Annotated in this window: 54 protein-coding genes, 1 other RNA gene and 1 pseudogene (2 of these 56 cut by a window edge); 37 read left to right on the top strand and 19 right to left on the bottom strand. The window is 65.9% G+C overall.

Annotated elements, in window-relative coordinates; all coding sequences use genetic code 11:
• Positions 1-21, top strand: partial view of an orotidine-5'-phosphate decarboxylase gene (pyrF, locus tag U5760_RS05680; protein ID WP_322010256.1) — the 3' portion only. The gene continues 795 nt to the left of window position 1, outside the view; only the last 21 of its 816 coding nucleotides appear in the window; its start codon lies off the left edge, out of view; it ends in the stop codon at positions 19-21.
• A 169-nt stretch (positions 22-190) separates the two neighbouring features.
• Here the strand turns inward: pyrF and U5760_RS05675 are convergent, their stop codons facing one another.
• The 4 genes from U5760_RS05675 to thiL are packed head-to-tail and all read right to left on the bottom strand — an operon-like array spanning position 191 to position 2,917.
• Positions 191-727: a cupin domain-containing protein gene (locus U5760_RS05675; RefSeq protein ID WP_322010254.1), complete on the bottom strand. Its 537-nt coding sequence runs from the start codon at positions 725-727 to the stop codon at positions 191-193.
• 58 nt (positions 728-785) lie between these two features.
• Positions 786-1,286, bottom strand: coding sequence for a CinA family protein (locus tag U5760_RS05670; RefSeq protein ID WP_322010252.1), 501 nt, complete (start codon positions 1,284-1,286; stop codon positions 786-788).
• Between the two features lie 46 nt (positions 1,287-1,332).
• Positions 1,333-1,920: a phosphatidylglycerophosphatase A gene (locus U5760_RS05665; protein WP_322010251.1), complete on the bottom strand. Its 588-nt coding sequence runs from the start codon at positions 1,918-1,920 to the stop codon at positions 1,333-1,335.
• Positions 1,910-2,917 (bottom strand): thiamine-phosphate kinase, encoded by a 1,008-nt coding sequence (gene thiL / locus U5760_RS05660; RefSeq protein ID WP_322010250.1) that lies wholly within the window; start codon positions 2,915-2,917, stop codon positions 1,910-1,912. The genes U5760_RS05665 and thiL overlap by 11 nt, the downstream gene beginning before the upstream one ends.
• A gap of 188 nt (positions 2,918-3,105) precedes the next feature.
• Between thiL and U5760_RS05655 the strand changes: the two genes are divergently transcribed.
• The 3 genes from U5760_RS05655 to U5760_RS05645 all read left to right on the top strand — a co-directional run bounded on the left by U5760_RS05655 (position 3,106) and on the right by U5760_RS05645 (position 6,808).
• Positions 3,106-5,400: an NADP-dependent malic enzyme gene (locus U5760_RS05655; RefSeq protein ID WP_322010249.1), complete on the top strand. Its 2,295-nt coding sequence runs from the start codon at positions 3,106-3,108 to the stop codon at positions 5,398-5,400.
• Between the two features lie 444 nt (positions 5,401-5,844).
• The gene (locus U5760_RS05650; protein WP_322010248.1) at positions 5,845-6,234 is read left to right on the top strand and encodes a ribonuclease; all 390 of its coding nucleotides are present in this window, start codon (positions 5,845-5,847) and stop codon (positions 6,232-6,234) included.
• 16 nt (positions 6,235-6,250) lie between these two features.
• Positions 6,251-6,808: a barstar family protein gene (locus U5760_RS05645; protein WP_322010247.1), complete on the top strand. Its 558-nt coding sequence runs from the start codon at positions 6,251-6,253 to the stop codon at positions 6,806-6,808.
• A gap of 118 nt (positions 6,809-6,926) precedes the next feature.
• Here U5760_RS05645 and U5760_RS05640 read toward each other — a convergent pair whose 3' ends face one another.
• From U5760_RS05640 to speE, 3 genes are all read right to left on the bottom strand, one after another.
• Positions 6,927-7,667, bottom strand: coding sequence for a 16S rRNA (uracil(1498)-N(3))-methyltransferase (locus U5760_RS05640; RefSeq protein WP_322010246.1), 741 nt, complete (start codon positions 7,665-7,667; stop codon positions 6,927-6,929).
• A 19-nt stretch (positions 7,668-7,686) separates the two neighbouring features.
• Positions 7,687-8,100 (bottom strand): VOC family protein, encoded by a 414-nt coding sequence (locus U5760_RS05635; protein ID WP_322010245.1) that lies wholly within the window; start codon positions 8,098-8,100, stop codon positions 7,687-7,689.
• 91 nt (positions 8,101-8,191) lie between these two features.
• A complete protein-coding gene (speE, locus tag U5760_RS05630) occupies positions 8,192-9,055 on the bottom strand; it encodes a polyamine aminopropyltransferase (RefSeq protein ID WP_322010244.1) in 864 nt (287 codons plus the stop codon).
• 381 nt (positions 9,056-9,436) lie between these two features.
• Between speE and tkt the strand changes: the two genes are divergently transcribed.
• Together tkt and gap are read left to right on the top strand one after the other, a co-directional pair.
• Entirely contained in the window at positions 9,437-11,437 is a 2,001-nt protein-coding gene (gene tkt, locus U5760_RS05625) for a transketolase (RefSeq protein ID WP_322011061.1), read from the top strand.
• Between the two features lie 131 nt (positions 11,438-11,568).
• Complete coding sequence (gap, locus tag U5760_RS05620) at positions 11,569-12,579, top strand: type I glyceraldehyde-3-phosphate dehydrogenase (RefSeq protein WP_322010243.1); 1,011 nt, start codon at positions 11,569-11,571, stop codon at positions 12,577-12,579.
• Between the two features lie 55 nt (positions 12,580-12,634).
• On the opposite strand, the gene U5760_RS05615 is transcribed toward gap, so the two are convergent.
• Positions 12,635-13,372, bottom strand: coding sequence for a FadR/GntR family transcriptional regulator (locus U5760_RS05615; protein WP_322010240.1), 738 nt, complete (start codon positions 13,370-13,372; stop codon positions 12,635-12,637).
• Positions 13,373-13,586: 214 nt separating this feature from the next.
• On the opposite strand from U5760_RS05615, the gene U5760_RS05610 reads away from it, so the two are divergent.
• A complete protein-coding gene (locus U5760_RS05610; RefSeq protein ID WP_322010238.1) occupies positions 13,587-14,933 on the top strand; it encodes a C4-dicarboxylate transporter DctA in 1,347 nt (448 codons plus the stop codon).
• 25 nt (positions 14,934-14,958) lie between these two features.
• Positions 14,959-15,510, top strand: a complete 552-nt coding sequence (locus U5760_RS05605) for an ureidoglycolate lyase (RefSeq protein ID WP_322010236.1) — start codon at positions 14,959-14,961, stop codon at positions 15,508-15,510.
• Positions 15,511-15,589: 79 nt separating this feature from the next.
• On the opposite strand, the gene fur is transcribed toward U5760_RS05605, so the two are convergent.
• Positions 15,590-16,018 (bottom strand): ferric iron uptake transcriptional regulator, encoded by a 429-nt coding sequence (fur, locus tag U5760_RS05600; RefSeq protein ID WP_028229295.1) that lies wholly within the window; start codon positions 16,016-16,018, stop codon positions 15,590-15,592.
• Between the two features lie 126 nt (positions 16,019-16,144).
• Between fur and bamE the strand changes: the two genes are divergently transcribed.
• The 9 genes from bamE to U5760_RS05555 all read left to right on the top strand — a co-directional run bounded on the left by bamE (position 16,145) and on the right by U5760_RS05555 (position 26,006).
• Positions 16,145-17,095, top strand: a complete 951-nt coding sequence (bamE, locus tag U5760_RS05595) for an outer membrane protein assembly factor BamE (protein ID WP_322010234.1) — start codon at positions 16,145-16,147, stop codon at positions 17,093-17,095.
• Between the two features lie 152 nt (positions 17,096-17,247).
• Positions 17,248-18,045, top strand: a complete 798-nt coding sequence (gene dapB, locus U5760_RS05590; protein ID WP_322010232.1) for a 4-hydroxy-tetrahydrodipicolinate reductase — start codon at positions 17,248-17,250, stop codon at positions 18,043-18,045.
• A 71-nt stretch (positions 18,046-18,116) separates the two neighbouring features.
• Complete coding sequence (locus U5760_RS05585; protein WP_322010231.1) at positions 18,117-18,836, top strand: MotA/TolQ/ExbB proton channel family protein; 720 nt, start codon at positions 18,117-18,119, stop codon at positions 18,834-18,836.
• A gap of 48 nt (positions 18,837-18,884) precedes the next feature.
• The gene (locus U5760_RS05580; protein WP_322010230.1) at positions 18,885-19,340 is read left to right on the top strand and encodes a biopolymer transporter ExbD; all 456 of its coding nucleotides are present in this window, start codon (positions 18,885-18,887) and stop codon (positions 19,338-19,340) included.
• Positions 19,341-19,538: 198 nt separating this feature from the next.
• A complete protein-coding gene (leuS, locus tag U5760_RS05575) occupies positions 19,539-22,133 on the top strand; it encodes a leucine--tRNA ligase (RefSeq protein WP_322010228.1) in 2,595 nt (864 codons plus the stop codon).
• An 82-nt stretch (positions 22,134-22,215) separates the two neighbouring features.
• Positions 22,216-22,767 carry an LPS assembly lipoprotein LptE gene (gene lptE, locus U5760_RS05570; RefSeq protein ID WP_322010227.1) on the top strand — a complete coding sequence of 184 codons (552 nt, stop codon included), beginning with the start codon at positions 22,216-22,218 and terminating at the stop codon, positions 22,765-22,767.
• A gap of 33 nt (positions 22,768-22,800) precedes the next feature.
• Positions 22,801-23,997: a DNA polymerase III subunit delta gene (holA, locus tag U5760_RS05565; protein WP_322010225.1), complete on the top strand. Its 1,197-nt coding sequence runs from the start codon at positions 22,801-22,803 to the stop codon at positions 23,995-23,997.
• Positions 23,998-24,235: 238 nt separating this feature from the next.
• Positions 24,236-25,507, top strand: coding sequence for a glutamate-5-semialdehyde dehydrogenase (locus U5760_RS05560; protein WP_322011060.1), 1,272 nt, complete (start codon positions 24,236-24,238; stop codon positions 25,505-25,507).
• A gap of 76 nt (positions 25,508-25,583) precedes the next feature.
• Complete coding sequence (locus tag U5760_RS05555; protein ID WP_322010224.1) at positions 25,584-26,006, top strand: CopD family protein; 423 nt, start codon at positions 25,584-25,586, stop codon at positions 26,004-26,006.
• Positions 26,007-26,056: 50 nt separating this feature from the next.
• Here U5760_RS05555 and U5760_RS05550 read toward each other — a convergent pair whose 3' ends face one another.
• Together U5760_RS05550 and U5760_RS05545 are read right to left on the bottom strand one after the other, a co-directional pair.
• A complete protein-coding gene (locus U5760_RS05550) occupies positions 26,057-26,485 on the bottom strand; it encodes a nuclear transport factor 2 family protein (RefSeq protein WP_322010223.1) in 429 nt (142 codons plus the stop codon).
• A 337-nt stretch (positions 26,486-26,822) separates the two neighbouring features.
• The gene (locus U5760_RS05545; protein ID WP_322010222.1) at positions 26,823-27,680 is read right to left on the bottom strand and encodes a MurR/RpiR family transcriptional regulator; all 858 of its coding nucleotides are present in this window, start codon (positions 27,678-27,680) and stop codon (positions 26,823-26,825) included.
• A gap of 279 nt (positions 27,681-27,959) precedes the next feature.
• Here U5760_RS05545 and edd point away from each other — a divergent pair, with 279 nt between their 5' ends.
• The 4 genes from edd (at position 27,960) to U5760_RS05525 (ending at position 32,666) form a co-directional block, all read left to right on the top strand.
• Positions 27,960-29,852, top strand: a complete 1,893-nt coding sequence (edd, locus tag U5760_RS05540) for a phosphogluconate dehydratase (protein WP_322010221.1) — start codon at positions 27,960-27,962, stop codon at positions 29,850-29,852.
• Between the two features lie 2 nt (positions 29,853-29,854).
• The gene (eda, locus tag U5760_RS05535; RefSeq protein WP_322010220.1) at positions 29,855-30,496 is read left to right on the top strand and encodes a bifunctional 4-hydroxy-2-oxoglutarate aldolase/2-dehydro-3-deoxy-phosphogluconate aldolase; all 642 of its coding nucleotides are present in this window, start codon (positions 29,855-29,857) and stop codon (positions 30,494-30,496) included.
• Between the two features lie 269 nt (positions 30,497-30,765).
• Positions 30,766-32,127, top strand: a complete 1,362-nt coding sequence (locus tag U5760_RS05530; RefSeq protein WP_322010218.1) for a GntP family permease — start codon at positions 30,766-30,768, stop codon at positions 32,125-32,127.
• A 32-nt stretch (positions 32,128-32,159) separates the two neighbouring features.
• Positions 32,160-32,666 (top strand): gluconokinase, encoded by a 507-nt coding sequence (locus tag U5760_RS05525; protein ID WP_322010217.1) that lies wholly within the window; start codon positions 32,160-32,162, stop codon positions 32,664-32,666.
• 147 nt (positions 32,667-32,813) lie between these two features.
• On the opposite strand, the gene purB is transcribed toward U5760_RS05525, so the two are convergent.
• A complete protein-coding gene (gene purB / locus U5760_RS05520) occupies positions 32,814-34,202 on the bottom strand; it encodes an adenylosuccinate lyase (RefSeq protein WP_322010215.1) in 1,389 nt (462 codons plus the stop codon).
• A gap of 282 nt (positions 34,203-34,484) precedes the next feature.
• Between purB and U5760_RS05515 the strand changes: the two genes are divergently transcribed.
• The 6 genes from U5760_RS05515 (at position 34,485) to U5760_RS05490 (ending at position 40,451) form a co-directional block, all read left to right on the top strand.
• Positions 34,485-35,471, top strand: a complete 987-nt coding sequence (locus U5760_RS05515) for a LysR family transcriptional regulator (RefSeq protein WP_322010213.1) — start codon at positions 34,485-34,487, stop codon at positions 35,469-35,471.
• Between the two features lie 309 nt (positions 35,472-35,780).
• A complete protein-coding gene (locus U5760_RS05510) occupies positions 35,781-37,067 on the top strand; it encodes a Glu/Leu/Phe/Val dehydrogenase (RefSeq protein ID WP_322010212.1) in 1,287 nt (428 codons plus the stop codon).
• A gap of 229 nt (positions 37,068-37,296) precedes the next feature.
• A complete protein-coding gene (locus U5760_RS05505; RefSeq protein WP_322010210.1) occupies positions 37,297-38,190 on the top strand; it encodes a glutamate/aspartate ABC transporter substrate-binding protein in 894 nt (297 codons plus the stop codon).
• Between the two features lie 121 nt (positions 38,191-38,311).
• Positions 38,312-39,052: an amino acid ABC transporter permease gene (locus tag U5760_RS05500; RefSeq protein WP_322010208.1), complete on the top strand. Its 741-nt coding sequence runs from the start codon at positions 38,312-38,314 to the stop codon at positions 39,050-39,052.
• Positions 39,052-39,729 (top strand): glutamate/aspartate ABC transporter permease GltK, encoded by a 678-nt coding sequence (gltK, locus tag U5760_RS05495; protein WP_322010207.1) that lies wholly within the window; start codon positions 39,052-39,054, stop codon positions 39,727-39,729. Before U5760_RS05500 ends, gltK begins: the two co-directional genes overlap by 1 nt.
• The gene (locus U5760_RS05490) at positions 39,726-40,451 is read left to right on the top strand and encodes an amino acid ABC transporter ATP-binding protein (RefSeq protein WP_322010206.1); all 726 of its coding nucleotides are present in this window, start codon (positions 39,726-39,728) and stop codon (positions 40,449-40,451) included. The genes gltK and U5760_RS05490 overlap by 4 nt, the downstream gene beginning before the upstream one ends.
• Positions 40,452-40,562: 111 nt before the next feature.
• Here U5760_RS05490 and U5760_RS05485 read toward each other — a convergent pair whose 3' ends face one another.
• Entirely contained in the window at positions 40,563-41,477 is a 915-nt protein-coding gene (locus tag U5760_RS05485) for a class II glutamine amidotransferase (protein WP_322010205.1), read from the bottom strand.
• A 315-nt stretch (positions 41,478-41,792) separates the two neighbouring features.
• Between U5760_RS05485 and pyrC the strand changes: the two genes are divergently transcribed.
• The 3 genes and pseudogenes from pyrC (at position 41,793) to rnpB (ending at position 44,190) form a co-directional block, all read left to right on the top strand.
• Positions 41,793-42,848, top strand: coding sequence for a dihydroorotase (gene pyrC, locus U5760_RS05480; protein ID WP_322010204.1), 1,056 nt, complete (start codon positions 41,793-41,795; stop codon positions 42,846-42,848).
• A pseudogene (locus tag U5760_RS05475) lies at positions 42,761-43,678 on the top strand (DUF3025 domain-containing protein); the annotation flags it as partial. The gene pyrC and the pseudogene U5760_RS05475, both read left to right, overlap by 88 nt.
• Positions 43,679-43,777: 99 nt before the next feature.
• Positions 43,778-44,190, top strand: an RNA gene (rnpB, locus tag U5760_RS05470) — RNase P RNA component class A.
• Between the two features lie 76 nt (positions 44,191-44,266).
• Here rnpB and U5760_RS05465 read toward each other — a convergent pair.
• The gene (locus U5760_RS05465) at positions 44,267-44,689 is read right to left on the bottom strand and encodes an OsmC family protein (RefSeq protein WP_322010202.1); all 423 of its coding nucleotides are present in this window, start codon (positions 44,687-44,689) and stop codon (positions 44,267-44,269) included.
• A gap of 637 nt (positions 44,690-45,326) precedes the next feature.
• Here U5760_RS05465 and rplM point away from each other — a divergent pair.
• From rplM to erpA, 3 genes are all read left to right on the top strand, one after another.
• Positions 45,327-45,755 (top strand): 50S ribosomal protein L13, encoded by a 429-nt coding sequence (gene rplM, locus U5760_RS05460; RefSeq protein ID WP_028201949.1) that lies wholly within the window; start codon positions 45,327-45,329, stop codon positions 45,753-45,755.
• 11 nt (positions 45,756-45,766) lie between these two features.
• The gene (gene rpsI, locus U5760_RS05455) at positions 45,767-46,159 is read left to right on the top strand and encodes a 30S ribosomal protein S9 (protein ID WP_028226520.1); all 393 of its coding nucleotides are present in this window, start codon (positions 45,767-45,769) and stop codon (positions 46,157-46,159) included.
• Positions 46,160-46,368: 209 nt separating this feature from the next.
• On the top strand, positions 46,369-46,734 hold the full coding sequence (gene erpA / locus U5760_RS05450) for an iron-sulfur cluster insertion protein ErpA (protein WP_028226521.1): 366 nt from the start codon (positions 46,369-46,371) through the stop codon (positions 46,732-46,734).
• Between the two features lie 78 nt (positions 46,735-46,812).
• On the opposite strand, the gene U5760_RS05445 is transcribed toward erpA, so the two are convergent.
• Entirely contained in the window at positions 46,813-47,967 is a 1,155-nt protein-coding gene (locus U5760_RS05445; protein WP_322010199.1) for an anhydro-N-acetylmuramic acid kinase, read from the bottom strand.
• Positions 47,968-48,185: 218 nt separating this feature from the next.
• Between U5760_RS05445 and tyrS the strand changes: the two genes are divergently transcribed.
• From tyrS to U5760_RS05425, 4 genes are all read left to right on the top strand, one after another.
• A complete protein-coding gene (tyrS, locus tag U5760_RS05440) occupies positions 48,186-49,439 on the top strand; it encodes a tyrosine--tRNA ligase (RefSeq protein WP_322010197.1) in 1,254 nt (417 codons plus the stop codon).
• A 52-nt stretch (positions 49,440-49,491) separates the two neighbouring features.
• Positions 49,492-49,959, top strand: coding sequence for a D-aminoacyl-tRNA deacylase (gene dtd, locus U5760_RS05435; protein WP_322010196.1), 468 nt, complete (start codon positions 49,492-49,494; stop codon positions 49,957-49,959).
• A complete protein-coding gene (locus tag U5760_RS05430) occupies positions 49,956-50,639 on the top strand; it encodes a histidine phosphatase family protein (protein WP_322010194.1) in 684 nt (227 codons plus the stop codon). The genes dtd and U5760_RS05430 overlap by 4 nt, the downstream gene beginning before the upstream one ends.
• A 321-nt stretch (positions 50,640-50,960) precedes the next feature.
• Positions 50,961-52,103 (top strand): branched-chain amino acid ABC transporter substrate-binding protein, encoded by a 1,143-nt coding sequence (locus tag U5760_RS05425; RefSeq protein ID WP_322010193.1) that lies wholly within the window; start codon positions 50,961-50,963, stop codon positions 52,101-52,103.
• A 90-nt stretch (positions 52,104-52,193) separates the two neighbouring features.
• On the opposite strand, the gene U5760_RS05420 is transcribed toward U5760_RS05425, so the two are convergent.
• The 4 genes from U5760_RS05420 to ruvC all read right to left on the bottom strand — a co-directional run.
• Positions 52,194-53,138, bottom strand: coding sequence for an oxygenase MpaB family protein (locus U5760_RS05420; protein WP_322010192.1), 945 nt, complete (start codon positions 53,136-53,138; stop codon positions 52,194-52,196).
• A gap of 59 nt (positions 53,139-53,197) precedes the next feature.
• Complete coding sequence (gene ruvB / locus U5760_RS05415; RefSeq protein ID WP_322010190.1) at positions 53,198-54,280, bottom strand: Holliday junction branch migration DNA helicase RuvB; 1,083 nt, start codon at positions 54,278-54,280, stop codon at positions 53,198-53,200.
• A gap of 109 nt (positions 54,281-54,389) precedes the next feature.
• Positions 54,390-54,971, bottom strand: coding sequence for a Holliday junction branch migration protein RuvA (gene ruvA / locus U5760_RS05410; protein WP_322010189.1), 582 nt, complete (start codon positions 54,969-54,971; stop codon positions 54,390-54,392).
• A gap of 72 nt (positions 54,972-55,043) precedes the next feature.
• Positions 55,044-55,383: the 3' portion of a crossover junction endodeoxyribonuclease RuvC gene (ruvC, locus tag U5760_RS05405; RefSeq protein ID WP_322010187.1), read on the bottom strand. Its footprint extends 203 nt past the window's final position; 340 of the gene's 543 nt are visible here — the last part of the coding sequence; its start codon lies off the right edge, out of view — the gene reads right to left on this strand; the stop codon is at positions 55,044-55,046.

The raw sequence follows: 55,383 nt of genomic DNA, 5'->3' as shown, positions 1-55,383 counted from the left end.
AGGATCAACGCATATCGCTGATCCGCGAGGCGTATCGCTTTCGGTTGGCTTCCCGGTCGCGGCCGTTTCGGAGGCTGCATGGATGAACGGGATAGTGAACGGGATAGGGCGGCGTGTCTTCGCGGCGTCAGTTCAGGGCACGCCGTTTTTTATGCGCGGTTTTTGGCCTGGTCGGGAAGGGTAGTGCGGCTCAATCCCGCCTCGTTACCGTTGCGGGCTTGCCAAGCAGCTCGACGATCGAACGATGCAGCGGAAACTGCGCGGCCAGCTTTTCCACCTCCGCGATTTCGAACTCGCTGAATTCGAACCCCGGCGCCACCGTGCAACCCACCAGCGCCCACGTGGACGGATCGCAGCAGCGCGCCGCGAACCAGTGTCCTGCCGGCACCACGGCCTGGAATACCGTGCCGGGATGATCGAGCGCGTGGCCGAGCTTGCGCGTGGAGAGCACGCCGCGCTCGTCGATCGAATGGATCTCGATGGGCGAGCCTGCGTAGAAATGCCAGAGCTCGTCGGAGCGGATGCGGTGCCAGGCCGAATAGGCGCCGTCCGAAAGCAGGAAATAGATCGCCGTCGAGGCGGCGCGCGTTCCCTCTGTAGCCGGTGTGCCTTCGCGCAGCACGAATTTGTCCGCGCGATAGGTTTCGCTGTAGTACCCGCCCTCGGGATGCGGTTCGAGCCCGAAGCGGCGGATCAGCTCTTCGACGGCGGGGTTCGTGTTAGTCATGGCAACGGCCTCCCTCCAGTAATGTGTGCGGGCGCCGCCCGGTGTGCCGCGTCCGGGTTCAGCGTTCCTGTTCTTCGATCAGCGCGAGCAGCCCGCGCAGCGCGTGGGTTGCCGCCTGGACGCGGATCTGTTCGCGATCGCCCTTGAACACGAGCGTCTCGACACTCGTGTGCAGCCGGTTGCTCCAGCCGAAGCACACCATGCCCACCGGCTTTTCGGGCGTGCCGCCGCCCGGTCCGGCCACGCCTGTGATCGAGAGCGAAACCTGTGCCCGGCTGTTGGCGAGCGCGCCCTCGGCCATCGCGCGCGCGACCGGCTCGCTGACGGCCCCGTGCTTGTCGATCAGCTCGGGCGGCACGCCGATCATTTCGCTTTTCGCCTGGTTCGAGTAGGTGACGAAGCCCCGTTCGAACCAGCCGCTGCTGCCCGAGATATCGGTGATCGCCGTGGCGACCATGCCGCCCGTGCAGGACTCGGCGGTGGCGAGCATCAGGCGGGCGTCGCGCAGCTTGTTGCCGGCGCGGATGGCGAGTTGGTGGACGACGGAATCGGTAGGCATTGCAGGCAATCCAGTAAGCGTGGAGCGGGGCGGCAAAAGCGTCCCGTCAAACCGACATGCGCCAGAGCGCAATCACGAGCAGCGTGAAGAACGCGGCCACGAGGTCGTCGAGCATGATGCCGAAGCCGCCCTTGAAGCGGCGTTCGAGATAGCGGATGGGCGGCGGCTTCACCATGTCGAAGAAACGGAAGACGATGAACGACCACAGCTTGCCCGTGAAATCGACGGGCGTGACCATCAGCAGCACGAGCCAGAACGCGACGATCTCGTCCCACACGATGGACGAGGGATCGTCGGCGCGCAGTTTTTTTGCCGTGTAGTCCGTGATGTAGATGCCGGCGAAGTAGCCCACGACGATCAGGAGACCCCAGTCGAGCACCGTGAAGTAGCGGTTCAGCACCTCGAACGAAGCCCACGCGAACAAAGTCCCGGCCGTGCCGGGCGCAAGGCGCGAAAGCCCCGCGCCGAAGCCGAGCGAAAGAATGTGGAACGGGTGCGTGAGCATGAACGGCGCGTCCGCCCGGCGTGGGCCCTTGGGGCGGGCCGGGTCCGGTGCCGATATCTCGGCGGCGGCAGGCGGCTGCGCCGCCGCAGACAGATCGTCGGCGGGCGTCGGCGTGGGTTCAGTCTGCATGAAAGTGGTCGAAGCCTTGCAACGTCAGGTTGAGCGGCGCGCCAGTGCCGTCGTGCCACGCGAGGGCCGTTGCCGCGCGCGATACATCGGCCGGGTCGAGGGAAGTTATTGTACCGATGCGCGTTACGCCCACACCGGCCTGTTGCGCGGCCGCCTCCACGGCGTCGCGCGCGGCAGGCGGCGCCGTGAAGCACAGTTCGTAATCGTCGCCGCCCGCCAGCGTGTACTGCCGCTGCACGCCGGGCGACAGACGCGCGAGCGCCGCGGAGCGCGGGACCGCATCGACGTCCACGCGCGCGCTCACGTTCGAGCGCTCGAGGATGTGGGCGAGGTCGCCGGCCAGACCATCGGAGATGTCGAGCGCCGCGCGCGCCACGCCGCGCAGCGCGAGACCGAGCGCGACGCGCGGCTCGGGCCGCTCGAGCGCCGCGCGGAACGCGGCCGCATCGGCGGCGTTCACGCCGGCCATCGCGGGTTCGCCGCGCAGCACGCCGAGCCCCGCGCGCGCGTCGCCGAGCGTGCCGGACACCCAGATGTCGTCGCCGGGCTGGGCCGCGTCGCGGCGCAGTGCGACATCCTGACGCACCGAGCCGAGCACCGTCAGGCACAGGTTGAGCGGCCCCGCGGTCGTATCGCCGCCCATCAGTTCGCAGTCGTAGCGGTCGGCCAGCTCGAAGAGCCCGGCGCTGAAGGCGGCGAGCCAGTCTTCCCGCGGCGTCGGCAAGGCGAATGCAAGGGTGAAGCCGAGCGGCGCGGCGCCCATGGCGGCGAGGTCCGAGAGGTTCACGGCGAGCGCCTTGTGGCCGAGCGCGTGGGGATCGACGTCGGGCAGGAAATGGCGGCCTTCCACGAGCATGTCGGTGGAGATCGCCAGCATCTCGCCGGCCGGCGGCGCGATGAGCGCGCAGTCGTCGCCGATGCCGAGCGCGGCGCGCCGCGTGTTCGTGCGGGCGCGCTGCGCGAAATATCGATCGATCAGGGAAAACTCGGAAAGCATGTCGAAAGAGTGAGGAAGTGAGGAAGCCGGCCTCGGCGCGAATCGCAGCGGTACAGCGACAAAGCGGCGCAGCGGCGGCACCGTTTCAGTCGCGGCACCTGCGCCCGAACTGTAAGGAATCGTGCCCGGGAATGGCGCTACAATGCTTTGGAGCACCCATTCTAATCTGCACTTCACACTTCCCTCTCATGTCGAATCCCGCCACGAACAAACTCCGCGAAGCCGCTCTCGACTATCACGAGTTCCCCACCCCCGGGAAGATCGCTATCGCGCCGACGAAGCAGATGATCAACCAGCGCGATCTCTCGCTCGCCTATTCGCCGGGTGTGGCGTTCGCGTGCGAGGCGATTGTCGAGAATCCGCTCAATGCCGCGCGTTTCACGGCGCGCAGCAACCTGGTGGGCGTGGTCTCGAACGGCACCGCGGTGCTGGGCCTCGGCAACATCGGCCCGCTCGCCTCGAAGCCGGTGATGGAAGGCAAGGCGGTGCTCTTCAAGAAGTTCGCGGGCATCGACGTGTTCGACATCGAGCTCAACGAGTCGGACCCGCACAAGCTCGTCGACGTGATCGCCGCGCTCGAACCCACCTTCGGCGGCATCAATCTGGAAGACATCAAGGCGCCCGAGTGCTTCATCGTCGAACGCGAAGCCCGCAAGCGCATGAAGATTCCGGTCTTCCACGACGATCAGCACGGCACGGCCATCGTGGTGGCGGCGGCGTTCACGAACGGCCTGAAGGTCGTGGGCAAGGACATCAAGGAGGTGAAGCTCGTCGCTTCGGGCGCGGGTGCGGCGGCGCTGGCCTGTCTCGACCTGCTCGTGGACCTGGGCCTGCCGCTCGAAAACATCACCGTCACGGATCTGGCCGGCGTGGTGTACAAGGGCCGCACCGAACTGATGGATCCGGACAAGGAGCGTTTCGCGCGCGAGACCAACGCGCGCACGCTCGCCGAAGTGATCGAAGGCGCGGATATTTTCCTCGGCCTCTCCGCCGGCGGCGTGCTCAAGCCCGAAATGGTCAAGCAGATGGCCGCGAAGCCGCTCATCCTCGCGCTCGCCAATCCCACGCCGGAAATCCTCCCCGAACTCGCCCTGGAAGTTCGCCCGGACGCGGTGCTGGCCACCGGCCGCACGGATTACCCGAACCAGGTGAACAACGTGCTGTGCTTCCCGTTCATCTTCCGCGGCGCGCTCGACGTGGGGGCGACCACCATCACGCGCGAGATGGAAATCGCGGCCGTGAACGCGATTGCGGGACTGGCGCGCCAGGAGCAGAGCGACGTGGTGGCGACCGCCTACGGTATCCACGACCTGCAGTTCGGCGCCGACTACCTGATTCCGAAGCCTTTCGACCCGCGCCTGATCGTCAAGATCGCGCCGGCCGTGGCGCAGGCGGCCATGGATTCGGGCGTGGCCACGCGTCCGATCGAAGACATGGAGGCCTACGTTCAGCACCTCCAGCAGTTCGTCTATCACAGCGGCACGACGATGAAGCCGATCTTCCAGATCGCGCGCGCCGTCGAACCGGAGAAGAAGCGCATCGTCTTCGCCGAGGGCGAGGAAGAGCGCATCCTGCGCGCGGTGCAGATCGTCGTCGACGAAAAGCTCGCGAAGCCGATCCTGATCGGCCGTCCGGCCGTGATCGAGCAGCGCATTGCGCGCTACGGCCTGCGTCTGGTGGCGGGACAGGACTATTCGGTCGTCAACACCGACCACGACGAGCGTTATCGCGACTTCTGGCAGAGCTATGCGAAGCTGATGGCGCGCAAGGGCATCACGCACCAGATGGCGAAGCTCGAAATGCGCCGCCGCACCACGCTGATCGGCGCGATGCTGGTGGAGCGGGGCGAAGCCGACGGCATGATCTGCGGCACGATCAGCACGACGCACCGCCACCTGCACTTCATCGACCAGATCATCGGCAAGCGGGAAGGCTGCAGCGTGTATGCCGCGATGAACGGGCTGGTGCTGCCGAACCGCCAGATCTTCATCGTCGACACGCACGTCAATATCGACCCGACGCCCGAGCAACTGGCCGAGATCACGATCATGGCGGCGGAGGAAGTGCGCCGTTTCGGCATCGAGCCGAAGGTCGCGCTGTGCTCGCACTCGAACTTCGGTTCGAGCCTCGCGCCTTCCGCACAGAAGATGCGCGACCTGCTGGACATCCTCAAGGAGCGTGCGCCGGACCTGCAGGTGGACGGCGAAATGCACGGCGACGTCGCGCTCGACGCGAATCTGCGCCGCGAGATCCTGCCGGAATCGACGCTCGAGGGCGATGCCAACCTGCTCATCATGCCGAACATCGACGCGGCGAACATTTCGTACAACCTGCTGAAGACGGCCGCGGGCAACAACATCGCCATCGGCCCGATCCTGCTGGGCGCAGCCAAGCCGGTGCACGTGCTGACGGCTTCGGCGACGGTGCGCCGTATCGTCAACATGACGGCGCTGCTGGTGACGGATGTGAACGCGGAGCGTTAAGCGCTGGCTGGCCGGCGGTCCGGCGGCGGGGTTGCATGTCGCCGGACACGCCTGAGGTGCCTGGAAGAACCCGGCAATTCGGCTGCTCCGCAAAAAGAGGCGTGCCCGCAATGGGCACGCCGTTCAAGCCGCCACTTTGAGCAGACCGGTAGGCACCGTCGACCGCCTACGAAGGCAGTCCATGCCGTCCCGTTCCCGCGCTGCATCGCTATTGTAAAAATTACCACTCTGGTCATGGTGCCCCGCCATCGCCCCGGTATCCTGGCCTGGCGAACGTTGCTTCCAGGGGGCTTTAGCGATACCCTTACACCTTTCATGGTCGTCGAACGCAGGAACCAACGAGCGGGAATCGAGTAGATGGCGCGCATGGGGCTGCGTAATCTGGGGCACGATGGGGCGGTTGAGCCCGCCCGCCTAAGTCGTTGTTTTGACAGTATTCGCCGCATGGCGATGGTCGCAACGCTCACCGCCCTGGCAACGTTTGCCACGCTAGGGAGCGACGGCGTACAGGCGCGAAGCACGCCCAGCGACTACGCCGCAGCCGGCATCGGCACGATAGCCGTTGGCCAGTTGCCGCCGGAAGCGGTCAACACGCTCAGCCTCATCGGCGCGGGCGGACCTTACCCGTACGAGAAGGACGGCGTGGTGTTCGGCAACTTCGAGCGGATCCTGCCGCCGCACCGGCGCGGCTACTACCACGAGTACACGGTGCCCACGCCCCGCGCACGCAACCGCGGCGCGAAACGCATCGTGTGCGGCGGTCCGCTGCGGCAGACGAACAACTGCTACTACTCCGACGACCACTACGCCAGTTTTAAGCGAATTGTTGAATGACACCGGGAAGAGCGACATGAGCGATAACATCTACGCGCACGACCCGCGGGTCGCGAGCGATCTGTTCGCGTCCGGGGACGGCAACCTGTTCCAGCGCGTCATGCAGATGAAGCATGACGAGCAGCCTGAAACCGCGCGCGGCGAGGGCGGCGCGCAACTCTCAGACGAGGGAGGCATGAGCCTGTTCTCGACCGTCCGGCCGAACATCGTCCAGTCGATCCGTGCGTTCCGCGTGCAGGATCTCCACGACGAGGCGCAGCGCCTCCAGCAGCATTTCCTCTATGCGTATTGCGCGGCGGCGCAGACGCGGCAGGAGGTGCTCGAAACCATCTCCACGTCGTTTCTGTTTCCGAAGCATTTCGGCAAGAACTACGACGGCCTGTACGACTGCCTCACCGACCTGGTGCAGAAAGCCGGCGAGCAACCCGGCTTCGTGGTCGTGCTGGACGGTCTGCCGATCGCGCAGAAGTTCGACAAGGACGGCCGCGAGACACTGCTGGACGTGTTCCGCGAAGCCTCCGAATACTGGGCCGAGCGCAAGGTGCCGTTCCGCGTTTTTTATTCGTTCGCCTGACGCTTGTCGTCAGCAGTCCGTTGGAATGCACCGCGCGGTTCGCGCTTATTCGTGGCTATTCGTAGCATTCGCGCGACAGATTCCTGAGAGGCCCGCCCATCGGCGGGCCTTGTCATTTTTACCAGCCGCCCCAGCGCGCCGCGAGCGCCGCGAGCACGGCGATGCCGGCCGTTTCGGTGCGCAGCACGCGCGGCCCGAGCCCGACGGCGACGAAGCCGTGGTCCAGCGCCGCGGCTTCTTCCGGCGAGGAAAACCCACCTTCCGGTCCCACCAGCACCGTGATCTCGCCGCCCGGCGGGTCGCCCGGCAAGGACGAGAACGAGACGTTCGCGCGCGGCGAGAGCAGCACGCGCAACTCGCCTTGCGCCGGCGTTTTCGGCATCGAGCCGAGCCAGGTGCCGATCTCCCTTGTGGCGGCGACCTCTGGCATGCGGTTGCGGCCGCACTGTTCGCACGAGGCCTGGACGATGCGCTGCCAATGCGCCTGGCGGCGAACGGCACGTTCGCCCGAAAGGCGCACGACGCTGCGCGACGTGGTGAGCGGCACGAAATTCGTCGCGCCCAGTTCGACGGCTTTCTCGATCAGCCAGTCCATCTTGTCGCTGCCGGCAATGCCCTGGGCCAGTGTTAGCCGGTAGGGCGGCTCGTTTTCGATATCGAGGAACGTGTCGATGCGCACTTTCGTGTCGCGACGTTCCATGTCGAGGATTTCCGCGCTGTATTCGCCGCCCGTGCCGTTGAAGAGCACGATCAGGTCGCCGGGTTGCAGGCGCAGCACCTGAACGTGGCGGGTGACCTCGTCCGGCAGGGTGACGACGTCGCCGGACTGTAGCGGAGTACCGACGAAAAAACGGGGCATAAGACTGGTTCTCATTGAATCATGACAGGTGGCGAGCCAGCGCCCAGCGGTAACCGTCGAGGTCTTCGACCTGTGCGAAACGGTCTCCCCAGAACTGGTCTTGCGGCTCGCTCAGCGATTTGGCGCCGGCTTCGAGAGCCCGCGCATAAACCGCGTCGACATCGTCGACATAAAGGTAAAAGGATTGTGGAGCAACCGTTCCCGCGCTTTTCGGCGTAAGCGCCGTCGAGCCGAACGCGCCCTCGGGCGCGAACATCACGATCAACTGGTCGTGACAGGTCATCTCGACGTGCATCACGGCGCCGTCGTCTTCCACGCAGTCGCGCACGGCAAAACCGAAAGCCGCTTCGTAAAACGCCATGGCGGTGCGCGCGTCGTGCACCGTCAGATACGGAGTGAGCCACGGCACGCCGGCGGGGCGGGGTGGGGTCATCGGTTTTCTCCAGGTGTTCGGTGTTGGGCTTCGGAAGAGAGGGTGGCCGCCGCCAGCGTGGCGAACTGGCCATTGTGCCGCGTCGCCTCGCCTAAGGATCCAGGACCGGACCTAATTTATCGCGAACCGCGAGCGGCAGGGCGAAGAGCGCCGCGTGCAGATCGGCGTCGTAAAGCCGTAAGCCTTCGATGCCGCGCGTGGCCATGCGCGCGCGCAGCGTGGCGGCGTCCATTGCCGCCGGGTCCAGCCGGTCGCTCGCGACCGCCATGAGCCAAAGCGAACCGTAAAGCGGGACGTAGGCGGCGAGCGGCCGCACGAAAGCGAACGATGTGCGCAGGCTCTCCAGCAACGCAGCGACGCGCGCCGCGTGGTGCCAGGGTGAGCCGAGGTGCAGCGAAACGAGTGCATCGTCCGTCATCGCGTGCTTGAGCCGGTCGTAGAACGCCGGCGTGTACAGTCCGGCAGCCGGCGAATCGGGCGGGGTCAGATCGAACACGACGAGATCGAAGCGCTCCGTCGTGCGCGCCACGAAGGCCGCGGCGTCGCCGATCACCAATTCCACGCGAGGGTCGTCGAAAGCGCCGCCGCGCACTTCGGGCAGATAGTCGCCCGTCAGCCGCACGACCTCGGGGTCCAGTTCGGCCACGACGATGCGCTCGATCCCCGGATGGCGCAGCAGTTGCCGCGCTGCGCCGCCGTCACCGCCGCCCAGCACGAGCGCGGCGCGCGGCGACGGGTGCGTGAGCGCGGCCGGTTGCGTCATGCACTCGTGATAGACGAACTCGTCGCCTGCGGAAGTCATCGGCCGGCCGTCCAGCGCGAAGAGGCAGCCCAGTTGCGGCGTATCCCAGACCTCGATGCGCTGCCACGCCGAATCGACGCTCGCGAGGCGGCGCGCGCCGGGGAAGCCGTACACGGCATCGGCGGCGGGGCGGAAGAGGAGCGGGACGTTCACGGGAAGGCGAGGACCGGGCGGCGCGTGGGCTGGGGGGAAATCGGGCAATCGCCGCATTATACGAGGCGGCAAGGCGGTAACAACGCGGCAAAGACCGGCGCCCCGGGGTCCGGCGGCCCCCGCATACCGCTCCGGGAGCCAGGGATAATCCCCACGATCTGCTAGAATATTGCGCTTTGCAGCCCCTTCCGTTTGCTCTGGCCGTACCGCGTCTCCTGGCGCCGCACCGTGCGCCGGAGCAGCCGTTTTGCCGAGCCTCCGGATTCTCCGCGCTGCTGTGTGCGCCCCGCCGTTTGACGGGCCTCCACGCCGCTTTTTGCACTCGTTCCCGGACTCGACATGACGACCCCGTCCTCCGCCTCCCCCGCAACCACCTCGTTGATGGCCAACGCGATCCGCGCGCTGTCCATGGACGCCGTTCAGCAAGCGAACTCCGGCCACCCCGGCATGCCGATGGGCATGGCCGAGATCGCCGTCGCCCTGTGGTCGCGGCATCTGCGCCACAATCCGACGAATCCGCACTGGAACGACCGCGACCGCTTCGTGCTGTCGAACGGCCATGGCTCGATGCTGCTGTACTCGCTCCTGCACCTGACCGGCTACGATCTCTCGATCGAAGAGCTGAAGAACTTCCGTCAGCTGCATTCGAAGACGCCGGGCCACCCGGAATACGGCATCACGCCGGGCGTCGAGACCACCACGGGCCCGCTCGGCCAGGGGCTCGCGAACGCCGTCGGCATGGCGCTCGCCGAAGCGCTGCTCGCGGCCGAGTTCAACAAGGCCGACGCGAAGATCGTCGATCACCACACCTACGTGTTCCTCGGCGACGGCTGCCTGATGGAAGGTATCTCGCACGAAGCCTGCTCGCTCGCCGGCACGCTCAAGCTGAACAAGCTGATCGCGCTCTACGACGACAACGGCATCTCGATCGACGGCGACGTGGTGAACTGGTTCCACGACAACACGCCGGAGCGCTTCGAAGCCTACGGCTGGAACGTGATCCCGCACGTGGACGGCCACGATGTGGACGCCGTCGATGCGGCCATCCAGAAGGCGAAGGCTTCGGACAAGCCCACGCTGATCTGCTGCAAGACCGTGATCGGCAAGGGCGCGCCCACCAAGCAGGGCACCCACGACGTGCACGGCGCGGCGCTCGGCGGTGAAGAAATCGCCAAGTGGCGCGCGGCGGCCGGCTGGAAGTGGGAGCCGTTCGTCGTGCCGCAGGAAGTCTATGCGGACTGGGACGCGAAGGCCGCGGGCGCAAAGGTCGAAGGCGCGTGGAACGAAGTGTTCGCGCAGTACCAGTCGAAGTACCCGCAGGAAGCCGCCGAGTTCGAGCGCCGCATGGCCGACAAGCTGCCGGCCGACTGGGCGCAAAAGGCTGCGGAAATCGTCGCCGGCGCCGATGCGCGCAAGGAAACCGTGGCGACCCGCAAGGCTTCGCAGCAGACCATCGAAGGGCTCGCGGCGGTGCTGCCCGAGCTGCTCGGCGGCTCGGCCGACCTGACCGGCTCGAACCTCACGAACTGGAAAGCCTCGAAGCCGGTGCGCGCACCCAAGGCAGGCGAGACCGGCATCCAGTGGGGCAACCACATCAACTATGGCGTGCGCGAGTTCGGCATGAGCGCGGCCATCAACGGCATCGTGCTGCACGGCGGCTATCGCCCGTTCGGCGGCACCTTCCTCACGTTCTCGGACTACAGCCGCAATGCGCTGCGCGTCGCCGCGCTGATGAAGTGCCCGTCGATTTTCGTGTTCACGCACGATTCGATCGGCCTCGGTGAAGACGGCCCGACGCACCAGTCGATCGAACAGGTCCCGAGCCTGCGCCTGATCCCCAACATGACGCTCTGGCGTCCGGCCGACACCGTCGAAACCGCGGTGGCCTGGACCGAAGCGATCACGCATCAAGGTCCGTCGAGCCTTGTGTTCAGCCGCCAGAACCTGGCCTTCAACGAGCGCACCGATGCCCAGATCGCGAACATCGCCAAGGGCGGCTACGTCCTCAAGGACTGGAACGACGACATCCCGAGCCGCAAGGTCATCCTGATCGCCACGGGTTCGGAAGTCGAGCTGGCGATGAAGGCCGTCGAGCCGCTGCAGCGCGAAGGCATCGGCGCCCGCGTGGTATCCATGCCCTCGACCAACGTGTTCGACCGTCAGGACGCCGAATACCGCGAACGCGTGCTGCCGAGGGGCGTGCGCCGCGTGGCGATCGAAGCGGCGCAGACCGACTTCTGGCGCAAGTACGTGGGCCTCGAAGGCGGCGTAGTGGGTATTGACACGTTCGGCGAGTCGGCCCCGGCCGGCGTGCTGTTCAAGCACTTCGGCTTCACGGTCGAGCACGTGGTCGCCACGGCGAAGGCCGCGCTCGACAACTAAGGCAGGCTTTGCGGGCCCGCCGCAGCGGCACCGATGCGCGGGCCCATGCCGCTTGCGCTCACCCGCTGCCCCGGCGGGAACGATGCAGGCGGCACCGGTATCAGAATTTTTCAGCCATCAGGAGATAAACCATGACCATTCGCGTCGCAATCAACGGCTACGGCCGTATCGGCCGCAACACGCTGCGCGCGTTCTACGAGAACGGCAAGAAGCACGACATCCAGATCGTCGCGATCAACGACCTGGGTGACGCGAAGACCAACGCGCATCTGACGCAATACGACACGGCGCACGGCAAGTTCCCGGGCGAAGTCTCGGTGGACGGCGACTACCTCGTCGTGAACGGCGACAAGATCCGCGTGCTGGCCAACCGCAACCCGGCCGAACTGCCGTGGGGCGAGCTGGGCGTCGACGTCGTGCTGGAGTGCACGGGCTTTTTCACGACCAAGGAAAAGGCGAGCGCGCACATCAAGGGCGGCGCGAAGAAGGTCATCATCTCGGCGCCGGGCGGCAAGGACGTCGACGCGACGATCGTCTACGGCGTGAACCACAACGTGCTGAAGGCATCGGACACGGTCATCTCGAACGCATCGTGCACGACCAACTGCCTCGCACCGCTCGTCAAGCCGCTCAACGACAAGATCGGTCTGGAAACGGGTCTCATGACCACGATCCACGCGTACACGAACGACCAGGTGCTGACCGACGTGTACCACGAAGACCTGCGCCGCGCGCGCTCGGCCACGCACAGCCAGATCCCGACCAAGACGGGCGCGGCTTCGGCCGTCGGCCTCGTGCTGCCGGAACTGAACGGCAAGCTGGATGGTTACGCGATTCGCGTGCCGACCATCAACGTCTCGATCGTCGATCTGTCGTTCATCGCCAAACGCGACACGACGGTGGAAGAAGTCAACGCGATCATGAAGGAAGCTTCGGAAGGCGCGCTCAAGGGCATCCTCGGCTACAACGACGCGCCGCTGGTTTCGGTCGACTTCAACCACAACCCGGCTTCGTCGACGTTCGACGCAACGCTCACGAAGGTCTCGGGCCGTCTCGTTAAGGTGTCGAGCTGGTACGACAACGAGTGGGGTTTCTCGAACCGCATGCTGGACACGGCTGTCGCACTCGCGAACGCGAAGTAAGCACGCGCAGTCCCGAACGGAAAACCGCCCCCGCAGTGCTGCGGGGGCGGTTTTTTTATTCCTGCGCGGCGCGCGCCGGTTCGGCCTGCGGGCGTGGGGTGGCCGCAGGCGGCGTGGGAAAGTACACGCCCGCGCGCTGTGCCGCATTGGCGATATGCCGCTCGATCGCCTCGCCGGCCGCCGCGCAATCGCGCGCCTTCAGCGCCGCGACGATCAGGCCGTGCTCGCGGTGCGTGGAGAGCACGAGTTCGCGCCGGTAGAACGGCATGCGCTGGCTCTCCTTCATGATGTCGGCGCTGCTGCGCAGAATCGATTCGATGGCCGCGTTGCCGGCAATGTTCACGATCCGCATGTGGAAGTCGAAGTCGAGTTGCGCGGCTTCGTCCAGTTCGTCGCAGGCGAGCGCCTCGTGCAGCGTATCGAGATTCTGTTCGAGCCACACGATGTCGCTGTCGCCGATCGCCAGCGCCGCCATGCGCGCGGCGAAGCCTTCGAGCGCATAGCGCATCTGGTAGGTGTCCGGCGGCGAAGACTGGTCGGCGAAACGCCACGGATGCGGGCTCGACGCCTCGGCGCTCGTCACATACACGCCCTTGCCCGCGCGGATCGTTAGCATGCCTAACGCTTCGAGCGTGGAGAGCGCCTCGCGCAGCGACGCGCGGCTGATCGCCAGCTCTTCGGATAGCTGGCGCTGGGCGGGCAGCAGGCTGCCGACCGGATACAGGCCGCCTTCGATCCGTTCGCGGATCGTGGCAACGGCGGCGTCGGTAACGGTGTGCGGAACGTTCTTCATGAGGGCTCGTGGGAGTGGGCAGGCTCCCGTGGTCTGACCGGTATTGTAGTCCGCGGCGGCGGGGCCGCATCAGGCGGCGGATGCGACGGGTTGAGGAATGCGGGTAAACCGGTAATTTGACTTTCTTGACGACGGTATATCGGCTTCCTACTATCGACCATAACATCACTGGTCAGACCAGTATGAACAGTCAGCCTGCAACCGGGAGAAAGTCGTGTCGAAGTTCTTCAATTCGTTGTTCGGGCGCGTGATGATCGCGCTGGTGGTCGGCATCGCGGTCGGCGCGATATTTCCCCATTTCGGTCAGGCGTTGCGGCCGCTGGGCGACGGCTTTCTGAAGCTCATCAAGATGGTCATCGGACCGATCGTGTTCTGCGTGGTGGTGAGCGGCATGGCCCATGCGGGCGACCTGCGCAAGGTGGGGCGCGTCGGCCTGAAGTCGGTGGTCTATTTCGAGGCGATGACGACCGTTGCGCTCGTGATCGGCGCCGTGCTCGCCTACGCCACGCGCCCGGGCGTGGGCATGAACGTCAACCTGCACTCGCTCGATGCGGCCTCGCTTGCCACCTACACGGAGAACGCGAAGAGCCTCAAGGACACCGCCGGCTTCCTGCTCAAGATCATTCCGGACACGGCCATCGACGCCTTCGCGAAGGGCGACATCCTGCAGATTCTCGTGTTCTCGGTGCTTTTCGGCAGCGCGCTTTCGCTGCTCGGCCCGAAGGCGCAGCGCGTGAATAGCCTCATCGACGAACTCGGCCAGGTGTTTTTCCGCGTGATGGGTTTCATCATCAAGCTCGCGCCGCTCGGCGTGCTCGGCGCGATTGCGTTCACCACGGGCACCTATGGCGTGGCCTCGCTCAAGCAGCTCGGCATGCTGGTGGTGGTGTTCTACGCGAGCTGTATCGTGTTCGTGGCCGTCGTGCTCGGCATCGTGATGCGGCTGGCCGGCTTCAGCGTGTTCAAGCTGATCCGCTATCTGCGCGAGGAGCTCTCGATCGTGCTCGGCACCGCTTCGTCGGATGCCGTGCTGCCCCAGGTCATGCGCAAGCTCGAATGGATGGGCGTGAAGGATTCCACCGTGGGCCTCGTGATTCCGACGGGCTACTCGTTCAACCTCGACGGCTTCTCGATCTACCTGACGCTCGCGGTGATCTTCATCGCGCAGGCCACCAACACGCCGCTGTCGATCCACGACCTCATCGTGGTCGTGCTCGTTTCGCTCGTGACGTCGAAGGGCGCGCACGGCATTCCCGGCTCGGCCATCGTGATTCTCGCGGCGACGCTTTCCGCCATTCCCGCTATTCCGGTGCTGGGCCTCGTGCTGATCCTGCCGGTGGACTGGTTCGTGGGGATTGCCCGCGCGCTGACCAACCTGATCGGCAACTGCGTCGCGACCGTGGTGGTGGGGGTGTGGGAGCACGACATCGACCGGGCCCGCGCGAAACGCGTGCTCGACCTCGAAGAAGGCTTCCGCTTCGTGCCTGAGGTGCCGGCGGCCGATGCCGATGCCGGGGCCGACGGCTTCGTGGCCGGCGGCAATCCTGCGCACGCACACTGATCCCCAGTCGATAAAGGAGGCGGCGATGAAGATCCTGCGTATCGAGCCGCTCACGCGCGCGGCCTTCGCACCGTTCGGCGACGTGATCGAGACGGCCGGCGCGCGGCACTATCCGATCAACGGCGGCACGACCGAGCGCTACCACGACCTTGCTACGATCGACGTGGGCGAGTCGGGCGGCCGGCCCATCGTGAACGTGTTCCGCGCCCAGCCGCGCGCGTGGCCGGTGGAGATCGCCATGATGGAGCGCCATCCGCTGGGCAGCCAGGCGTTCGTGCCGCTTGCCGGCGCGCGCTACGCCGTGGTGGTGGCGCCCGCGGGCGAATTCGATCCGGCGCGCCTGCGGGCGTTCTGGGCCGAAGCGGGGCAGGGCGTGAACTACGCGCGCGGGGTCTGGCACCATCCGCTGCTCGCCTTTGGCGGCGTGAGCGATTTTCTCGTGGTCGACCGTGGCGGCGCCGGGCACAACTGCGACGAGATCACCCTCGCCGAGCCCTGCCGGCTCGAGCCCGCGGGGGAGGCCGTCACAGTGGCCGAAGCGGCAGTCCAAACACTGGCCGAAGCGCCGCGCAGCTAGCCTGCGCGGTTTTCCATAGCAAAACGCCACGGCATGGCCGTGGCGTTTGCGTTATCCGTGCGGGACAGCTGCGCCGCGCTCAGTGCTTGCGGTGCGGGCAGTTTTCCTTCGTGCAGGCGCCGTACAGCGCCAGAGCGTGCTCCTGGAGCTTGAAACCGCGCTCGTTGGCGATCATCTGCTGGCGCTTTTCGATTTCGGGGTCGAAGAATTCCTCCACGAGTCCGCAGTCGAGGCAGACCAGGTGGTCGTGGTGGCTGCCCTCGTTCAGCTCGAACACGGCCTTGCCCGATTCGAAATTGCTGCGCGTGAGGAGCCCCGCCTGCTCGAACTGCGTGAGCACGCGATAGACGGTGGCGAGCCCGATGTCGAGATCCTCGTTCAGCAGGTTGCGGTACACGTCTTCGGCCGTTAGATGGCGTACCGGGCTGTGCTGAAAAATCTCCAGGATCTTGAGGCGAGGCAGCGTCGCCTTGAGTCCGATGTTCTTGAGATCGGCTGGATTGGTCATGACTATAAGTCCCTGGAGTACAATGCTGGGCTCTAATGTTAATGCGGTTTGCTGTTCCGGTCATCTTTGACAGAACTTCGACGGAAAACTAGCGCGGCTTCGAGACTAGCCCGCACGGTGAGGGAAATGATTCCAGAATCCAAAACGATCGGCCGGGGCGGCCGTCTTTCGAGCGCCCTGGCTTGCACCCTGCTGGCCGCAGCGGCACTTTCGGGGCTTTCCGGCTGCTCGACTTACGACAGCCTGACGCAGCGCATCGCACAAAGCATTACGCCGTACCGGATCACGATCGTGCAGGGCAACTTCGTTTCGAAGGAAGCCGCGGCGCAGATGCGTGTGGGCATGTCGCGCGCCGAGGTGCGCCAGCTGCTCGGCACGCCGCTCCTCGCCGACATGTTCCACACCAACCGCTGGGACTACGTTTTCTACTTCAAGCGCGGCTCGACGGCCGTGGTTCAGCAGCGCGACTTCGTCGTGCTGTTCGAGGGCGATACCGTGACGAGCTGGTCGGGCGGCGAAGATCTGCCGTCGAACCTCGAGCTGCTGGCCGAAATCGACGGCGACCGCGGCGGCAAGAAGAAGGCGGCGGCAGCCGCTGCGGCCGCTTCCGCGGCTGCCGCAGCAGCGGCGGCGTCCGAAGCTGCAGCCACGGCGATCGGCCCGACCGTTCCCGACACGGCGCGCACGCCCACGTCCGAGCTGGGCGCCGCCACGGCCGCGCTCCCGCAGGATCCGAACGTGCAGGCCGCCGCGGCGGCCAACCGTGCCACCGAAGCTGTGCAGATGCCGTCCAGCGTGACGCCTTCGGTGCGCGCCAACACGCCGCCTTCCACGGCGCTGCCGCCGAACGTCGGTTCGATGCCCTCGCAAGTCCAACTGCGCCGTCAGCCGCCGCCGCAACTCCCGGGTGCGCAGCCGAACCCGGTTGGCCCGGCGCCGGGCGCACAGGGTACCGGCGACACCAATACCGCGCCGCCGGCGCCCTCGCTGAACTCGCCGCTCACCGCGCCGCCGACCGTGCCGGCGGCACCGGCTGGCGCCTCGGGTGCTGTGGGTGCAGTGGGAACAGGCAGCTGATCCGGCTGTCCATCGCTTGAGCCTACCGCGCGACGCGCGGGCCGCCCGAAGTCCGGCGGCTCCCGTTTCGCGCCTCGCCGGCGGCTTCGGGCCGCCGTATTTTTTTGCAGCGCCGGTTTTGCCGGGGCTGCGCGTTCGTTTCGGGAGGATCCATGAAAATCGCAATCGCCGGAGCGTCGGGCCGCATGGGCCGGATGCTCATCGAAACCGTCCTGAATTCGCCCGATGTGACGCTGTCCGGCGCGCTGGTGCGCAAGGGTTCGGCGGCGCTCGGGCAGGACGCGGGCGCGTTCCTCGGCAAGGATACGGGCGTGCGGATCACCGACGACATCGAGGCGGTGTTCGCGCAAAGCGATTGCCTGATCGACTTCACGCGCCCCGAGGCCACGCTGGTGCATCTGGAGGCGGCGGCGCGGCACGGCGTGAAGATGGTGATCGGCACGACCGGTTTCGACGCGCAGCAGAAGGCCTTGCTCGCCACCGCGGCGGAGCAGATCGGCATCGTTTTTGCGGCGAACATGAGCGTGGGCGTGAACGTCACGCTCAAGCTGCTCGAATACGCGGCGCGCTTCTTCGAAACCGGCTACGACATCGAGATCATCGAGGCGCACCATCGCCACAAGGTCGACGCGCCTTCGGGCACGGCGCTCGCGATGGGCGAAGCCGTGGCGCACGCGCTCGGCCGCAGCCTCGACGAGTGCGCCGTGTACGGCCGCCACGGCGTGACCGGCGAGCGTGATCCCTCGACGATCGGGTTTTCGGCGATACGCGGCGGCGACATCGTCGGCGACCATACGGTTCTGTTCGCGGGCACGGGCGAGCGCATCGAGATCACCCACAAGTCGTCGAGCCGCCTCTCGTACGCGCAAGGCAGCGTGCGCGCCGCGCGCTTTCTCGAAGGCAAGCCGTGCGGGCTGTACGATATGCAGGACGTGCTCGGTCTGCGTTGAGCAGAGCACCCGGGCACCTGGGCGCGACACTCCTTACGCACAACAGCCGGAAAACCGGATAGCGAGGTCCGATGGCAGCGGGTACCGGAGTCATCCACTATCTGCAATCGAGCGACGCCGTCACGCACGCAGTCGCGTGGGTGTTGCTGGCGATGTCGATCGCGAGCTGGTGCTTCCTGATCGTCAAGAGCTGGATGCTTGTGCGGGCGAAGCGCCAGGGGCCGCGTGCTGTCGCGCAGTTCTGGCAGACCCGCACGCTCGCCGACGGCGTCGCGCTCATGCGCCGTGTCGACCGGGAGCGCGTGTTCCTGCCGTTGGCCGCTGCGGCGCTCGCGGCCACCGAGGCCGATTCGTCCGGCGCGATGCTCGCGAAGGTCGATCGCAGCGAGCGCGTGCTGCGCGCGCTGCGCGGCGCGCTCCAGACCTCGCAGCGGCGCCTCGAATTCGGCCAGGTGCTGCTCGCCTCGGTGGGCAGCACGGCGCCGTTCGTGGGGTTGCTCGGCACCGTCTGGGGCATCTATCACGCGCTCGGCAGCATTGCGGCGAGCGGTCAGGCGCAGATCGAGAACGTGGCCGGCCCCGTGGGCGAGGCGCTCATCATGACGGCCTTCGGCCTCGTCGTGGCGATTCCGGCGGTGCTCGCCTATAACGTGCTCGGCCGTCTCGCGCGCCAGCTCGGCGACGACCTCGACGGCTTCGCGCACGACCTGCACGCCTACGTCTGCCCGCCGGCCGGCGCGGCGCCCCGCCGCGCGGGGCACGAAGCCGCGCTCGAGTCGGATCCCGACTGAGGGCGCCGCAAGCGCGAGGCCACACATAGTCACGCGAAGGAGCATTCGATGGCATTCGGCGGACTCGAAAAGAAGCGCGACTCGGCACCCATGGCCGAGATCAACATGACGCCGCTCATCGACGTCATGCTGGTGCTGCTCGTCATCTTCATCATTACCGCGCCGCTCTTCACGCACGCCATCCGTCTCGATCTGCCGCAGGTGGCCGCCGAGCCGGCGCGGCAGACGCCGCAAACCGTCACGCTGTCCATCGACGCGGCCGGCAAGCTCTACTGGAACGCCCAGCCCATCTCCCTTGACGAGATGCGCGCGCGCTTCGCGGCGGCGGGCAAGGCCGCCGAAGATGCCCAGCCCGATCTGCAGCTGCGCGCCGCGCGCGAAACGCGCTACGAGGTGATCGCCCAGGTGATGGGCGCGGCCCAGCAGGCGGGACTCGAGCGCATCGGTTTCGTGACCGATCCGCCCGGCGGCCAGCCCGCGGGCGCAGCACCCGGCAAGCCTTGAGCGGCGCCGCGGGCTCGCGGTCCACCGTGTCCCCGCCCGAATCCCGCAAGGCGGAAAGCGCGGCCCACTCGACGGTATAATCAACGTTTCCCTGTAAAACGGGCCCAGAAAGGCCACTGCCACCAGCCGGTTCCACGAATCGCCGTCCGGTGCGTCCGGCGCCGAATCCGCCCGAATTTGCGATTCCCCATCCACACCATGCTCGAAAAATACGTTCCCTCCGACGTCGAATCCGCCGCGCAAGGCGAATGGCGCGCCACTGACGCCTACCGGACGGCCGAGAAGGCCGACAAGCCCAAGTTCTATTGCGTCTCGATGCTGCCGTACCCGTCGGGCAAGCTGCACATGGGCCACGTGCGGAACTACACGATCAACGACGTGATGTACCGTTATCTGCGCATGAACGGCTACAACACGCTGATGCCGATGGGCTGGGACGCGTTCGGCATGCCCGCCGAAAACGCGGCGATGGCCAACGGCGTGCCGCCGGCCCAGTGGACCTACGACAACATCGAGTACATGAAGGGCCAGATGAAGGCGATGGGTCTCGCGATCGACTGGTCGCGCGAAATCGCCACCTGCAAGCCCGACTACTACAAGTGGAACCAGTGGTTCTTCCTGAAGATGCTGGAGAAGGGCATCGCCTACAAGAAGACCGGTACGGTGAACTGGGATCCGGTCGACCAGACCGTGCTCGCCAACGAGCAGGTGATCGACGGCCGCGGCTGGCGCTCGGGCGCGCTCGTGGAAAAGCGCGAAATCCCGATGTACTACCTGCGCATCACGCAGTACGCCGACGAACTGCTGAACGACCTCGAAGGCCTCGGCTGGCCCGAGCGCGTCAAGATCATGCAGCAGAACTGGATCGGCAAGAGTTTCGGCGTGAACTTCGGTTTCCCGTACGAGCTCGACGGCGAGAAGACGCTGCTGCGCGTGTTCACCACGCGCGCCGATACGATCATGGGCGTGACCTTCGCCGCGATCGCAGCCGAGCATCCGCTCGCCACGCGTCTTGCGCAGGGCAAGCCGGAGCTGCAGGCATTCATCGACGAATGCAAGCGCGGCGGCGTGGCCGAAGCCGACGTGGCGACGATGGAGAAGAAGGGCGTCGACACGGGTTTCACCGTCACGCATCCGATCACGAACGAAGAAGTGCCGGTGTGGATCGGCAACTACGTGCTCATGAGCTACGGCGAAGGCGCGGTGATGGGCGTGCCGGGTCACGACGAGCGCGATTTCGCGTTCGCGAAGAAGTACGGCCTGCCGATCAGGCAGGTGATCGCCGTGGAAGGCGAGACCTACTCGCTCGACGACTGGCAGGAGTGGTACGGCGACAAGGAGCGCGCGGTCTGCATCAACAGCGGCAAGTTCGACGGCCTGAACTACCAGCAGGCCGTGGACGCCGTGGCGGCGGACCTGAAGGCGCACGGCTTCGGCGACAAGCAGGTCACGTGGCGTCTGCGCGACTGGGGTATCTCGCGCCAGCGCTACTGGGGCACGCCGATCCCCATCATCCATTGCCCGAGCTGCGGCGACGTGCCGGTGCCGGAAGCCGATCTCCCGGTGGTGCTGCCGGAAGACCTCGTGCCGGACGGCACGGGCAACCCGCTCGCGAAGTCCGAAGCGTTCCTGAACTGCAAGTGCCCGACGTGCGGCGCCGATGCGAAGCGCGAAACCGACACGATGGACACCTTCGTCGATTCGTCGTGGTACTTCTACCGCTACGCGGCGCCGGACGCGAAGACCATGGTGGACGAACGCACCGACCACTGGATGCCGATGGACCAGTACATCGGCGGTATCGAGCACGCGATTCTTCACCTCTTGTATTCGCGCTTCTGGGCGAAGGTTTCGCGCGATCTCGGCCTCGTGAAGTTCGGCGAGCCGGCGAAGAACCTGCTTACCCAGGGCATGGTGCTCAACGAGACGTTCTATCGCGAAGATGCGTCCGGCAAGAAGACCTGGTACAACCCGGCCGACGTGAGCGTCGTGCACGACGACAAGGGCCGCCCGGTCGGCGCCACGCTCAGCAGCGACGGCCAGCCCGTGGTGCTGGGCGGCATCGAGAAGATGTCGAAGTCGAAGAACAACGGCGTCGATCCGCAGGTGCTGATCGATCTGTACGGCGCCGACACTGCGCGTCTTTTCACGATGTTCGCGGCGCCGCCCGAGCAGCAGCTCGAATGGTCGGGCGCGGGCGTGGAAGGCGCGAGCCGCTTCCTGCGCCGCGTGTGGGCCTTCGGCTACGCGAATGCCGAGGCCATCCGGTCGCGCGCCGCGTTCGACGCGGCTACGGTGACGGACGTCGAAAAGGCGCTGCGCCGCGAAGTCTATAGCGTGCTCAAGCAGGCCGATTTCGACTATCAGCGTCTGCAGTACAACACCGTTGTTTCGGCGGCGATGAAGATGCTCAACGCGATCGAGGGCGCCAAGGGGGCCGGCGCCGGCGTGCAGCGCGAGACCTTTGGCGTGCTGCTGCGCGTGCTGTATCCGGTCGTGCCGCACCTTACGTTCCAGCTCTGGCAGGAACTCGGCTATGTCGACGAATTCGGCACGCTGCTCGACGCGCCCTGGCCGAAGGTCGACGAAAAGGCGCTGGAGCAGGCCGAGATCGAACTCGTGCTGCAGGTGAACGGCAAGGTGCGCGGCGCCGTGACGGTGGCGAAGGAGGCGGGTAAGGACGCAATCGAAGCGGCCGCGCTCGCGCACGAGATGTTCGTGAAGTTCGCCGAAGGCCGTGCGCCGAAGAAGATCATCGTCGTGCCGGGCCGTCTCGTGAACGTCGTTGTCTGACGCGGTCTGATCCGATGCGGCGAGGGCGGCCTGAGCGGTGGCCCGCTCTCGCCGCGAACCTGTCGCGAACCCGGGAGCTCATGTGATTCGCAGATCGTTTTTGTTACTGGCAGGCAGTGCGCTGGTGCTTTCCGCGTGCGGATTCCAGCTGCGCGGCGAGCAGAACTACGCGTTCAAGCGCCTTGCCATCGTCGGCGCGGCGCCGCCCGTTGCCGCGCGCCTCACGCGCATGATCGAGGGCGGCAGCGACTCGGTCGTTGTCCAGTCGCCGTCCAACGCCGATGCGGTGCTGCGCGTTTCGGAAGCGCGCAGCTTCAGCACGCTCACGCTCAACTATCTGGGCGTGGTCGAGGAATATCAGGTCAACTATTCGTTGAACTACACGCTGACCGCGCAGGACGGTTCGGTGCTGATCCGCCCGAGTACGATCGCGCTCAATCGCGCCATGACGTACAGCGACCAGTACTCCACGGCAAAGGTGACCGAGTCCGATCTGCTGTTCGCGGACATGCAAAACGATGCGGTCGATCAGCTCACGCGCCGGCTGGCGATTGTGAAGACCCTGAATCCCACGCCGGACCAGGTGGTGCCGGGCGTCGCACCGCGCGCGCCGCTGCCGCCGCCGCCGCTCTGATCCGCAGCATTCCCGAACGCTCGCCATTCACCCATGCAACTGCGACTCGACGCACTCGAACCGCACCTCGCGAAGGGCCTTGCCGGCCTCTACGTCGTTTATGGCGACGAGCATCTGCTCGCCCAGGAAGCGTGCGACCGCATACGCGCGGCGGCACGCGCGGCAGGCTATACCGATCGCTCGGTATTCACGGTCGAGCGGGGTTTCGACTGGAGTTCGCTCCTTGGCGCGAGCCAGTCGATGTCGCTCTTCGGCGATCGCCAGCTGGTCGAGCTGCGCATTCCTTCGGGCAAGCCCGGCAAGGAAGGCGCGGAGGCGCTCAAGACCCTGGCCGGGTCGGCAAAAGCCGCGGCCAACCCCGACGTGCTCACGCTCGTGACGCTGCCGCGGCTCGACGCGGCCACGCAGAAGTCGGCCTGGTTCACGGCGCTTGCGGAAAGCGGCGTCGCGCTGAAAGTCGATCCTATCGAGCGCGCGCAACTGCCCAACTGGATCGGCCAGCGTCTCGCGCAGCAGGGCCAGCGCGTGGCGTCCGGCGAAGACGGGCGGCGCGCGTTGCAGTTCGTGGCGGAGCGGGTGGAAGGCAACCTGCTCGCGGCGCACCAGGAAATCCAGAAACTCGGCCTGCTCTATCCGCAGGGCGTGCTGAGCTTCGAGCAGATTCACGACGCCGTGCTCAACGTTGCCCGCTACGACGTTTTCAAGCTCAACGAAGCGATGCTGACCGGCGACGTCGGGCGGCTCGCGCGCATGCTCGATGGGCTGCGCGGCGAAGGCGAGGCTTCGGTGCTCGTGCTGTGGGCCGTGGTCGAGGAAATCCGCACGCTGCTGCGCGTCAAGCGCGGCGTCGGGGCGGGCAAGCCGCTTGCCATGCTGTTGCGCGAGAACCGTGTCTGGGGGCCGCGCGAGCGGCTCATCGGCCCGGCGCTTTCGCGTCTTACCGAAGCGACGCTGGAGCGCGGACTGACGCTGGCGGCGCGCCTCGATCGCCAGGTGAAGGGGCTTTCCGCGCAGGCGCGCGGCGAATGGCGCAATGTGCTGCCGCCCGATGCGTGGGACGGCCTCTTTGAGCTCGCCATGACGGTGGCCGCGCCGCGCGATACGGGTGCGCTTGCGCCTGGCGCGCGGCCGGGTGCCGCAGGCCACGCGCCAGGCGCAGGCGTGCCCGCAGCCCGCCCGCAGCCAGGCGGCCGACCGCCGGCCGCAGGACTGGTGCGCCGGCCAGGCTGAGCCCCACAGGCTCGCCCGGGCCGCCGCCGGTGCCTGCTTCGGCCCTGCGGCACGATCCGTTGCCCCTCTTCCTGCCTGCGCGCCAACCCGCTGCTGTGCTGCCGGCCTGGCCAGGCAGACCTGGCGCGCTGGCTTTACAATCGATTCTCCCGCGTGTTTTCCCACGCATTTGCCTTGTAATTTGCCTTGTAACCGGGCATTCGCGCGCCGGGCGCGCCGCATCACACAAGACACCATGATGGATATCGACCCGTACATGACCGATCTCGGCCGCCGCGCCCGTCAAGCCTCGCGCGCGATGGCGAGGGCCACGACAGCCGCGAAGAATGCCGCGCTCGAAGCGGTGGCGAAGGCTATCGAGCGCGAGGCGCAGGCGCTCAAGGACGCGAATGCACGCGACCTCGCCCGCGCGAAGGACAAGGGCCACGACGCCGCCTTCATCGACCGCCTCACGCTCTCCGACAAAGCGCTGAAGACGATGGTGGAGGGCCTGCGCCAGGTGGCCGCGCTGCCGGACCCCATCGGCGAGATCAGCAACATGAAGTACCGCCCGACCGGCATCCAGGTGGGGCAGATGCGCGTGCCGCTGGGCGTGATCGGCATCATCTACGAGTCGCGTCCGAACGTGACGATCGACGCCGCGGCGCTGTGCCTGAAGTCGGGCAACGCGACCATTCTGCGCGGCGGCTCCGAAGCGCTCGAATGCAACACGGCGCTCGCGAAGCTGATCGGCGAAGGGCTGGCGGCGGCGGGGCTGCCGCAGGAGGCGGTGCAGGTAGTGGAGACTGCCGACCGTGCGGCCGTGGGCAAGCTCATCACGATGACCGAATACGTGGACGTGATCGTGCCGCGCGGCGGCAAGAGTCTGATCGAGCGCCTGATGGCGGAGGCGCGCGTGCCGATGATCAAGCACCTCGACGGCATCTGCCACGTCTATGTGGACGACCGCGCGGACATCGCCAAGGCACTCACCGTGTGCGACAACGCGAAGACGCACCGCTACGGTACCTGCAACACGATGGAAACGCTGCTGGTTGCGCGCGGCATTGCGCACGAAGTGCTGCCGCCGCTTGGCCGGCTCTATCGCGACAAGGACGTGGAATTGCGTGTGGATGCAGCCGCGCGCGCGATCCTGGCCGATGCGGGCGTGAGCCCGCTCGTCGAGGCGACCGAAGAAGACTGGCGCACCGAGTATCTCGCGCCAGTGCTGGCAATCAAGGTGGTGGACCATCTCGACGAAGCCATCGAGCACATCAACACCTACGGTTCGCACCATACCGACGCGATCGTTACCGAAGACCACGACCGCGCCATGCGCTTTCTGCGCGAAGTGGATTCTGCGAGCGTGATGGCGAACGCTTCCACGCGTTTCGCGGACGGCTTCGAGTTCGGCCTGGGGGCGGAAATCGGCATTTCGAACGACAAGCTGCACGCGCGCGGCCCGGTTGGCCTCGAAGGGCTGACTTCGCTGAAGTACATCGTGCTCGGCCACGGCGAAGGCCGTCAGTAACGCTGCGTTTCGCGGGACGGCGCGCCCGGTGCGCGCGCCGTCTCATTGCTCAATCGCTCATCAAGAAGAAAAAAAGATGTCGATGCTCTGGGTCAAGACGTTTCACATCGTGCTCATCGCCTCGTGGTTCGCGGGCCTGTTCTACCTGCCGCGCATCTTCGTGAATCTGGCGATGGAAACCGAGCCCGCCGCGATCAAGCGCCTTCTCATCATGGCGCGCAAGCTGTATCGCTTCATGACGATGATCGCCGTGCCGGCGCTGCTGTGCGGGCTGTGGCTGTGGCTCGTGGTGGGGATCGGCCGCGGCCAGGGCTGGATACACGCGAAGCTGGGCGTGGTGGTCCTGCTCATCGCCTATCACGCCTATTGCGGGCGGCTGCTGCGCACGTTCGAGCGCGGCGAGAACCGCCGCTCGGACAAGTGGTACCGGCTATTCAACGAACTGCCGGTGCTCGGCATGCTGGCAGCCGTCGCGCTCGCCGTCATCAAGCCTTTCTGAGGCTTCCTGTCCGATTCGTCCCTGCGCCCGCTTCTTGCGGGTAGCGGCACTTATACGGTGCCCGCCTCTTTGTGGCGCATGCGTGCCGTCACGACGCGCCATTGCGCCTCGCGTTTCAGGAATACGTCGGTGAAGCGGTACTCGATCGGAGAATAGCCGGCCGCCGGCGTATACCGGTTGATGCCGGTGACGACCGCGATATTGCCGAGGATCTGCACGTGCACGTCTTCGAGCACCTGCGAACCGCCTGCCGGAAGCGGTGCGGCATTCAGCATGTCTTGCCTGGTACGCCGAACGTTCCCCGGAAGTATTTCGAAGAACTGATCGTCCAGCAGATCGTTGAGCACGGGATGGTTACCCGATGCGGCGGCTTGGGTCCACTGGTGTTCGAGCAAGGTGAGCTCAAGCTTGTCGGAGATCGGGTTGCCGATATGAGGTTGAGGGGCGGCGAGTGCAGCCACGGCCAGCATGCCGGCCATGGCGAGAATCAATAGGCGTTTCATGAAGTTGCTTCTTTCTGCGAGTCCCCCGAAGTTTGCGTTTAGGTGCGTGGGGGGACTGGCGGGTGGGTGAGTGCGCCGCACAGGAGTACGGCCGGCGCGAAGTGCGCCTCGTGCCGAACCCCTGGAGGCTGCGGGCTCGATGCTCGAACTTTAGCGGCCGCGGTACTACGCGCATATGGGATAAATCTTAATGTGCCGTCGGCTGTGCCGGAACGGACGGCGCGCGATCGTACGAAAAGCGGACTCTGGCGGGAGTCCGCTTTCTTTTTGGTGCGCACGGCATTGGCATTGCCCAGCCGGCAAGCGCGGCGCCTCAGCCGACGGGATCGAGCCGTCGCCGCGCGATGATCTCCTTGGCATCCGCGAGTTTTTCGGCCAGTTCGGGCCCGCGCTGCAATGCCACTCCCACGGCGAGAATGTCGCCGATCGCCAGGTGGGAGGTGCGCGAGGTCATCGGCGAAAAGACGTCGGTGTCTTCGTCGACGTTCGCGTGCAGGCCGACCGTCGCGAGCCGCGCGAGCGGCGAGGTGCCGTGCGTGATTGCAATCACCTTCGCGCCGCGCTCGAGCGCCGTGTGCGCTGCATCGACGATGTCGCGCGTGCGCCCGGTGTTCGAGATGGTGACCACGACGTCGCCCGGCCCGAGCAGCGCAGCCGACATCAGGAACGTTTGCGGGTCCGAGTAGGCCACGCTCGGCATGCCGAGGCGAAAGAACTTGTGCTGCATGTCCTGTGCCGCAATGCCCGATCCGCCTGCTCCATAGAACTCGATGCGCGAGGCCTGCGCGAGCAGCGTGATGGCCGCCGCCAGAGCATCCGTCGAGAGATTGTTGCGCACCTGGAGCAGCGCGCCGATCGTGCGGTCGAGCACCTTGGCGGCGACGCCCGGCACGGGCTCGTCGGGGCGCACGTCGCGGTAGACGGCCGGATGCTCCGAGGGCAGGTCGGCGGCCACGGCCTGCGCGAGCCGGATCTTGAACTCCCGGAAACCCGAGAACCCCAGCGCGTGGCAAAAACGCGCGATGGTGGGCTGGCTCACGCTGACGCGCTGCGCCACCTCGGTCATCGAAAGGTCGAGCACCTCGCGGGGGGCTTCGACGACGTAATCGGCCAGCTTGCGCTCCGAAGGGCGCAATTGCTCGCGCATGGCTTTCACCTGGGACAACAGCATTGGGAAACTCGCACTATGCTGAAAGATCCGGGCACTATAGCGGATCTGGCGATATGTACAAAAACTACATACTGGGGATCGAGGAAGCAAGCGTGTTTTGCGAGATTCGCGGAATTTGCCTAGATTGTTGAGGAAAATGCACGGCGAGGTGGCGGAATCACCAGGGCTAATCGGTATTGCGAGCTTGTAGTTTTTCTACTAATATCGGCGCACGCTGACCGGAACGCCCAATCCGGCCCCCCACAGTCCGCCGAGACAAACAAGGAAGGAGATTCGACAGTGTCCCCGCATTCCCAGTTGACGAAGGTGACGCGGCGCGTCATCGAGCGCAGCAAGCCGACGCGCGAGGCCTATCTGGCCCGCGTCGCCGCTGCCCAGGACCGTTTTCCGGCGCGCGGCGCGCTCTCCTGCGCGAATCTCGCCCATGGCTTCGCCGCCGTCGAAGGGCGCGACAAGATCGCGATCAAGTCGATTCGCGAACCCAATATCGGCATTGTCTCGTCCTACAACGAGATGCTCTCGGCGCACGCACCCTACAAGAACTATCCGGACCTCATTAAAGAGGCGGCGCGCGAGAACGGCGGCGTCGCCCAGTTCGCGGGCGGCGTGCCGGCGATGTGCGACGGCGTCACGCAGGGCAATGCCGGCATGGAGCTGTCGCTCTTCTCGCGCGAAGTGATTGCGATGAGCACGGCCGTCGCGCTCACGCACAACATGTTCGACGCGGCGCTGTGCCTCGGTATCTGCGACAAGATCGTGCCGGGCCTCTTGATCGGCGCGCTCCAGTTCGGTCATCTGCCCACGATCTTCGTGCCGGCGGGCCCGATGACGAGCGGCATCTCGAACGATGCCAAGGCCAAGGTGCGTCAGCAGTTCGCCACCGGCCAGTGCGGCCGCGATGCGCTGCTCGAATCGGAAGCCGCGGCCTATCACGGCCAGGGTACCTGCACGTTCTACGGCACCGCCAACAGCAACCAGATGCTGATGGAAGTGATGGGCCTGCATCTGCCGGGCGCCGCGTTCATTCATCCGCACACGCCGCTGCGCGACCAGCTCACGGCCGCCGCTGCGCGCCGCGTGCTGGATCTCACCGTCGAGCGCGGCCACTACACGCCGATCGGCCACGTCGTCGACGAGAAGGCGATCATCAACGGCATCGTCGCGCTGCTCGCGACGGGCGGCTCCACCAATCACACGATGCACCTCGTCGCCATGGCGCGCGCGGCCGGCGTGATCATCGACTGGGACGACTTCGACACGCTCTCGCAGGCGGTGCCGCTGCTCGCACGCGTCTATCCGAACGGCAAGGCCGACGTGAACCACTTCCATGCCGCAGGCGGCGTGGCGTTCCTCGTGCGCGAACTGCTGGACGGCGGCCTGCTGCACGAAGACGTGAAGACCGTGGCGGGCGAGGGCCTGCGCCACTACACGAAGGAGCCGAAGCTGCTCGACGGCAAGCTCGAGTGGGTCGATGCGGTCAAGGAGAGCGCGGATACCGGCGTGCTGCGCGGTCTCGCCGAACCGTTCCAGCCGGACGGCGGCCTGCGTCTCATGCAGGGGCGACTGGGCCGCGGCGTCATCAAGGTGTCGGCGGTCGCGCCGGAGCGCCGCAAGGTGCGCGCGCCTGCGATCGTGTTCGATTCGCAGGAGGCCGTGCAGGAAGCGTTCGACGACGGCAAGCTCGAGCGCGACTTCGTGGCCGTGGTGCGCTTCCAGGGCGCGCGTGCCAACGGCATGCCGGAGCTGCACCGTCTCACTCCGCTGCTCGGCGTGCTGCAGGACAAAGGTTTCCACGTTGCGCTCGTGACCGACGGGCGCATGTCGGGTGCCTCGGGCAAGGTGCCGGCCGTGATCCACATCTCGCCGGAGACGCTGCTGCACGGTCCCATCGGCAAGGTGCGCGACGGCGATATGATCGTGATCGACGCCGTGGAAGGCGTGCTCGACGTCGAAGTCGATGCCGCCGAATGGGAAGCGCGCCCGCTCGCGCAGCCCGCGCATCAGGAAAGCAACGAGGTCGGTTTCGGGCGCGAACTGTTCGGCGTGTTCCGCGCCGCCGCGGCGCCCGCGGAGCTGGGCGCCGGGGTCTTCGGGCCGCTCGTCGGCGAAGTCCACGAGCGCGGTCACGCGCCGGCCGCCGCCGCACAAATCACGCAACATCAAGGAGCATGAACATGGCAACACCAGCGGTAGCCGATATCGTCCGTCTGGGCCCGGTCATTCCGGTGCTCGCCTTCGACAGCGCCGAGCAGGGCGAACACGTTTCGCGCGCGCTGCACGCGGGCGGCGTCAAGGTTCTCGAAATCACGCTGCGCACGGCGGCCGGTCTCGAAGCGATCGAGCGGGCTTCGAAGATCGCGCCGGATATCGTCGTGGGTGTGGGCACGATCACGAAGCCCGAGCACTGCGCGCTGGCAAAGAAGGCGGGCGCCCAGTTCGGCGTGTCGCCGGGCCTCACGCGCGAGATGCACGACGCAGCGGTCGAAGCGGGTCTGCCGCTCCTGCCGGGCGTGATGACGCCGAGCGACATCATCGCGGCGCTGGAGCTGGGCTACGAGATCGTCAAGTTCTTCCCGGCCGTGCCGGCGGGCGGCATCGCCATGCTGCAGGCGTTCCACGGCCCGTTCCCGGGGCTCAGGTTCTGCCCGACGGGCGGCATCACCCCCGAATCCGCGCCGAACTTCCTCGCGCTGCCGAACGTGGTGTGCGTGGGCGGTTCCTGGCTCACGCCGAAGGCCGCCGTCGCCGCGCAAGACTGGGCCGAAGTGACGCGCCTCGCGCGCGCCGCAAGCGAGCTGTCGCGCCCGGCACGGTAAAAAGGTACCGCGACACGCGCCCTGGGAGGCTCCCGGGAGATATCGCATCGCAGCATCCGGCCGAGTCTGGGCCATCGCCGGGCCATCGCCAGGCCGCAGCCGATGAGACAAGCCGCGCGAGGTTCACGCCTCGCGCGGCTCATTTTTTGCGCACACGCGAGCGAAAGCCGCTATAACCTCATTACAATCACGGCCCCGGCGACCGCCGTCGTCTTCCGCCTGTGCCGCGGCGGATGCGTTTCGAACAAAATCACCCGGAGAAAAGCCCCATGGGAGTGGCCCACGGCAGCATGCTGCTGGTTTATGCGCTCATCGCAATCGCCGCGCTGATTCTGCTGATCACGCGCTTCAAGGTTTATCCCTTCCTCGTCCTGATCATCGTTTCGCTGCTGCTCGGCCTCGCCGTCGGCATGCCGATGGACCAGATCGTCAAGTCGTTCGAAACCGGCAACGGCAACACGCTCGGCCACATCGCGATCGTGGTGGGCCTCGGCACCATGCTCGGCAAGATGATGGCCGAGTCGGGCGGCGCCGAGCGCATCGCCACCACGCTGATCCGCTGGTTCGGCGAGAAGAACATCCACTGGGCGATGATGTGCGTCGCGATCATCGTGGGCCTGCCGGTGTTCTTCGAAGTCGGCTTCGTGCTGCTCATTCCCATCGCGTTCAACGTCGCGAAGCGGACCGGCAAGTCGCTCCTGCTGATCGGCCTGCCGATGGTCGCGGGCCTCTCGGTCGTGCACGGCCTGATTCCGCCGCACCCGGCCGCGCTGCTGGCCGTGCAGGCGTATCACGCCGACATCGGCAAGACCATCGCCTACGGGCTGATCGTGGGCGTGCCGACGGCGATCGTCGCGGGCCCGCTCTTCGCGCTCTTCATCCATCGCCATATCAAGCTGCCGGAGAACAATCCGCTTGCCGCGCAGTTCGTGAGCGCCGCCGAGCCGAAACCCGAGAGCGAGCTGCCCGGCTTCGGCGTCACGCTTTTCACGATTCTGCTGCCCGTGATCCTGATGCTGATCGGCAGCTGGGCCGATCTCGTGTTCGCGCCGAAGACGCTGCCCAACAGCCTGCTGCACTTTATCGGCACCTCCGACGTCGCGCTCCTGATCGCCGTGCTGGTCAGCTTCTGGACCTTCGGCGCGCAACGCGGCTTCACGCGCGAGCAGATCCAGAAGTTCTGCGGCGACTGCCTCGCGCCCATCGCCGGCATCACGCTGATCGTCGGTGCGGGCGGCGGTTTCGGCCGCGTGCTGATGGACAGCGGCGTGTCGAAGCAGATCGTCGAGCTCGCGCAAACGGCGCATCTTTCGCCGCTCCTGCTCGGCTGGCTCGTCGCCGCGCTGATCCGTCTGGCGACGGGTTCGGCGACGGTCGCGATGACCACGGCCTGCGGCATCGTCGCGCCGATCGCGACCGCGAGCGGAATCTCGGTGCAGCCCGAGTTGCTCGTGCTCGCGACGGGTTCGGGCTCGCTGATCTTCTCGCACGTCAACGACGGCGGGTTCTGGCTGATCAAGGAGTACTTCGGCATGACCGTGGGTCAGACGTTCAAGACCTGGTCGCTGCTGGAAACCATCATTTCGCTGCTGGGTCTCGGGCTGACGTTCGCTCTCGCGGCAGTGGTGTAGTCGTGGAATTCAGGAAACAACAGGAGCGGTAGATGATTCTGATTGCAATGGGCGTCTCGGGTGCGGGCAAGACCCGCATCGGCGAGTTGCTGGCCGAGCGCCTGCGCTGCACTTTCACCGACGGCGACGCCTTCCATAGCGAAGCCAACAAAAAGAAGATGCACGACGGCGTTCCCCTGACCGACGAGGACCGCTGGCCCTGGCTGCGCACGATTCGCGAGGCGATCGAGGCGAAGCAGCGCGCGCACGAGACGGCCGTGTTCACGTGTTCGTCGCTCAAGCGTTCGTATCGGGATGTGTTGCGCGGCAACGACCGCGACGTGTGCTTCGTTTATCTCAAGGGCACGTTCGCGGTGCTGCACGAGCGTCTCGCGTCCCGTACCGGGCACTTCTTCGATCCTTCGCTGCTGCAGAGCCAGCTGGATACGCTCGAAGAACCGGGCGTCGACGAGGCGATCGTGGTGAGCATCGAACTCACGCCCGAGCAGATCGTCGACGAGGTGATCCAGCAGCTGGAAGCGCGTCGCGCTCAACTGTGAAGCGGCAGCCGCCGCGCGGCAGATGATCAGCGGCGTGGCAGGCCGTGACAGCCTTAAACGACAAAGGCGCTCGAAAACAATCGAGCGCCTTTTTTCATGGTCGCGCGAGCGGTGTCATCGACAGCCGCCGCTCGCGGGCTGCGGTGCTTACGAAATTCGTTTGGCGAGTTCCGCTGCCTTGCCGACGTACGACGCGGGCGTCATCTCGAGCAGCCGCTGCTTCGCATCTTCGGGAATCGCGAGGCCCGAGACGAAGGTCTGCAGCGCTTCGCGCGTGATGCCCTTGCCGCGCGTGAGCTCCTTCAACTGCTCGTACGGGTTCTCGATGCCGTAGCGGCGCATGACCGTCTGCACCGGCTCGGCCAGCACTTCCCACGTGGCGTCGAGGTCGTCGTTCAGGCGCTGCGGGTTCACTTCGAGCTTGTCGAGACCGCGGATCAGCGCATCGTACGCGAGCAGCGAATAGCCGAACGCGACGCCGATATTGCGAAGTACCGTCGAGTCGGTCAGGTCGCGCTGCCAGCGCGAGACCGGCAGCTTGTCGGCGAGGTGGCGCAGCGTGGCGTTCGCGAGGCCGAGGTTGCCTTCCGAGTTTTCGAAGTCGATCGGGTTGACCTTGTGCGGCATCGTCGACGAGCCGATTTCGCCGGCCCGGGTCTTCTGCTTGAAGTAGCCGATCGAGATGTAGCCCCACACGTCGCGGTCGAGGTCGAGCAGGATCGTGTTCGCGCGCGCGACGGCGTCGAACAGTTCGGCCATGTAGTCGTGCGGCTCGATCTGGATCGTGTACGGGTTGAACGCGAGCTTCAGGCGCTGCTCGACGACTTCCTTCGAGAACGCTTCCCAGTCGAATTCCGGGTAGGCCGAGAGGTGCGCGTTGAAGTTGCCGACCGCGCCGTTCATCTTGCCGAGCAGTTCCACCTTCTCGATGCGCTGGATCGCGCGGGCGAGACGCGCCGCCACGTTGGCGATTTCCTTGCCGAGCGTGGTGGGGCTGGCGGGCTGGCCGTGCGTGCGCGAGAGCATCGGCTGGTCGGCCTGCGCGTGGGCGAGCGCGACGAGACGCTGATGCACCGAGCGCAGCGCCGGCAGGATCACGTGTTCGCGCGCGCCCGCGAGCATCAGGCCGTGCGAGGTGTTGTTGATGTCTTCCGAGGTGCAGGCGAAGTGGATGAATTCGCTCGCGTGCTCCAGTTCCGGCTGCCCCTTCACCGATTCCTTGAGCCAGTACTCCACGGCCTTCACGTCGTGGTTCGTCACGCGCTCGATGTCCTTGATGCGCGCGGCGTCGTGCGCCGTGAAGTTTTCGGCGAGCTTGAGCAGGAACTGCTCCGACGCAGCGGAAAAGCGCGGCACTTCCGCGAAGCCGGCCTGCGAGAGCGCGATCAGCCAGTGGATTTCCACGGTCACGCGGTGGCGCATGAAGGCGGCTTCCGAAAGCCAGTCGCGCAGGGCTTCGGTCTTCGAGGCGTAGCGGCCGTCGAGCGGGGAGAGTGCGGTGAGCGCGAAGAGGGTATCGGGACGGGTGTCGGACATGATGGGGACGTAACGTGAGGCGTTACGCTCGGTTACGATGCTCGGTTGCGTTGAGTCCGGTCTGCATGGAGACGGCGGGAGGCCGGTATTTTATCACCTCGCCGGGAGGCGCTCCGGCCGTGGGGAAGGGCGGTGGCCAACCCGAGGCGCTGTTTCGGCCCATTGCGTCCGGTGGCGCTCGAGGCGCTGAAGACGCTCAAGCCGCTGCATGCGTCCCGCTCCCCCGCGCAGGCGGCAGCCGCTCTAGAATGCGGACTTCACACCTTACGCCCGCTGCCCAGCATGGAACTCAAATGGCTCGAAGACTTCGTTTCGCTCGCGGAAACGCATAGTTTCAGCCGCTCGGCCGAACTGCGCCACGTCACGCAGCCGGCGTTCTCGCGCCGCATCCAGGCGCTCGAGGCGTGGCTCGGCACCGAGCTCATCGATCGATCGGTCTATCCCACGCGCCTAACGGCCGCGGGCCAGGTGTTCTACGAGCAGGCGCTCGCCATGCTTTCGCAGTTTCACGAGGCCCGCACGCTCCTGCGCGGCCATACGGCCACGCCGGCGGCCACCATCGAGTTCGCGGTGCCGCATACGCTCTCGCTCACGTATTTTCCGCGCTGGCTGCAGCGCGTCGAGGCGAAGCTCGGTCGGATCCACACGCGCCTGCGTGCGCTCAACGTGCACGATGCGGTGCTCTCGCTCGTCGAAGGCGGCTGCGATCTCGTGATGGGCTATCACCATCCGAGCCACCCGGTCACGCTCGACCCCGCGCGCTACGACACGCTCACGCTCGGCATCGAATCGATCAGCCCGTATTCGGCGATACAGCGCGCCGGCCGGCCGCGCTACACGCTGCCCGGCACGGCGGACGCGCCCACGCCGTACCTCTCCTATACGCCCAACGCCTATCTCGGCCGCATGACCGAGGTGATCATCGCCAATGCGCCGGCGCGTCTTTATCTCGACCGTGTCTATGAAACCGACATGGCCGAGGGGCTCAAGGCGATGGCGCTCGCCGGACACGGCATTGCGTTCCTGCCGCACAGCGCGGTGGAGGACGCCGTGGCGCAAGGGCGCCTGATCCGGCTCGACCGCGGCACGCGCGGCGCGCCGGAAGGCCAGTTCACGCTCGACATGGAAATCCGCCTCTATCGCGACAAACTCGCGGCGCAGGGCGACGACGCGCGCCAGGCGCTCGTGCGCGAGCTGTGGGACGCGGTGAGCGCGGAGCTCGCCCAGGGCGGCGGGACTCAGGCGGCGAGCAAGCCGACGAAGCTGTAACCTGGACGCACTATAACGATCGAACGCGAAGCTGCGACCCGGCGCCGTTGCGCCGGGGCTGCCATTTCTCCGCGCGCGATTGCCAGGGCGCTGCGCATTTCTGCGTTGCGGACAAAGGAACAATCGGGCGCAACGATCGGCGCGCGGCCTTTTTTTCGGCCGTGAGCCGGCATTTGCATGGGCCCGCGACAGGTTTTTTCGGTTTTTGAGCGTTATGCGCAAAACGCATAACGGGATGACCAAACGGCATTGGATTTCAATTGGGCGTTTTCTGACAATTGCACCACTCATTCGATCGCTGGAGCGTTCATGTCTTCCCAACTGCAGTCGGTTCCTTCCTACCTTCAAGCCGACAATCTCGGCCCGTGGGGTAACTACCTTCGTCAGGTCGATCGCGTCGCGCCGTACCTCGGCTCGCTGTCGCGCTGGCTCGAAACGCTCAAGCGTCCGAAGCGGATCCTGATCGTCGACGTGCCCATCGAACTCGACAACGGCACCGTCGCGCACTTCGAAGGCTACCGTGTGCAGCACAACGTTTCGCGCGGTCCCGGCAAGGGCGGCGTGCGTTACCACCAGGACGTTACGCTCTCCGAAGTAATGGCGCTTTCCGCGTGGATGTCGGTGAAGAACGCGGCCGTGAACGTGCCGTACGGCGGCGCGAAGGGCGGTATCCGCGTCGATCCGCGCACGCTTTCGCGTGGTGAGCTCGAGCGCGTGACGCGCCGCTACACCAGCGAAATCGGCATCATCATCGGACCGAACACCGACATTCCTGCTCCGGACGTCAACACGAACGAGCAGATCATGGCGTGGATGATGGACACCTACTCGATGAACCAGGGCCAAACGGCCACGGGCGTCGTGACGGGCAAGCCCATCACGCTCGGCGGCTCGCTCGGCCGTCGCGAGGCAACGGGCCGCGGCGTGTTCGTGGTCGGCTGCGAAGCCGCGCGCCGCACGGGTCTGTCGATCGAAGGCGCACGCATTGCCGTGCAGGGCTTCGGCAATGTGGGCGGCATCGCCGCGCGCCTGTTCCAGGAAGCCGGCGCGAAGGTCGTGGCCGTGCAGGATCACACGGGCTCGCTCTATAACGCGAACGGTCTCGACTCAGCCGCGCTGCTCGAACACGTGGCGAAGACGGGCGGCGTGGCAGGCTTCGCCGGTGCCGACGTGCTTGCGAACGACGAGTTCTGGACCATCGAAACCGACATCCTGATCCCGGCCGCGCTGGAAAACCAGATCACGGAAAAGAACGCCGGCAAGATCCGCACGAAGATCATCGTGGAAGGCGCGAACGGCCCGACCACGACGGCGGCGGACGACATCCTACACGACAAGGGCATCCTCGTGATTCCGGACGTAGTGGCGAACGCGGGCGGCGTGACTGTTTCGTACTTCGAGTGGGTGCAGGACTTCTCGAGCTTCTTCTGGACCGAAGGCGAAATCAACGAGCGTCTCGAGCGCGTGATGCGCGAAGCGTTCACGGCGGTCTGGCAGGTGGCGAGCGAAAACAAGGTGTCGATGCGTACGGCGGCCTTCATCGTGGCCTGCAAGCGCATCCTGATGGCGCGCGAAATGCGCGGCCTCTACCCCTGATCGACACGACAGGATGCGGGCGCGGTTGCGCCCGCACACGGGCAGTAGCAGCAAGCGGACGGGACCCTGGCGGGGCCGTCCGCTTTTTTTATTTCTCGCGCCCGGCGCAACCGGGTGAAACCGGGCCGGAGAAAAAGCCCCGGATGAGTACAACTCCTGGGGCGAATCGTATTCTTTCAAAATAATTACTTTGCTACACTGGCGGCGATTCTTGCCAAGGAGATCACAGATGAAAATTAAAAAGGCCGCGCTCGTTCTCGCCACCCTCGGTCTGGTTGCCGCCAGCGCCCACGCGCAGGATGCCGGCACGCTCAAGAAGATCAAGGACACGGGCGTCATCTCGCTCGGCCACCGCGAGTCGTCGATTCCGTTCTCGTACTACGACGACAAGCAGAATGTGATCGGCTACTCGCAGGACTTCGCGCTCAAGATCGTGGAGGCCGTGAAGGAGAAGCTGAACATGCCGAACCTGAAGGTCAAGATGGTGCCCATCACGTCGCAGAACCGCATTCCGCTCGTGCAGAACGGCACGGTGGACATCGAGTGCGGCTCCACGACGAACAATGCCGAGCGCCAGCAGCAGGCCGCCTTCTCGAACACGATCTTCGTGATCGGCACGCGCCTCATGACGAAGAAGGATTCGGGCATCAAGGACTTCGCCGACCTCAAGGGCAAGACCGTCGTGACGACGGCGGGCACGACGTCCGAGCGTCTTCTGCGCAAGATGAACCAGGACAAGAACATGGGCATGAACATCATCAGCGCGAAGGATCACGGCGAGTCGTTTTTGACGCTCTCGACGGGCCGCGCGGCAGCGTTCATGATGGATGACGCATTGCTGGCGGGCGAGCGCGCGAAGTCGAACAACCCGGGCGATTTCGTGATCGTGGGCACGCCGCAGTCGCATGAAGCGTACGGCTGCATGATGCGCAAGAACGATCCGGAGTTCAAGAAGGTGGTGGACGACGCCATCGCGAAGGTCGAGACCTCGGGCGAAGCCGATGCGATCTACAAGAAGTGGTTCGAATCGCCGATTCCGCCGAAGGGTCTCAACCTGAACTTCCCGGAAAGCGACGACATGAAGACGCTGTTCAAGAGCCCGAACGACAAGGCGATCGACTAAGCGTCGTCGGCCGTCGTCTGCAGCAGCGACATTGCCGCAGTTAGATCAATGCAGTTGGACCAAGTCAGGCACGGAACGGAAGAAGCGAAGCTTCTTCCGTTCTTTTTATTGGAGTCTCTTCATGTCCTACCACTGGAACTGGGGCATCCTGTTCAGCCCGGTCTCGACCGGCGAGCCCACCACCTATCTCGGCTGGCTGATCTCCGGCTTCTGGGTGACGATCACGGTCTCGCTCGCCGCGTGGGTGATCGCGCTTGTCGCGGGGTCGTTCTTCGGCGTCCTGCGCACGGTGCCGAACAAATGGGCCCAGGGGGCGGGCACGGTCTACGTGGCCGTGTTCCGCAACATTCCGCTGATCGTGCAGTTCTTCGTCTGGTATCTGGTGATACCGGAGCTCGTGCCGCCGGCGCTCGGCAACTGGTTCAAGCAATTGCCGCCGAACGTGCAGTTCTTCTCGTCGTCGATTCTCTGTCTCGGGCTCTTCACCGGCGCGCGCGTGTGCGAGCAGGTGCGCGCGGGCATCAACGCACTGCCGCGCGGCCAGCGCGCCGCCGGTCTCGCGATGGGCTTCACACAGTGGCAAACCTATCGCTACGTGCTGTTGCCTGTGGCCTATCGCATCATCGTGCCGCCCATCACGTCGGAGTTTCTCAACATCTTCAAGAACTCCGCGGTCGCCTCGACGATCGGCCTGCTCGATCTCTCCGCGCAGGCGCGCCAGCTCGTCGATTACACCGCGCAAACCTATGAGTCGTTCATCGCGGTCACGCTCGCGTACGTCATCATCAATCTCGTCGTGATGACGCTGATGCGATGGGTCGAGGCGAAGTCGCGGCTGCCCGGCTATATCGGAGGCAAGTGATGCATCATTTCGACTGGAGCGGCATTCCGGGCGCACTGCCTACCCTGTGGACCGGCGCGATCGTCACCTTCAAGATCACGCTGTGCGCGGTGGTCGTGGGCATATTGTGGGGCACGCTGCTCGCGCTCATGCGGCTTTCGGGCGTGAAGCCGCTCGAATGGTTCTCGAAGGCCTACGTCACGGTGTTCCGTTCGATCCCGCTCGTGATGGTCCTGCTGTGGTTCTTCCTGATCGTGCCGCAGGTGCTGCAGAGCCTGCTCGATCTCTCGCCCGACATCGACATCCGCCTCGCTTCCGCGATGGTGGCGTTCTCGCTCTTCGAGGCCGCGTATTATGCGGAAATCATTCGTGCCGGCATCCAGGCGGTGCCGCGCGGGCAGGTGAACGCATCGTTCGCGCTCGGCATGCGCTACGGCCAGGCGATGCGCCTCGTGGTGCTGCCGCAGGCGTTCCGCGCAATGGTGCCGCTGCTGCTCACGCAGGCCATCGTGCTGTTTCAGGACACGTCGCTCGTGTACGTGATCAGCCTCGCGGACTTCTTCCGTACGGCGACCAACATCGGCGACCGTGACGGCACGACCGTTGAAATGGTACTGTTCGCCGGCGCCTGCTACTTCGTGGTTTGCGTGATCGCATCGAGCCTCGTGAAAGGTCTTCAGAAAAAGGTCGCAAGATGATTTCAATTAAGAACGTATCGAAGTGGTACGGCCAGTTCCAGGTGCTGACCGACTGCACGACGGAAGTGAAGAAGGGTGAGGTCGTGGTGGTCTGCGGGCCGTCGGGCTCGGGCAAATCGACGCTCATCAAGACCGTGAACGGGCTGGAGCCGTTTCAGCAGGGCGAGATTCTCGTGAATGGGCAGTCGGTGGGCGACAAGAAGACCAATCTCTCGAAGCTGCGCTCGAAGGTGGGCATGGTGTTCCAGCACTTCGAGCTGTTTCCGCACCTTTCCATCACCGAGAACCTGACGCTCGCGCAGATCAAGGTGCTTGGCCGCAGCAAGGACGAAGCCACCGACAAGGGCCTCAAGCTGCTCGACCGCGTGGGTCTGCGCTCGCACGCGGACAAGTTCCCGGGTCAGCTTTCGGGCGGCCAGCAGCAGCGCGTGGCGATTGCGCGTGCGCTTTCGATGGACCCCATCGCCATGCTGTTCGACGAGCCCACCTCGGCGCTCGACCCCGAGATGATCAACGAGGTGCTCGACGTGATGGTCGAGCTCGCGCAGGAGGGCATGACCATGATGTGCGTGACGCACGAAATGGGCTTCGCGAAGAAAGTGGCGCATCGCGTGGTCTTCATGGACCGCGGGATGATCGTCGAAGACGACAGCAAGGAAGCGTTCTTTGCGAATCCGAAGTCGGACCGCGCGAAGGAGTTTCTCGCGAAGATCCTGCACTGAGCCGGGCTGCTGGCGGTTGCGGCGGTTGCAATTGCGACCGCGAAAACGAGAACGCCGCGCGGGCCTTCGGGTCTGCGCGGCGTTTCTTGCTTCCGGCGGGTGCGAGGGGGCTTATTCGCCCCAGCTCTGCAGCGCGGCGGCCGCTTCGACGTCCGCCGTTTCGGATTCGCGCGGCGCCGGGCAGGGGGCGCTCGCCGAGGCGTCCGTCGCCGGGTTCTTCAGCTTGTCGAGCACCTTCTGCGGCACCGGCACGCTTGCCTGCGCAATCACTTCGCCGTGCTGGAACATCAGGAGGTCGCCGGGCGCGAAGCGTGTCCAGACCTCGTTGTCGGTGAGCGGCGCGGTGGCGATCACGGCCACGCGATCTTCGGGCGTGGTGTATTTCGCGAAGTCGATGGAGACGTCGGCGTCCACCAGGTGCGCCGTGGAGAACGGCCAGCGGCGCACGAGGTAGTAGAGATGCGTCGAGCAATGGGCGAAGAGCGCCTGGCCGTTCGACATCAGGAAATTGAACACGCCGAACTGCGTGATCTCGCGGGTGAGCGATTCGAGCGCGCCAAAGAGCTCCGTGAGCGGCGGCTGGGAACCCGGAAACGCCTTGCGCAGCCCTTGCAGCAGCACGCAGAACGCGAGTTCGCTATCGGTCGTGCCCACCGGCTGATAAACGCCCGACATCACCGGATTGAAGTCTTGCAGGTCGCCGTTGTGCGCGAAGATCCAGTGCCGCCCCCATAGTTCGCGCATGAACGGGTGGGAGTTTTCCAGCTGGATGTGCCCCTGCGTGGCCTTGCGGATGTGCGCAATGGTGTTGCGCGACTTGATGGGATAGCGCTTGACCATCTCGGCGATCGGCGAGCGCGCGGAAGCCTGGTGGTCGATGAAGAGGCGGCAGGCCTTGTCTTCGAAGAACGCGATGCCCCAGCCGTCGGCGTGGTGATCGGTGACGCCGCCGCGCGCCGCGAATCCGGTGAAGGAGAACGTGACGTCCGTCGGCGCGGCGCAGTTCATTCCGAGAAGTTGGCACATAGTGTTGCTTGTTGCGGCGGGGCGAGACGGCCCGGTGACCCGGTACAATGATGATTTTCCAAGCATATCACCGGGCCGCGCGTCGCCAATACGAAATTTGTCGGATGCTTTCCATGCCGGCAGCGTTGGGCGTTCGTTGTCGCGCCGGCGCGACGCGTGCGGTTGTTTTTGCTGCGCCGGCGGCGCTGCGGGTTGCGCGGAGTTCACCGCCCGCAGCTAGTTGCCCTTAGCTCACCGCCCGTAGCTCGCCGCCCACAGCTCGCCGCCCACCGTGAAATGCCAGGTTCGCCCGTTTAGCCTCTGCCTTCGATCGCCATGAACGCTTCCTCTCCCACGACTCTCACGCTCACCCGCCCCGACGACTGGCACCTGCACGTGCGCGACGGCGCCATGCTCGCGGCGGTGCTGCCGCACACCGCGCGCCAGTTCGGCCGCGCGATCATCATGCCGAACCTCAAGCCGCCCGTCACGACGACGGAGCAGGCCGCGGCCTATCGCGAGCGCATTCTCGCGGCGCTGCCGGCCGGCGCGAAGTTCGAGCCGCTGATGACGCTTTATCTCACCGACAACACGCCGCCCGAGGAAATCCGCCGCGCGCGCGAAAGCGGCTTCGTGCATGGCGTGAAGCTCTACCCGGCGGGCGCGACGACCAATTCGGACGCGGGCGTGACCGACATTCGCAAGTGCGCGAAGACGCTGGAAGCGATGCAGGAAGTCGGCATGCCGCTCCTCGTGCACGGCGAGGTGACGAATGCCGACATCGATCTGTTCGACCGCGAGAAGGTGTTCATCGACCGCGTGATGACGCCGCTGCGCCGCGACTTCCCGGCGCTCAAGGTGGTGTTCGAGCACATCACGACGAAGGACGCCGTCGATTACATCCGCGCGGACAACGCCGCGCCCGGGCTGCTCGGCGCGACCATCACGGCGCATCACCTGCTGTACAACCGCAACGCGATCTTCCAGGGCGGCATTCGCCCGCATTACTACTGCCTGCCCGTGCTTAAGCGCGAGACGCACCGCGTGGCGCTCGTCGAAGCGGCGACCTCGGGTGACGCGCGCTTCTTCCTCGGCACGGACAGCGCGCCGCACGCGAAGGGGCTGAAGGAGCACGCGTGCGGCTGCGCGGGCTGCTACACGGCGCTGCACGCGCTCGAGCTGTATGCCGAGGCATTCGACAATGCCGGCGCGCTCGACAAGCTCGAAGGCTTCGCGAGCTTCTACGGCGCGGACTTCTACGGCCTGCCGCGCAGCGCCGAAAAGGTGACGCTGCGCCGCGAGGAATGGGCGCTGCCGGCCGAAGTGATGGCGGGCGACGTGCCGGTGGTGCCGCTGCGCGGCGGCGAGACGATCGGCTGGCGCCTTCTCTGAGCGCGCACGGCCGCGCCGGTTGTGCCATGCGACGTCTGTTGTCCGGGCCGGATGCGCCGCCGGGCGATGCGCACAAGCGTGCCGCCCCGGGTTTCGCCGATATCGACTGGACGCAGCCCTGGTTCGCGCAGGTGGCCGGGCACGGCATCCGCTGGCAGCAGGCCGCGCTAAGGAGTGCGGCAGATCAGTTGCACGAGATGAACGCGGATGCCGCCGCCGCGCAGATCACGACCGGGCGCGGGCAGCGCCTCGCCTTCATCCCGCAGGACGAACTCCCGCCCGATACGGCCTACGAGGCCCATATCGCGGCCACCGGCCGGGTGCCGACGCGCCACAATCTCCACGACTTCTTCAACGCGCTCAGCTGGTTCCAGTTTCCGCGCATCAAGGCGGCGCTGAGCGCGCGCGGCTCGGCGCTCGTCGATGCGCTGGGCGTCGGGCCCACGCGTGGCGGCACGCGCGACGCGCTGACCGTGTTCGACGAGAACGCCGTGCTGTTCGCCTGCGGCGATGGCGCGCTCGGCACCGCCCTGCGCGCGTTCGACTGGAAGACGCTCTTTATCGAGCACCGCGCGGCCTGGGGCGAACGCGAGCATGAGCGTTGCGAGGTCCGCTGCTTCGGCCACGCGCTGCTCGAGAAACTCGTCACGCCCTACAAGGCGTGCACCGCGCACGCGTGGATCGTCGACGTGCCGGCCGGCTACTTCTCCTGGACACGCGCCGCGCGCGACGCGTTTCTCGACGCAACGGTGAGCCGCGCGCTGCTGGAAGGCGGCGAATTCAACGCTCGCATGTTCGCGCCGCTGCCTGTGCTCGGGATTCCCGGCTGGTGTCCCGACAACGCAACGCCCTCGTTTTACGACGATGCCGCGGTGTTTCGCGGCGGCCGGCGGCCACGTCCGGCGACCGATGGTAAAATCGTGGCCAGCAAAGCAGGCCAGGCAGTCGCGGCTTCGGCGGTTTCGGCCGCCGGGGGCGAGGAAAGTCCGGACTCCACAGGGCAGGGTGATGGCTAACGGCCATCCGTGGCGACACGCGGAACAGGGCAACAGAGAACAGACCGCCGATGGCCCGGCTTCGGCCGGGATCAGGTAAGGGTGAAACGGTGCGGTAAGAGCGCACCGCGTCTGCGGCGACGTAGACGGCACGGCAACCTCCACCCGGAGCAATTCCAAGTAGGCAGGCGCGCATCTTCGCGATGCAGGACGGGGCCCCCGTCTCGTCTGCGGGTAGGAAGCTTGAGCGCGTCAGCAATGGCGCGCCTAGAGGAATGGCTGCCACGCGCGGCGCGTGTTCGCACGCGACGTGTGCACAGAATCCGGCTTATCGGCCTGCTTTGCCGCCTCATGACGCAAAAAAGCCGGCGTGGTCCCTGGGACCGCGCCGGCTTTTTTCGCTTTTTTCTTTTACGCGCCGCTTCAGCTCGCGACGATGTCGAACGAATGCGTGATCTCGGCCGTCTTGCCGATCATGATCGACGCCGAGCAGTACTTGTCGTGCGACAGGTTGATCGCGCGCTCCACCGTGGCCGGGTTCAGGTTCTTGCCCGTCACCGTGAAGTGGAAGTGGATCTTCGTGAAGACCTTCGGGTCCTCGCTCGCGCGCTCGGCCTTCAGCGTCACGCTGCAGCCGCTGACTTCCTGGCGGCTCTTCTTCAGGATCAGGACCACGTCGTAGGCGGTGCAGCCGCCGGTGCCGAGCAGTACCATTTCCATCGGACGCGGCGCGAGATTGCGGCCGCCGCCCTCGGGTGCGCCATCCATATTGACGAGGTGGCCGCTGCCCGTTTCGGCGGCGAACGCCATGCCGTCCTGGCCCATCCAGCTAACTTTGCATTCCATGTGTGTGCCTTTGCCGGGATTCTTCGATTCAGAGCGCATTGTAGCCCGCCCCTACTGGTATGTCCGGGGGCGACTTGTCTGCGTCAGATCATGCGCGTTGCCTGAATGTTGCGGCGCACATCCTGAGCGCAAGGGCAATTTCCCTTCCTCGATTAGGGGTTTGGTTCTAGCCGATGTGGGCTCTTTGAGGCGGGGTTTTTGGCAATGTATTGATTTGAATGGTTATTTCCGCCGACTGTCAGTCCTGCTTATATTTCACATTATGGTTTTGCATTTCGTAATGCAGTTTTCCTTGCGTCGCACCAGGGTGATCCGTATAATTTGTTTCGTTGGTTGTCGTGTTTGACGACACCTCAGCATGTCTCCTCCACCCTCCTCCAAAAGGTGGATTAAGCCCGAACAAACGCGTTCGGGCTTTTTTTCGTCCGCAGTTTTGGGCTCCCGAAACGCGTCGCGCGGCCCTCTTCGCGTCAAACTTTGACGCGCAAGCAATTTTCCCTTTATAATCCGAGGTTTCCTGCGTCATGCCCACAGGAAAGATGGGGAAACCCAGAAAGGGAGAGCCTGCGCCGGCGCCAACGAGCGTCACCATACAAGCAGGACCAAAACAGGGCACAAGTTATTTTTTGGATCGATCATGAAGACTTTTTCCGCCAAGGCACATGAAGTGCAGCGCGAATGGTACGTGATTGACGCGACGGATAAGGTTCTCGGCCGTGTCGCCAGCGAAGTGGCACGCCGTCTTCGCGGCAAGCACAAGCCTGAGTTCACCCCGCACGTCGACACGGGTGATTTCATCATCATCATCAACGCCGGCAAGCTGAAGGTCACGGGCAACAAGACCACGGACAAGAAGTACTATCGTCACTCGGGCTACCCGGGCGGTATCTACGAAACGACGTTCGGCAAGATGCAAGAGCGCTTCCCGGGCCGCGCGCTCGAGAAGGCCGTCAAGGGCATGCTGCCCAAGGGCCCGCTCGGCTACGCGATGATCAAGAAGCTGAAGGTCTACGCTGAAGCAACGCACCCGCACTCGGCCCAACAGCCGAAGGCGCTCGAGATCTAAGGGGAGCCCATATGATCGGTAACTGGAATTACGGTACGGGCCGCCGCAAGAGCGCAGTGGCTCGTGTCTTCATCAAGTCGGGCAAGGGCGAGATCATCGTCAACGGCAAGCCCATCGCCGACTACTTCTCGCGCGAAACGTCGCTCATGATCGTGCGTCAACCGCTGGAACTCACGAACCACGGCCAGACGTTCGACATCAAGGTGAACGTGACGGGCGGCGGCGAAACCGGCCAGGCCGGCGCAGTTCGCCACGGCATCACGCGCGCGCTGATGGACTATGACGCGACGCTCAAGCCGCAACTGTCGCACGCAGGCTTCGTGACCCGCGACGCACGTGAAGTGGAACGTAAGAAGGTCGGTTTCCACAAGGCACGTCGCCGCAAGCAGTTCTCGAAGCGTTAATCGCGCCTGGGGTCCGTGTGCTCCTCGCGGAAGTGCATGGGCTGCTGCAAAAAAACCGCCTCGCGCAGGAATGCGCCGGGCGGTTTTTTCGTTTTACAGCATGGGGCCCGTGCCGGAAATGCGACGAGAAACCCTTGATTTCGTGGGCTTAAGCACGATCTTGGGAAGAGCCCTACAATAGCGGCTAGAAGCTTATTTGGAGAGTTCGAATGAACGCTGTCACCGAAACCACCGTGACCGAAATGCCCGGTCCCTTCGTGTTCACCGAAGCAGCGGCTGACAAGGTCAAGCAACTGATCGACGAGGAAGGCAATCCGGAGCTGAAGCTGCGCGTGTTCGTGCAGGGCGGCGGCTGCTCGGGCTTCCAGTACGGATTCACGTTCGACGAGACGGTCAACGAAGACGACACCGTGATGAACAAGAACGGCGTCCAGCTCCTGATCGACTCGATGAGCTACCAGTACCTGGTCGGCGCCGAGATCGACTACAAGGACGATCTGAACGGTGCGCAATTCGTCATCAAGAACCCGAACGCCACGACCACCTGCGGTTGCGGCTCGTCGTTCTCGGTTTGAGCGAAAGGTATTGCGGTGTAAAAAACGGGGCTTGATGCCCCGTTTTTTATTGCCCTTTCCGCGAAGCGTGCCGCCCGCTCAACGCGGATAAATCGCCCCCAGCACGCGCTCGCCCGCTGCGCCCGTCACCGTCGCGAGATTGCCCGGCTCGCGTGCCACGCATTGCATCGCGAGCCACGCGAAGGCGAGCGGCTCCACCTGATGGGGCGGCACACCCAGCGCGTCGGTCGTGGTGACAGGCACGCCTCCCACGCCTCCCGTTTGCAGTGCCTTCTCGAGCGCCTGCATCAACACTGGATTGCGTGCACCGCCGCCGCACACATAGACGGCGCGGCAGTCCGGCGCGTGGCGCTCGATTTCGCGCGCGATGCTCACGGCGCTCAGGGCGACGAGCGTCGCCTGCACGTCCGCCGGAGCGAGCGACTCGAAGCCCTTGAGTTTTTCGTCGAGCCACTGCGCGTTGAACAGGTCGCGTCCCGTGCTCTTGGGCGGCTGCTGCGCGAAGAACGGTTCGTCGAGCAGGACGTTCAGGAGCGGCTGGTGCAGCGTACCCTGCGCCGCGAACTGGCCGTTCTCGTCATAGGGCTTGCCGAGATAGCGTTCGGCCCAGAGGTCGAGCAGCGCGTTCGCCGGACCGCAGTCGAAGCCGCGCACCGCGCCCGTGTTCCACAGGATCGTGATGTTGCTGATCCCGCCCAGATTGCAGACGACGCGCGTCTCCTCCCGCGACCCGAACACGGTGGCATGAAACGCGGGCACGAGCGGCGCGCCCTGGCCGCCCGAGGCGACATCGCGGCTGCGGAAGTCGGCGATCACGTCGATGTGGGCGAGTTCGGCGAGCAGCGCGGGGTTCTGGATCTGCACCGTGTAGCCCTTTTCGGGCCGATGCCGCACGGTTTGCCCGTGCGCGCCGATCGCGCGGACGTCTTCGGGAGACAGGCTGCCCGCGCGCAGCAGTTCGTGGCAGCACACTGCGTAGCGCGCCGCGAGCGCATTGCCGGCCAGCGAAGCGCGCTCGATTTCGTTCTCGCCGGGCTGCTGCAACGAGAACAACGCTTCGCGCAGGCCCTCGGCGAAGCCGACGAACGCCTCGGCCAGCACCACCGGCTTGTGCCCCTTCTCGAAGCGCACGGCGATGCCGTCCACGCCGTCCATGCTCGTGCCCGACATCAGGCCGAAGTACACGCCGTCTGCGGCGTGCGCGTTATCCCTTTGTGTTTGGCGTGGCGCCACGTCGTGTTCCTCCGTGAGTGCGAGCGAGTTGGTCCTGCCGCAGATTATCGGTGCAATGGCGCTCGCGCGTAAGCGGGCGCGGGAATTTCGCATTTCGCGCGCCCGTGTCCGGCTCCTGGGCGGCCGCATTTGAAGCGCCGCGCGTCGCAAACTTCGGTGCGGCCGGTCGAATCACGTAAAATTGCGTTCTAAACCGAACTTTACGATCCGATCGAAGCATGAGCACCGAGTCCACCCAAGCCAGCCGCGCCCCGAGCGCCTTTCCGGTCACCGACGAGGTTCGTCACGCGCTCGCCGTCACGAAGCGCGGCGTGGACGAACTGCTGATCGAAGAAGAATTCCAGCAGAAGCTCGCGAAGAGCGCGGCCACCGGCACGCCGCTGCGCATCAAGCTCGGCCTCGATCCCACCGCGCCCGACATCCACATCGGCCATACGGTCGTGCTCAACAAGATGCGCCAGTTGCAGGATCTCGGCCACACCGTGATCTTCCTGATCGGCGACTTCACCTCGCTGATCGGCGACCCGTCGGGCCGCAACGCCACGCGCCCGCCGCTCACGCGTGAGCAGATCGAGTCGAATGCGAAGACCTATTTCGACCAGGCCGCGCTCGTGCTCGACCGCGAAAAGACCGAGATCCGCTACAACAGCGAATGGTCGATGCCGCTCGGCGCCGACGGCATGATCAAGCTCGCTTCGCGCTACACGGTCGCGCGCATTCTGGAGCGCGAAGACTTCACGAAGCGCTTCCAGGGCGGCGTGCCGATCTCGATCCACGAATTCCTCTACCCGCTCATGCAGGGCTACGACTCGGTCGCCCTGAACGCCGATCTCGAACTGGGCGGCACCGACCAGAAGTTCAACCTGCTCGTCGGCCGCGAACTGCAGAAGCAGTATGGCCAGGAGCAGCAGTGCATTCTCACGATGCCGCTGCTGGAAGGGCTCGACGGCGTCGAGAAGATGTCGAAGTCGAAGAACAACTACGTCGGCATCAGCGAGAAGCCGACCGACATGTTCGGCAAGCTGATGAGCATTTCCGACGTGCTCATGTGGCGTTATTTCGAACTGCTTTCGTTCCGTCCGATGGCGGAAATCGAGGGCTTCAAGCGAGAAATCGAGGCAGGCCGCAATCCGCGCGACTTCAAGGTGCTGCTCGCCCAGGAGATCGTCGCGCGCTTTCACTCGCAGGCCGACGCCGAGCGCGCGCTCGAAGACTTCAACCACCGCGCGAAGGGCGGCGTGCCCGACGATATCCCGTCGGTCACGCTCGCCGGCGCGCCGCTCGCCATCGGCCAGCTGCTCAAGCAGGCGGGCCTTGTGCCTTCCACGAGCGAGGCGCTGCGCAACATCGAGCAGGGCGGCGTGAAGATCGACGGCACCACGGTGTCCGACAAGGGCCTCAAGGTCGAGGCCGGCGAGTTCGTCATTCAGGTCGGCAAGCGCCGCTTCGCGCGCGTGACGCTGACGGCGTGAGGATGACGCACGTACATCGCCTCCCGGCCTCGCTGCCGCAAGAGCGCGCGCGATGATCGCGCTGATCCAGCGCGTGCGCCGCGCCGAAGTGCGCGTGGACGACCGGGTGACCGGCGCGATCGGCCAGGGGCTGCTCGCGCTCGTCTGCGCCGAGCGTGGCGACACCGACGCGAATGCCGACAAGCTGCTCGCGAAGCTGTTGGGTTATCGCGTGTTCAGCGATGCGGCGGGCAAGATGAACCTGCCGGTGCAGAACATCGACGGCAACGGCACGGCAGGCGGCTTGCTGCTCGTCTCGCAGTTCACCCTTGCCGCCGACACCAACAGCGGCCTGCGCCCGAGCTTCACGCCTGCGGCGCCGCCCGACGAGGGCCGGCGTCTGTTCGACTACTTCGTCGCGGCCGCGCGCGCGAAGCATCCGCTCGTCGAAACGGGCGAATTCGGTGCGGACATGCAGGTATCGCTCGTCAACGACGGCCCGGTGACCTTCTGGCTGCAAGTGCGTAACGGATTGTCATGACCACGCAAATCCTCTTCATTCGCCATGGCGAAACCGCCTGGAACCGCATCAAGCGCATCCAGGGGCACATCGACATTCCGCTCGCCGGGAGCGGCATCGGGCAGGCCGGGCAGCTTGGCCGGCGTCTTGCCGCCGAGGCCCAGGCCGGTGCCCGTCTCGACGCGATCTGGTCGAGCGACCTGTTGCGTGCGCAACAGACGGCGCAGCCGGTGAGCGAGGCGCTGGGTCTGCCGGTGCGACTCGCCGAGGGGCTGCGCGAGCGCCACTACGGCGCGTTCCAGGGGCACGACAGCGAGCAGATCGCCGAGCGCTTTCCCGACGAATACGCCCACTGGCAAACGCGCGACCCCGGCTTCGCGCCGCCCGAGGGCGAATCGCAGCGCGAGTTCTACCATCGTGTTCTGCATGCGCTCGAACCGCTGCTCGCGGCGCATCCGGACGGCCGCATCGCGGTCGTCACGCACGGAGGCGTGCTCGACTGCGTCTACCGTTTCGCGAACGGTTTCACGCTCGAAGCGCCCCGCAACTGGCCGCTCCTCAATGCGGGCGTGAACGTGGTCGACTTCGAAACCGACGGCTACGTCACGCAGGCCCGCGTGGTGGCGTGGGGCGACGTCGCGCACCTGGGCGGTGTCAGCGCCGACGACGGCTTCAAGCGCACGCCCGAACCGGGCCGCTGACGCCGATAGAGGCCGGCTGCGGGCCCATCCCGGCCACGCGGCCGCGCTCCGGGTTGGGCCCGGGTTGGTCCCCGTGCCGGTCCCTGATCAAGCCCCATTACCGATTTCTTACGTTCCCTTTCTAAACGCCAACCCGAAATCCGGGCTGGCTGTTACCATTCATCTGACCTTTGCGCCGCGCGGCGCCGTGGCGCTTCGCCGTCGTTTCCCCTGCGGCGTCGGAGACCGGCCGCGCGTTGAAGAGGACGCGCGCGTGTCGCGTCGTGCGGGCAAAGGCCGTTTGTGCAAGTGGTTTCCAGAAAAACGCAGCAGGAGATTTCAATGACGTTCAAGCTTCACATGCTCGCGGTCAGCGCCGCAGTCGTGGCGTCCGCAGCGATGTCCGCCAACGCTTTTGCCGACCAGACCGTCAAGATCGGCCACGTCGGTCCGCTGACCGGCGGCTCGGCTCATCTCGGCAAGGACAACGAAAACGGTGCGCGTCTCGCCGTCGAGGAAATTAACGCGAAGGGCCTCGTGATCAACGGTCAGAAGGTCACGCTCGTGCTCGACGGCCAGGACGACGCCGCCGACCCGCGCCAGGCCACCCAGGTCGCGCAGAAGCTGGTCGACGACAAGGTGGTCGCCGTGATCGGCCACCTGAACTCGGGCGCCTCGATCCCGGCTTCGAAGATCTATAGCGATGCGGGCATCGTGCAGATCTCGCCGTCGTCGACGAACCCGGCCTATACGCAGCAGGGCTTCAAGACCACCTTCCGCGTCGTCGCGACGGATGCCCAGCAAGGCCCGGCGCTCGCCGACTACGCCGCGAAGTCGCTGAACGTGAAGACCGTCGCCGTGGTGGACGACTCGACGGCCTACGGCCAGGGTCTCGCCAACGAATTCGAGAAGACCGCGAAGTCGCTCGGCCTGAAGGTGCTCTCGCACGACGCGACGAACGACAAGGCCGTCGATTTCCGCGCGATTCTCACCAAGATCAAGGGCGAGAATCCGGACGCGATCATGTACGGCGGCATGGACGCCACCGGCGGCCCGTTCGCCAAGCAGGCGAAGCAGCTCGGCCTGCGCGCGAAGGTGCTTTCGGGCGACGGCGTCTGCACGGAAAGCCTCGCGCAGCTCGCAGGGCCGGCCGCCGACAACATCGTCTGCTCGCAGGCGGGCATGGCGGTGGAGCGCATGAACGGCGGCGCGGCCTTCGCGGCGAAGTACGAGAAGCGCTTCGGCCATCCGATCGAATTCGATGCGCCGTTCACCTATGACGCCGTGTACATCGTCGTCGATGCGATGAAGCGCGCGAACTCGACCGATCCGGCGAAGATCCTCGCCGAAATCCCGAGCACGGACTACAAGGGCGTGATCGGCGAGACGACCTTCGATTCGAAGGGCGACCTCAAGCATGGCGTGATCTCGCTCTACAACTACAAGTCGGGCAAGAAGACGCTGCTCGACGTGGTGAAGATGTAAGACGCCGCGCGCTCGACGGCGCGCAGCATACGGCCAGCCCGCACGTGCAGGCTGGCCGTTTTTCTTTGGGGAGAGTTAGAGGGTGCGGGGTTAGCGCGGTTGCGCCGCCGCGCGCCGCCGTGCGCGCTTCGAGACGCCGTTGACGAGCGCCCAGCGCAGCACGGGCGCGACCGTGCGCATGCCGGGCTGCACGATCGCGCGGCGCACGCGTGCAAAGCTGTCGAAGCCGAGCAGTTGCTGCGCGAAGGGCGGCAGCAGGTCGATGCCGGCCTGGCGCATCAGCGCGCCCGCGGGGCGCATGGCCGGGCGCGGCGCGGGCGCGTTCATCAGCACCCGCACGACTTCACGCGTGCGCTCGCTGGCGACGAGTTCAGGCTGCATCGCCTGCAGGTAGGCCGCGACTTCGGCGCGCGAACGCGGCACTTCGGTCGCGCCCAGCAGGCGCGCGATGGTCGAGGTCTCGGCGTAGTACTGATCCTGGGCGGCGGCGGGAAGCAGCGGATTCACATAGCGCAGATACGCCGCGAGGAAGCTGGAGACCTCCGCCACATGCACCCACGTGAGCAGCGCGGGATCGCTCGCACGGTACGGGCGGCCGTCGGGTGCGGTGCCGGTCACGCTCTCGTGGATCGTCTTCACGCGCTCGATCAGGGCGAGCGCATCGGCGCGGCTGCCGTAGGTCGTGCCCGCGATGAAGGTGGCCGTGCGGCGCAGGCGGCCGAGGATATCGCTGCGAAAGGTCGAGTGATCCCACACGCCGGCGAGCGCGAGCGGATGCAGCGCCTGCATGAGCAGTGCGCTGATGCCGCCCGCCATCATCGAGGCGAAGTCGGCGTGCACTTTCCAGCAGATGGCGTCGGGGCCGAACAGCCCGGGGTCGCCCGGCGGCGACGAGTAGTCGAGTTTCGGACCGCTGCCCGTGGTGAGATGCGTGACGCTTTCGGCGAGCGCCATTCGCAGGCGTTGCGCGAACTGGGCGCCGAGGCCGGTGGGCTCGGGGGCGTCGTGGCGGCGGCCTGCATGCTGTTCGGACATCGCTTCTGCTCGCGCTTGTTAAGCCGTAGTTACACCACGAGTTACACCACGAGCGCGCACTACGACGCGTTCGGGTCCCAGATGCCGCCCGAGGCCGCCGAATCGGGAGCGGCGAGTCCGAAGTGGCGGTACGTGAGCAGCGTCGCCACCCGGCCGCGCGGCGTGCGCTGCAGGTAGCCCTGCTGGATCAGATACGGCTCGAGCACGTCTTCGATCGTGTCGCGCTCTTCGCCGATGGCGGCGGCGAGATTGTCGACGCCCACCGGGCCGCCGTCGAACTTATGCAGGATCGCTTCGAGCAGCTTGCGGTCCATCAGGTCGAAGCCCACGGGATCGACGTCGAGCATCTTGAGCGCCGCGTCGGCGACGGGGGCGGTGATCGCGCCGTCCGCCTTCACTTCGGCGTAGTCGCGCACGCGCCGCAGGAGGCGGTTGGCGATACGCGGCGTGCCGCGCGAGCGCTTCGCGATTTCGAACGCGCCATCGGGATGGATCTGCGCGCCGAGCAGCGACGCCGAGCGCTGCACGATGCGCGCGAGCTCGCTTGCGTTATAGAACTCGAGCCGCGAGACGATGCCGAAACGGTCGCGCAGCGGGTTCGTGAGCATGCCCGCGCGCGTGGTGGCGCCGACGAGCGTGAACGGCTGCAGGTCGAGCTTCACGCTGCGCGCGGCCGGCCCTTCGCCGATCATGATGTCGATCTGATAGTCCTCGAGCGCCGGATACAGGATTTCCTCGACGACCGGCGAAAGCCGGTGGATTTCGTCGATGAACAGCACGTCGTTGGGTTCGAGGTTGGTGAGCAGCGCGGCGAGGTCGCCCGCGCGCTCCAGCACCGGCCCCGACGTCTGCCGCAGATTGACCCCCATTTCGCGCGCGATGATGTGCGCGAGCGTGGTCTTGCCGAGGCCCGGCGGCCCGAACAGCAGCACGTGGTCGAGCGGTTCGGAGCGGCGCTTCGCGGCCTCGATGAAGATCTCGAGCTGGCCGCGCACCTTTTCCTGGCCGACATATTCGTCGAGCTGGCGCGGGCGCAACGCGCGCTCGAACGCCTCCTCGTTGGGCGAGGTCGGCGTGGGGGCGATCACGCGTGCCGCACCGGCGCCGGTGCGGTCTGCGGCGAGTTTGTCGGTTTCGATCATGCAGCGATTGTACCGCGCAAGGGGCGCGAGGGCGGGGCGGCCAGGGCCGCCTTGCTGCAAGTGCAACTAACTGGCCGCCGGTTGCCGGACGGGGCGTTCGGGGTACGCCTCAGGCCTTCGACAGCACCTTGAGCGCGAGCTTGATGCCCTCGGAAACGCCGGTGCCGGCCGGCACGTTCTTGATGGCCGCGAGCGCTTCCTTCTCCGAGTAGCCGAGCGCGAGCAGGGCGTTGAGGATGTCGTTGGCGTGGTCGGACGGCGAAGCGGCCGCGGCCATCGCCCCCAGATCGGCGCCGAGTTTCCCCTTGAGTTCGAGCAGGAGCCGCTCGGCCGTTTTCTTGCCGATGCCGGGCACGCGCGTGAGACGCGCGGCGTCCTGCAGCGTGACGGCCTGCGAGAGTTCGTGAACGCTCATGCCCGAGAGCACGGCCAGCGCCATGCGCGCGCCGATGCCGCTGATCTTGAGCAGCTCGCGGAAGGTGGCCCGCTCCTGCTGGGTGCCGAAGCCGTAGAGCAGATGCGCATCCTCGCGCACGATCAGTTGCGTGAGCAGCACGACTTTCTCGCCGGTGCCGGGCAGGTTGTAGAACGTGCTCATAGGCACGTCGATTTCGTAGCCGACACCGTTGCAATCGACGAGCAGGTGCGGCGGATTCTTTTCCAGCAGGACGCCGGCAATGCGACCGATCATGGCGGATTCAGTGATGAGGTAAAGCGTGAGTGTAGCGGAGCGGCCGGGGCGCCGGCGCGGGGGAATCGCGCGTTAGCCGATCAGCCGGCCGCGCCGCACCCGCATGCCCTTCTTCGCGAGCGCGGGCGCGAGCGAGCCGAGCGCCGAAAGCGTGTCGCCGCCGTGGGCGTGACAGATCGCCATGCCGAGCGCGTCGGCCGCGTCGGTGCCGGGCATGCCCGTGAGGCTCAGAAGCCGCACGACCATCTGCTGCATTTGCTCCTTGGTGGCGCGGCCGTAGCCCACCACGGCCTGCTTGAGTTGCAGCGCGGTGTACTCGGCCACCGGCACGCCGCCCGAAACGAGCCCGCAGATCGCGGCGCCGCGCGCCTGGCCGAGCAGCAGCGTCGATTGCGGATTGACGTTGACGAAC

The sequence above is a fragment of the Paraburkholderia sp. J12 genome, assembly GCF_905220215.1.
In the GTDB taxonomy this organism is placed as follows: domain Bacteria; phylum Pseudomonadota; class Gammaproteobacteria; order Burkholderiales; family Burkholderiaceae; genus Paraburkholderia.
The sequence above is the reverse complement of the archived record's forward strand: the minus strand, read 5'-3'. Positions and strand labels throughout refer to the sequence as shown.

What these genes read in the sequence shown, in the direction of transcription:
- U5760_RS05675 (WP_322010254.1), bottom strand. Translation starts at nt 727, where the DNA reads ATGACTAACACGAACCCCGCCGTCGAAGAGCTGATCCGCCGCTTCGGG.
- U5760_RS05670 (WP_322010252.1), bottom strand. Translation starts at nt 1,286, where the DNA reads ATGCCTACCGATTCCGTCGTCCACCAACTCGCCATCCGCGCCGGCAAC.
- U5760_RS05665 (WP_322010251.1), bottom strand. Translation starts at nt 1,920, where the DNA reads ATGCAGACTGAACCCACGCCGACGCCCGCCGACGATCTGTCTGCGGCG.
- thiL (WP_322010250.1), bottom strand. Translation starts at nt 2,917, where the DNA reads ATGCTTTCCGAGTTTTCCCTGATCGATCGATATTTCGCGCAGCGCGCC.
- U5760_RS05655 (WP_322010249.1), top strand. Translation starts at nt 3,106, where the DNA reads ATGTCGAATCCCGCCACGAACAAACTCCGCGAAGCCGCTCTCGACTAT.
- U5760_RS05650 (WP_322010248.1), top strand. Translation starts at nt 5,845, where the DNA reads ATGGCGATGGTCGCAACGCTCACCGCCCTGGCAACGTTTGCCACGCTA.
- U5760_RS05645 (WP_322010247.1), top strand. Translation starts at nt 6,251, where the DNA reads ATGAGCGATAACATCTACGCGCACGACCCGCGGGTCGCGAGCGATCTG.
- U5760_RS05640 (WP_322010246.1), bottom strand. Translation starts at nt 7,667, where the DNA reads ATGCCCCGTTTTTTCGTCGGTACTCCGCTACAGTCCGGCGACGTCGTC.
- U5760_RS05635 (WP_322010245.1), bottom strand. Translation starts at nt 8,100, where the DNA reads ATGACCCCACCCCGCCCCGCCGGCGTGCCGTGGCTCACTCCGTATCTG.
- tkt (WP_322011061.1), top strand. Translation starts at nt 9,437, where the DNA reads ATGGCCAACGCGATCCGCGCGCTGTCCATGGACGCCGTTCAGCAAGCG.
- gap (WP_322010243.1), top strand. Translation starts at nt 11,569, where the DNA reads ATGACCATTCGCGTCGCAATCAACGGCTACGGCCGTATCGGCCGCAAC.
- U5760_RS05615 (WP_322010240.1), bottom strand. Translation starts at nt 13,372, where the DNA reads ATGAAGAACGTTCCGCACACCGTTACCGACGCCGCCGTTGCCACGATC.
- U5760_RS05605 (WP_322010236.1), top strand. Translation starts at nt 14,959, where the DNA reads ATGAAGATCCTGCGTATCGAGCCGCTCACGCGCGCGGCCTTCGCACCG.
- fur (WP_028229295.1), bottom strand. Translation starts at nt 16,018, where the DNA reads ATGACCAATCCAGCCGATCTCAAGAACATCGGACTCAAGGCGACGCTG.
- bamE (WP_322010234.1), top strand. Translation starts at nt 16,145, where the DNA reads ATGATTCCAGAATCCAAAACGATCGGCCGGGGCGGCCGTCTTTCGAGC.
- dapB (WP_322010232.1), top strand. Translation starts at nt 17,248, where the DNA reads ATGAAAATCGCAATCGCCGGAGCGTCGGGCCGCATGGGCCGGATGCTC.
- U5760_RS05585 (WP_322010231.1), top strand. Translation starts at nt 18,117, where the DNA reads ATGGCAGCGGGTACCGGAGTCATCCACTATCTGCAATCGAGCGACGCC.
- U5760_RS05580 (WP_322010230.1), top strand. Translation starts at nt 18,885, where the DNA reads ATGGCATTCGGCGGACTCGAAAAGAAGCGCGACTCGGCACCCATGGCC.
- leuS (WP_322010228.1), top strand. Translation starts at nt 19,539, where the DNA reads ATGCTCGAAAAATACGTTCCCTCCGACGTCGAATCCGCCGCGCAAGGC.
- holA (WP_322010225.1), top strand. Translation starts at nt 22,801, where the DNA reads ATGCAACTGCGACTCGACGCACTCGAACCGCACCTCGCGAAGGGCCTT.
- U5760_RS05560 (WP_322011060.1), top strand. Translation starts at nt 24,236, where the DNA reads ATGGATATCGACCCGTACATGACCGATCTCGGCCGCCGCGCCCGTCAA.
- U5760_RS05555 (WP_322010224.1), top strand. Translation starts at nt 25,584, where the DNA reads ATGTCGATGCTCTGGGTCAAGACGTTTCACATCGTGCTCATCGCCTCG.
- U5760_RS05550 (WP_322010223.1), bottom strand. Translation starts at nt 26,485, where the DNA reads ATGGCCGGCATGCTGGCCGTGGCTGCACTCGCCGCCCCTCAACCTCAT.
- U5760_RS05545 (WP_322010222.1), bottom strand. Translation starts at nt 27,680, where the DNA reads ATGCTGTTGTCCCAGGTGAAAGCCATGCGCGAGCAATTGCGCCCTTCG.
- eda (WP_322010220.1), top strand. Translation starts at nt 29,855, where the DNA reads ATGGCAACACCAGCGGTAGCCGATATCGTCCGTCTGGGCCCGGTCATT.
- U5760_RS05530 (WP_322010218.1), top strand. Translation starts at nt 30,766, where the DNA reads ATGGGAGTGGCCCACGGCAGCATGCTGCTGGTTTATGCGCTCATCGCA.
- U5760_RS05525 (WP_322010217.1), top strand. Translation starts at nt 32,160, where the DNA reads ATGATTCTGATTGCAATGGGCGTCTCGGGTGCGGGCAAGACCCGCATC.
- purB (WP_322010215.1), bottom strand. Translation starts at nt 34,202, where the DNA reads ATGTCCGACACCCGTCCCGATACCCTCTTCGCGCTCACCGCACTCTCC.
- U5760_RS05515 (WP_322010213.1), top strand. Translation starts at nt 34,485, where the DNA reads ATGGAACTCAAATGGCTCGAAGACTTCGTTTCGCTCGCGGAAACGCAT.
- U5760_RS05510 (WP_322010212.1), top strand. Translation starts at nt 35,781, where the DNA reads ATGTCTTCCCAACTGCAGTCGGTTCCTTCCTACCTTCAAGCCGACAAT.
- U5760_RS05505 (WP_322010210.1), top strand. Translation starts at nt 37,297, where the DNA reads ATGAAAATTAAAAAGGCCGCGCTCGTTCTCGCCACCCTCGGTCTGGTT.
- U5760_RS05500 (WP_322010208.1), top strand. Translation starts at nt 38,312, where the DNA reads ATGTCCTACCACTGGAACTGGGGCATCCTGTTCAGCCCGGTCTCGACC.
- gltK (WP_322010207.1), top strand. Translation starts at nt 39,052, where the DNA reads ATGCATCATTTCGACTGGAGCGGCATTCCGGGCGCACTGCCTACCCTG.
- U5760_RS05490 (WP_322010206.1), top strand. Translation starts at nt 39,726, where the DNA reads ATGATTTCAATTAAGAACGTATCGAAGTGGTACGGCCAGTTCCAGGTG.
- U5760_RS05485 (WP_322010205.1), bottom strand. Translation starts at nt 41,477, where the DNA reads ATGTGCCAACTTCTCGGAATGAACTGCGCCGCGCCGACGGACGTCACG.
- pyrC (WP_322010204.1), top strand. Translation starts at nt 41,793, where the DNA reads ATGAACGCTTCCTCTCCCACGACTCTCACGCTCACCCGCCCCGACGAC.
- U5760_RS05465 (WP_322010202.1), bottom strand. Translation starts at nt 44,689, where the DNA reads ATGGAATGCAAAGTTAGCTGGATGGGCCAGGACGGCATGGCGTTCGCC.
- rplM (WP_028201949.1), top strand. Translation starts at nt 45,327, where the DNA reads ATGAAGACTTTTTCCGCCAAGGCACATGAAGTGCAGCGCGAATGGTAC.
- rpsI (WP_028226520.1), top strand. Translation starts at nt 45,767, where the DNA reads ATGATCGGTAACTGGAATTACGGTACGGGCCGCCGCAAGAGCGCAGTG.
- erpA (WP_028226521.1), top strand. Translation starts at nt 46,369, where the DNA reads ATGAACGCTGTCACCGAAACCACCGTGACCGAAATGCCCGGTCCCTTC.
- tyrS (WP_322010197.1), top strand. Translation starts at nt 48,186, where the DNA reads ATGAGCACCGAGTCCACCCAAGCCAGCCGCGCCCCGAGCGCCTTTCCG.
- dtd (WP_322010196.1), top strand. Translation starts at nt 49,492, where the DNA reads ATGATCGCGCTGATCCAGCGCGTGCGCCGCGCCGAAGTGCGCGTGGAC.
- U5760_RS05430 (WP_322010194.1), top strand. Translation starts at nt 49,956, where the DNA reads ATGACCACGCAAATCCTCTTCATTCGCCATGGCGAAACCGCCTGGAAC.
- U5760_RS05425 (WP_322010193.1), top strand. Translation starts at nt 50,961, where the DNA reads ATGACGTTCAAGCTTCACATGCTCGCGGTCAGCGCCGCAGTCGTGGCG.
- U5760_RS05420 (WP_322010192.1), bottom strand. Translation starts at nt 53,138, where the DNA reads ATGTCCGAACAGCATGCAGGCCGCCGCCACGACGCCCCCGAGCCCACC.
- ruvB (WP_322010190.1), bottom strand. Translation starts at nt 54,280, where the DNA reads ATGATCGAAACCGACAAACTCGCCGCAGACCGCACCGGCGCCGGTGCG.
- ruvA (WP_322010189.1), bottom strand. Translation starts at nt 54,971, where the DNA reads ATGATCGGTCGCATTGCCGGCGTCCTGCTGGAAAAGAATCCGCCGCAC.